We start from the raw sequence: 56,130 nt of genomic DNA, 5'->3' as shown, positions 1-56,130 counted from the left end.
CACCCAACCCGACGGCCGGACCTTGACGTCGGCCAGCACGAAACGGGTGCGGATGCGCGCGCCGGTCTTCACCGGCGCCAGGAAGCGCAGCGAATCGAAGCCGTGATTGACGCCCATCTTGCTGTTTTCCAGCGGCGGCATGGTCTCGAAGGTCATGGCGGACAACAGCGACAACGACAGGAAGCCGTGCGCGATGGTGCCGCCGAACGGCGTCTCGCGCATGGCCCGCTCCGGGTCGCAGTGGATGAACTGGTGGTCGTCGGTGGCGTCGGCGAACTGGTCGATCATGCGTTGCGTGACCACCCGCCACGGCGACACGCCAACCTCCTTGCCAACATTGGCCAGAAGCACATCGAGACTGATCGGTTCCACGCTCATGTCCTCCAGTTCACCTCCGGCTTCTGTGGCCGGAAAATGTCATTCCTTGAACAGCGTCAGCCCATGCTGCACCGACTGTCCGCCGTCGATTGGCAGGATGGCGCCGGTGACATAGCTGCCTGCACGGCTGCACAAATAGAGCGTTGCGCCGGCAATGTCATCCGGTGCCCCGATACGGCCGATCGGAACATGGCTGCCGACATGTCTGGCCTGTTCTTGCGTGCCGGTGGCAAACGCCGTCATGCGGCTCTGGAAGGGGCCGGGGGCGAAAGCGTTGACGGTGATGCGGCGGGCGGCGAACTCGAGCGCCAGTGTGCGCGTCAGATGATGAACCGCGGCCTTCGAGGCGGTGTAGGAATAGGCATCGTCGGCCAGCGGCTGCGTGCCCATCACCGAACCGAGGTTGATGACCCTGGCTGGATCGGCGTCGCTGGCGGCGGCGTCGAGCAGCGGCAGCAATTCGCGCGTCAGATGGAAGACCGCGGTGACATTGACTCCGAACACTTTCGCCCATGCCGAATACGGAAAGCTCTCCAGCGGCGCGCCCCAGGAAACGCCGGCATTGTTGACCAGAATATGCAGTTTCCCGGTCCGCGCTTTGACCTCGGCGACGAGTACGGCAATGCCGGCTTCGCTGGAGACATCGCCGGCGAAGCCTTCCGCCCGGCCCGGTGAACCTAGCTCGTTCAATTCAACAGCGACCTTGACACAATCTTCGCCCTTGCGCGACGCTATCATCACGTTGGCGCCGGCCTGCACCAGCGCGGTCGCCGCCATGCGGCCGATGCCGGTCGCGGCACCCGTCACCAGCGCGGTCTTGCCGGCCACCGAAAACAGCTCGTCGAGATAGCTCATCACAATCCTCCGTGCTCGGCATGCGGGCAAACAGTTCGCGTTGACAAGGCTATCTGAAGTACGGTCATCCTTGCCACTGACAAAATGCCTGGCGTGTATGAAGGGTTAGCGACCGATGACGGAGATGAATCTCGGCATGACCGAGCGGCTGAAGCCGATCCACGCGCGCGTCGCGGCCATGGTGCGCGACGAGATCATGCCGCTCGACAGGGAATTCCTGAGCGAGGTGGGCAAGGAAGGCGACCGCTGGGTCTACAGTGCGCGCCAGCGCGAGATCCTCGAAGGGCTGAAGAAGACCGCAAGGGAGCGCGGCCTGTGGAATTTCTGGCTGACCGGATCGGAACGCGGCTACGGCCTTTCCACCGTCGAATATGCCTATCTGGCCGAGGAGATGGGCAAGGCGCATCTCGGCGCCGAGACCTTCAACTGTTCGGCGCCCGACACCGGCAACATGGAGGTGCTGGAGCGGTACGGCTCGGCCGACCACAAGAAGGCGTGGCTGGAGCCGCTGCTCGACGGCGAGATCCGCTCGGCCTATCTGATGACGGAGCCGGATGTCGCCTCGTCCGACGCCACCAACATTGCCATGCGTTGCGAGCGACAGGGCGACGACTATGTGCTCAACGGCGAGAAATGGTGGGCATCGGGTGCCGGCGATCCGCGCTGCGCCATCTATATCGTCATGGTCCGGACCGGCGGCGACAGCGAGCCGCAGCACCGCCGCCATTCGATGATCCTGGTGCCGTCAGCCACAAAGGGTGTGACCAAGGTCCGAGCCATGCAGGTCTATGGCGACGATGACGCGCCGCATGGCCATATGCATCTTCGCTTCGACAATGTGCGGGTACCGGCGTGGAACCTGATCCTCGGCGAGGGCAGGGGGTTCGAGATCGCGCAAGGGCGGCTTGGCCCCGGCCGCATCCATCACTGCATGCGCGCCATTGGCCAGGCCGAGATGGCGCTGGAGATGCTGTGCCAGCGTTCCGTGCGCCGCGAGGCCTTCGGTCAGCCCCTGGCCAAGCTCGGCGCCAATTTCGACATCATCGCCGAATGCCGCATGGAGATCGAGATGGCCCGCCTGCTCTGCCTCAAGGCGGCGTGGATGATCGACCAGGGCGATGCGCGGGCCGCGGCCCCCTGGATCAGCCAGATCAAGGTGGTCGCACCCCGCGTTGCGCTCAAGGTCACCGACGAGGCGGTGCAAATGTTCGGCGCGCAAGGCATCAGCCAGGACACACCGCTGGCGCGGTCGTGGACGCATCTGCGGACATTGCGCCTCGCCGACGGTCCGGACGCCGTGCATCGCCGGCAGGTGGCGCGCACCGAGCTGAAAAAATACGCGCAGGAAAAGGTCTGAGCGCTGGCATCCGCCCCTGGCGATGCCGACAGGTCCAAGCAAGGAGTGATCCGATGACGATCCCGTCCGAAATGAAGGCGTTGTTGCTGGTCGGCGATGGCTACACCAGGACGCCGAGCGGCAGTGTGCTGGAAGCGATGGAGCCCTATCTTGAGCCGGGCAGCATCGCGGTGCCGACACCCGCGCCGACGCAGGTGCTGATCAAGGTCAGCCTCGCCTCGATCAATCCGTCCGATGTCGCCTTCATCAAGGGCCAGTACGGCCAGCCGCGCGCCATGGGCCAGCCAGCAGGCTTCGAGGGAGTCGGCACCGTCGTCGCCAGCGGTGACGAGCCCTATCCAGAAAGCCTGATCGGCCAGCGCGTCGCCTTTGCCACCGGTGTCAGCAACTGGGGCTCATGGGCCGAATATGCCGTCGCCGAGGCGGCGGTCTGCATCCCGCTGCTCGACACCGTCCGCGACGAGGACGGCGCGGCGATGATCGTCAACCCGCTCACCGCGCTCGCGATGTTCGACATCGTCAAACAGGAAGGCGAAAAGGCCTTCGTCATGACCGCCGGCGCCAGCCAGCTGTGCAAGCTGATCATCGGCCTGGCCAGGGAAGAGGGTTTCCGGCCGATCGTCACCGTGCGCCGAGACGATCAGATCGCGGCGCTGAAAGCGCTTGGCGCGGCGCACGTGCTCAACGAAAAGGCACCGGATTTCAAGGCGGCGCTACGCGAGGTGATGAAGGCCGAACAGCCGCGCATCTTCCTTGACGCGGTAACCGGGCCGCTGGCCTCCGCCATCTTCGACGCCATGCCGAAGCGTTCGCGCTGGATCATCTACGGGCGGCTCGATCCCGAAGCCACTGTTATCCGCGAGCCCGGCCAGCTGATCTTCCAGCACAAGCATATCGAAGGTTTCTGGCTGAGCGAATGGATGCGCCAGTTCCGCGACCGCCGCGGCCCGGCGATCCTGGAAGCGCAGAAGCGGTTTTCCGACGGGCGCTGGTCGACCGACGTGACGGCGGTGGTGCCACTCGCCGAAGCCATGGCGCGGCTGCCGGGGGAACTGGCCAAGCCCAACGGCAAGGTGTTCATTCGACCTTAGCCCAATTCGAAAGACACGGAAGCTTGGATACCAGGCTTCAGAGGACTTTCGACGGACCGAGAATGCCGGATCCGGCAGCTGTCCGGATCGTCAGGCGGCAGTCCTGTCTCTCAGACCCCTATGCCACGCCGCTTTGTCCGTGATATGCCGCCGCGATCGAATGTCGGGACAATGCTGGACTGAGCCAGTTCCGGGGTGGTGTGGGATGCCTTAATGATGATTTCCAAGCCGATTTTCGACCGTTTGGGGTTCGGCCTGTGGATCGGAGCGTTCCTGATCGTTCTTGCCATGGTCCTGTGGTCGCCCCACACGCGCACGGTATGGCAGGCCTATATAGACGGCAGCGAGGCGCTTATGGCCGGTCTGCCGCTCTACGACACCCAATCCGAGATGGGGTATCTCTACGCGCCGGCCTTTGCCGCGCTCTATATTCCAATCGTCAAACTCGGCTCGCATCTGGGCGGCGTGGTGTGGCACACGCTTGGCTTTGCGGTGCTCACCTACGCCGCGATGCGGCAGGTGCGCAAGCTCGGCGGCGATGAATTGACCTGGCTGCTCTCTTTCGGTCTCTTCCTCGCTTTGCCGATGGCAGCGGGGGCGATCCGCAACGGCCAGGCGACAATCCTTTTGACCGGCGCCTGCTGGCTTCTCACCCTGTCGGCCCTTGAAGGGCGGCGCGCCGAGACCTTTTTCTGGGCCTCGCTTGCCGTCATCGCCAAGCCGACCGCGATCATCATGCTGCTGTTGGTAGGAGCCCTTCGGCTCCGGTTGATACCGGTGCTGCTACTGGCGGTGCTGTTCGTGCTCGCGCTGCCTTACGCCTTCGCTCCCGCCGGCTACCTCAACGATCAGTATCGTGTCTTCGCCCTGATGCTGACCTCTATGGCGGTCGACAACACCAGCCATTTCGTGCCCACCGATTTCACGGCGCCGTTCACCAGAGTGGGACTGCCCATTCCGGAATTCGGTGCCACGATCGTGCGCATCATCATGGCCCTGTTCACGCTTACCGCGGTCATCTGGTTCGACCGCAAGCTTGAACGCGGACCTGCGGGGCTGGCGATCTTCCTGATGGCCACTTTCTACATGTGCGTCTTCAACCCCCGCGTCGAGCCCAACACCTATGCCATGATCGCCGTGCCCGCCGGTCTCGCCATAGCCCTGTTGTGGCGCGAAGAACGAGGCGGCGTCCTGGCCTCGGTGCTGTCGACGGCGCTGTTCGCGATCGGACTGAGCGGCGTCGAGCGCCATGTGCACGATTTCCTATACCCCTGGTTTCGGCCGATCGCGGTCACTCTCATTGCCGGTTCGTCGATCTGGTGGTTCTGGGCCAAGGCAAGGGACGAGGTGGTGAATGCGGGGATCGCTAATGGCTGATTTACGGCCGACACTCGATATCGTCGCGCCGTTCTTCAACGAGGCGCCATCGGCACCAGCATTTGCCGAACTGCTCGCCGAGCTCGAAACGGCCGTGGCACAGCGCTTCGGCATGACCGTGCACAAGATCCTCGTCGATGACGGCAGCCGTGACGATGGCGCCGGGCGGTTTTCCCAGGCGCTGATAGGGTCGTGGGAGATCGTCCGCCTCAGCCGCAATTTCGGCAAGGAAGTCGCTGTGCTCGCCGGCCTCGATCAGTCGCGCGGCGACATGGTGCTGATCATGGACGCCGACCTCCAGCATTCCTTGGACATCAGCCTGAAGCTGATCGCAGAGCTGGTGGACCATCCGGACATCGACGTCGTCTATGCGCAGAACGACCGCCGTGAGGCGAGCTGGCGGCGCAGCCAGCTGGCCCGGCTTTTCTACAGCCTGATCAACAGCAGCCAGCGTTTCGACATTCCCGAAAATGCCGGCGACTTTCGCGTCATGCGCGGCGCTGTCGCGCGCGCGCTGACCAGCCTGCGCGACAAGCGTCGCTTCAACAAGGGCCTGTTTGCCTGGGCGGGCTTTCGCCAGAAGGCGTTGCCCTATTCGCCGGAGAGCCGCGCCAGCGGCACGTCGAAATGGAGCCGGCTCAACCTGATCGCCTTCTCGCTGGAGGGGTTCACCTCGTTCTCCGTCATTCCGCTGCGCCTGATCAGCCTTAGCGGGCTGCTCGCGGCGTTGGCCGGCGCGATCTACGGCGCCAAGGTGTTCGTCGAGGTGATCTTCTACGGCATTGCCGTTCCGGGCTACCCCAGCCTGCTGGTCGCCGTCGTCCTGCTCGGCGGCCTCAACCTGACCCTGCTTGGCCTGATCGGTGAATATGTCTGGGTCACGCTCAGCGAGAGCAAGGATCGACCGGTCTATCTCGTGCGCGATGTCGTGCGCAGCGAGGTCTCCGCCGATAGGCCGGAGCCGGGCGCTTCCGACAGATGACGCGGCGCATCCGCCTGATCGCCGACGACTATGGCCTGGCGCCCGGCGTCTCGACCGCGATCCTCGACCTGCTCGATCGCGGGCGCCTGACCGGCACCAGTTGCATGACCGGCTTTCCAGAATGGGCTGATGAGGCGGCGCGCATAAAACCTCTGTGCGGCCGTGTCGCGGTCGGGCTGCATCTCACCTTGACCGACCAGCCGGCCGTCGCCAGCCGGTCGAGCCTGGCGCCGGAAGGCCGGCTGCCGCCGCTCCGCTCACTGGCATTGCCTGTCTTGCGCGGCCGCGTCGACGATCACGATGTCCATGCCGAGCTCGACGTCCAGTATAGCCGCTTCGTCGAGGCGCTGGGGCGCCGCCCCGATTTCGTCGACGGGCATCAGCATGTGCATTTCCTTCCCGTCGTGCGGACATGGCTGCGCGCGCGCCTTGGCCAGGGAAGCGACAAGCCAGCGCTACGCGGCGCCCCGGCACTGGCGGGCCAATTCGCCTCGGTGCCGAAAGTCGCCGCGATTGCCGCACTCGCCGCCGGCTTCAACCGGTCGATGCAGCGGGCCGGCTTCACCCTTTTCGAGCCGCTCACCGGCATCTATGACTGGCGGCAACCCGAAGAATTCGCTTCCGTGCTGCAGGCCGCCGTTGAGGCATTGCCGGAACGCGGGCTGTTCATGTGCCACCCTGGCCATGTCGACGAGACGCTGCGCGCGCGCGACACGATGCAAGGCGTACGCGAGGTCGAATTCACGGTGCTGGCATCGGACGCGTTCGGCGCAAGCCTGGCCCGCGCCGGCGTCGCAATCATGGATGGCAAGGGATGAGCGACGCCGAGCGGCCCCCGCGTTCGACCGGCAACAAGATCGTCCGCTTTGCCGTTGTCGGACTTGCCAACACAGCCATCGACCTTGCCAGCTTCTTCCTGCTGCTTAAGCTCGGGGTTTCGCCGCTGCCCGCCAACATCGTTGCATGGTTCATCGCCGTCACCTTCTCGTTTGCGGCGAATGGCTTCTGGTCGTTCGAGCGCAATCGAGCCATCCGGCTGCGCGATGCGTTCCTTCGATTCGCCTCGCTTGGGGCGCTGATTTCGCTCGGCGTCTCCAGCCTTTCGATCGCGCTGTTCGCCGGGATCGCCGGGGTGTGGCCGGCAAAGATCGGCGGTGTGGTGGTGGCGGCGGTGCTGAATTTCCTCGCCGCGCGCTGGTCGATCGAGGGCCGTCTCTTGAGATAGGCGGGAGTTTACTCCGCCGGCTCCACATTGGTGTAGGCGGCTTCCTCGAGTTCGCGCTTCAGCCGCGCCTCCTCATGCGTTTTCGGCGTGACGAAGCGGCCAAGCAGGAGATAGGCGACCGGCGTCAGGAACAGCGTCGAGACGGTGGCCAGCCCCAGTCCGCCGACGATGACCCAGCCAAGTGCCACGCGTGCCTCGGCACCGGCGCCGCTCGCCAGCACCAGCGGCAAGCCGCCGAGCACGGTGCAGATCATCGTCATCATCACCGGCCGCACGCGGATGATCGAAGCCTGCTCGATCGCCTCGCGCACGCCAAGCCCGCGATCGCGCAACTGGTTGGCGAATTCGACGATCAGGATGCCGTTCTTGGCCATGACGCCGACCAGCAGCACCAGGCCGATCTGGCTGTAGGCGTTGAGACTGGTGCCCGAGAGCAGCAAGGCAAAGATCGCGCAGGCGAGGCCGAGCGGCACCGTCGCCATGATGATGACGGCGCTGACGAAGCTCTCGAACTGGGCGGCCAGCACCAAAAGGATGATGACCAGGGCGAAGCCGAAGATGGTGATCATGGCGCTGTTGGTCTCGCCCAATGTCGCCGCTTCGGCCAGCGGCAGGACGCGGCTGCCCGCAGGCAGCAGCGGCGTGGCGATTTCCTCGGCGCGGGTGAGCGCATCGCCAAGCGCGAAGTCGCCGGCAAGGTTGGAGGTGATGGCTACCGACGGCTGCTGCTGTTCACGCGACAGCGATGGCGGCACGGCACGTTCGGTCAGCTTGGCGATGGTCGACATCGGCACGAACCGGCCATCGGCCGTTTTCAGGAAGATGTTTTCCAGATCGGTCGGATCGTTGATCGGATTGGTGGTCGAGACCAGCTTCACGCCATAACTGCGATCGGCGATGTAAACGTCGACGACGTCGTTGCCATCGAGCATGGCCTGCAAGGTGTTGGCCAGCCCGGTGATGTCGATGCCGAGGTCGGAGGCGCGTTCGCGATCGACGGCCACCGCCAACTGCGGCTGCGTCGGGTCGATGGACAAGCGCGGGGTCTGGAAGCGCGGGTCCTTCTGCATCTCGGCGATGATCTTGACGGCCGCGTCGCCGAGCGCCTTGCGGTTGTTGCCGACCAGCGCGAACTGCAGGCCGTTGCCGGCGCCGCGGATGCCGAGGCTGTTGGGCTGCACCGGGAAGATGCGCACGCTCGGCACCTGTTTGGTCAGCCGGCTGATCTCGGCCATGATCTCCTGCTGGCTGCGGCTGCGCTCGTTCCACGGCGCCAGCGTCATCACCATGAAGCCGGAGTTGTAGGAGCCGTTCTGGCCGGCATTCTCGAAAGTGCTGCGGATCTCGCCGGAATCGCGCATCGGCTGGATCAGTTTCTCGATCTTCTGCATCTGCTGGGTCGTGTAGTCGAGGCTGACGCCTTGCGGTGCGCTAATGCGCAGCAGCACGACGGCGCGGTCCTCGGTCGGCGTCAGTTCCTGGCGGATGGTGCCGAACAGCGTGAAGGCGGTGCCGGCAAACAGCACCGCGACCAGAAGCACGATCCATGGCGCATCGAGGCAGGCGTGCAGGCCGCGCCTGTAGGCTGCGCTCAGCGCGCCGCCAATGCGGGCGCCGATGCCGTGACCGTCTTCGTGGCGATGCGACGCGCTGGACAGCATACGCGAGGCGAGCATCGGGCAAAGTGTGAGCGCCACCACGCAGGACAATAGAACCGACATGGCGAGCACGAAGCCGAATTCGCGGAACAGCCCGCCCGTCTGGCCGGGCAGGAACGAGATCGGCACGAAGACGGCGACCAGCGTCAGCGTCGTGGCAATGACGGCGAAAAACACCTCCTGGGCGCCGAGCACGGCCGCCGCGCGGGGTCCCATGCCTTCGTTGCGTCGTCGCACGATGTTTTCGAGCACGACGATGGCGTCATCGACGACCAGTCCCGTCGCCAGCACCAGAGCGAGCAGGGTCAGGATGTTGATCGAAAAGCCGGCCAGATAGATGGCGGCGATGGTGCCGATCATGGCGACCGGCATCGACAGGCCGGGGATCAGCGTCGCACGCCAGTCGAGCAGAAACACATAGATGACGATCAGCACCATGGTCACGGACAGGCCAAGCGCGATCTCGACCTCGTGCACCGCGCCCTTGACGAAGACCGCGTCGTCGCTGGTGATCTTGATCGACATGCCTTTGGGCAGATTTTCCTGCAGTTTGGCGACGGCGGCCTGGACGCCGGTCGAGATGTCCAGCGTGTTCGATTCCGCCTGGCGGATGATGCCGATGCCAATACCGGTCTTGCCATCCGAACGCAGCGTGGTCTGGCCGACATCGGGGCCGAGCGTGACGGTGGCTACGTCGCGGATGCGCGTCGTGCCGCCGATGATGATGTTTTCGAACTCTTCCGGCGTGGTCACGTCGGCGGTCGTGCGAACGATCAGGTCCTGGTTGGTCGTGGTGATCGAACCGGCTGGTGAATCGAAGGCGACGGAGGCAAGTGCCGCCCTGAGGTCGGCAACGGTGAAGCCGAGGCTGGCGAGCTTGTTCTGGTCGACGTCGATGCGGAAGATCTTGTCGCGGTCGCCATAGACCTGGACGTCGGCAACGCCAGGCACGGCGGCCAGCTCGTCCTCGATCTGGTCCTGGACCACAACGGTCATGTCCTGGATCGACATGTTGTCCGAGGTCACCGCCAGTCGCATCACCGGGTCGGAATTGGCATCGGCCTTGACGATGCGCGGCGGATCGGCGGTGTCCGGCATCTGGTTGGCGACGCGGCCGACGGCATCACGCACGTCCGAGGCGGCGACATTGAGGTCGACACCGTCGTTGAACTCGATGGTGACGCGGCTCGAACCGAATGAGGAAGAAGACGAGATCGACTTGACGCCGGAGACCCGGGCGACAGCGCCTTCGATCGTGTCGGTCAGTTCGCGGTCCACGGTTTCGGCAGCCGCCCCTTCGAAGGCGGTGGAAACAGTGACGACCGCACGATCGACGTCCGGCAGTTCGCGGATCTCGACACCGTAGAAGGCGGCGAGGCCGGCAACGGCAATGAGGGTGTTCAGCACGAAGGCCATGACCGGCCTGCGGATGAACAGCGCGGTGAAGCCGGTATCGCTGGCGGCGTTGATGGTTCCGGTCATGAGCCTTCGGCCGCGTCCGCGGCGCGCTGCTCCTCGCCGGCGAGGCGGACCGCGCCGCCCTCGCTGAGGCTCTGAGTGCCTTCGGTGACCACCATGTCGCCGCGGTCGATCTCGGCGTCGATCAGCACGGTCTCGGTGTTGCGCTGGATGATGCGCACCGGAACCCGCCTGGCCTTGCCGTCCTCGATCTGCCAGACATAGGCGCCGTCCGACCCCCACAGGATCGCCAGCGGGCTGACGGCCGGATAGGTCTGCCCCGGAAATTTCATGGTGATGCCGAACGACATGCCGGCGCGCAGGGAATCGGCCGGGTTGGCGATCTTGGCCTTGACCAGCAAGGTGCGGCTCTTCTCGTCAATGTGGTTGTCGATGGCCGAAACCGTGCCGGTATAAGCATTGCTGGGATTGGCGATCGGCGTCGCCGTCAATTGCGCGCCGACCTTGACGGCGGCGGCGAAACGCTCCGGCACCAGGAAATCGACCAGAATGCTTGAGCGATCGTCGAGCGTGGCAATCGCCGACTGGTTGGTGACATAGTTGCCGGCGGAGATCGGCAGGATACCGACGGTGCCGGCGATCGGCGCCAGAATCGACCGGCGCTGCAGCGCAAGTTCCGCATCTTGAAGCGCCAGCTTGGCGCCCGCCAACACCACTTCGGCGTCGGCGACCGCGACCGGGGTCGCGGCGTTGGAGGCGCGCAGCGACTTGACGCGGTCGAGCTTGGATTGCGCATCCTGCAAGGCGAGCTTGGCCCGGTCCTGAGAGATCACCTCGGTCTCGGAATCGAGGGTCGCGATGATCTGTCCCTTGTCGACATGGCTGCCGGATTCGACCAGCAGTTCGGCGAGGCGGCCGGAACTGTAGGGATTGACGGTCACCGAGGCATTGGCACGGCCGGTGCCGATCGCCTGCAGGCGGTCGTTGATAACATCCGAAGTGGCTGCCAGGGCGACCACGTTCACCCGCTGGTTGACGCCATTGCGGCCGTTTGCCTGCTTCGCGTTGGCGTCACCGGTTCCAGCAGGGGGCGCTGCCACATAAGCCCACTCGATACCCCAGCGTGCCAGCACGTCGTGAGCACCCGGATAAAAGCGCAGCCATGCGCCTGCCGCCACCACCAGCACCACAAGCGCGACAAGTATCTGTTTCCAGGCGGCCATCGGCACTCCGGTTGGCAAAATAATCCTGCCGTCTGCCGGTTTCCCGAAATGAAGCAGACGCAGCGCGGCTATTGTAAGGCGAAGAAGCCAGCACCCCGATATCGCGCCTTTATGACAACTCGCCAGTGCCTGCGCACGTTAAATATATGTAACGTTTGAGAAAATATGCGTAACGTTCGGGATCGTCGCTACATGCACTAACGCAGACTTTCCATTTCGCGGATGCGTTTGGCGCCCTCTGCTTCCAGTTGCCTGGTAACGGCGCCGATCAGCGTTTCGGCGACGACGAAAAGGGCAGCCGACGAATCCCACGCCGACGGCACGGCCGTTCGCCCGGCGATGACATGGCGAGCAAAGCGGGCGATCGGGGACAACCACTGGTCGGTGAACAGCACGATCTGAACGCCGCGCTGATGCGCCTTCTCGGCGAAGCGCACGAGGCTGTTCTGGTAGCGCCTGATGTCGAAGATCACCAGCACATCGCGTTTGCCCATGTCGATCAGCCGGTCGCGCCACATGCTTTCTTGGCCGGCGAGGTGAAAGACATTTGGCTGGATGACGGCGAGGTGGGCTGCCATGTAGCGCGCCAGCGGATCGGTGAAGCGGCCGCCGATCAGGAAGGTCTTGCCGCGCCGGTCGGCGAGCCGTGCGGCGATGTCGGCAAGCTGCTTGTCGGACAGATGCCGGAACGTCTCACGCATATTGTCGAGCGTCGCTTCCAGCATTGGTGACACGGTACCGCCGCCGGGCGAGGGCGGGTTGAGCGTCCTTGTCGCCGGCGATTGCAGTTGCGCCGCCAGTTCGTCCTGCAGGCTCGACTGGAATTCCGGGTAGTTCTGAAAGCCGAGCCGGGAGACGAAACGCAGGATCGTTGGCGAGGAAACGCCGGCCGCTGCCGAGAATTCGGCAACCGTCTTAAGGCCGATCATCGGATAGTTGGCGATCAGCGTCTGGGCCGCGCGCCGTTCGCTGGCCGGCATCGTGCCGATGCGGTCGGCGATCAGTTCGGCAATGTTGGAAATCATGTTTTCCCCACCCTGACCTAGCTGACGGTCTTTTCCGAAATCGCATTTGACAAAGCCGGACAAACTGTATGAAATCATCCACAGGGACGCAATGAGGCAAAATACGTAACATACGGTACAGCGCTCCCCGGGGACGGCAGACTATGGAGAAAGCACGGCCCGCCAGTCTTGCATCGTCTGATACCGTGAGGGTGACGAACCCAGGCGGATCGAGCCCTTTCGTGCTGACCTGCGATCACGCCTCGAACTTCCTGCCCGCCGAATTCGGCACGCTCGGCCTTGCCGCCGAGGACCTGTCCCGTCACATCGCCTGGGATCCCGGCGCGCTGCCGGTCGCCCGCCGCATGGCCGAGGCGCTCGATGCGACGCTGGTCGAGACCCGCATTTCGCGCCTCGTCGTCGACTGCAACCGTCCGCTCGATGCGCCCGACCTGGTGCCGCCGGTCAGTGAGATAACGGCAATACCGGGCAATACCGGCCTGTCGGAAAAGCAGCGCGCGGCCCGCGTCGCGCTGTCATGGCAGCCTTTCCACGACACGATTGCAGACATCATCGAAGACAGGTTGTCACACGGTCAGGAAACGCGGCTGGTTTCGGTCCATTCCTTCACACCGGTCTACAAGTCCAAAAACCGGCCGTGGCACATCGGCATCATCCATGACGACGATCGCCGGCTGGCATCGCCGCTGATATCGGCGCTGAAGCGGCTTGCCGGCGTCACTGTCGGCGTCAACGAGCCCTATTCGCCGGCCGACCGTGTCTACTTCACGCTGGAACGCCACGCGCGCTCGCGCGGCTTGCCCTGCGCGATGATCGAAATCCGCAACGACGAAATCGCCGGCGAGACCGGGCAGCGGAAATGGGCGGATCTGCTCACGGGCATTTTTTCGGATCTGGAGCCAGAGGAGGCCGGACAAACCAGATCGCATTCAGTCGGAAAGTCAGTTCAATCGGCCAGCTAAGAACCACAGGGGACACCAAAATGGCAGCACCGGGTTATACAGACGTAGACAAGGCGGAGGACGTAAAGGCCCTCCACAGCATGGGCTATGCCCAGGAACTGGAGCGGCGCCTCAGCCGCTTTTCGAATTTCGCCGTTTCCTTCTCGATCATCTGCATCCTGTCGGGCGGCATCAATTCGCTGGCGCAAGGCACTTCCGGCGCCGGCGGCATCGGCATCGGCATCGGCTGGCTGGTGGGCTGCTTCGTTTCGCTGACCTTCGCGGTCGCCATGTCGCAGATCAGCTCGGCCTATCCGACCGCCGGCGGCCTCTATCACTGGGGTTCGATCCTCGGCAACCGCGGCACCGGCTGGGTGACCGCCTGGCTCAACCTGCTCGGTCTGATCACCGTGCTCGGCGCCATCAATGTCGGCACCTGGACGTTCTTCATAGGTGCCTTTGGGCCGACGCTCGGCATTGAAGGCACGCTGACCAACCAGATGATCTTCCTGGTCATCATCACCGGCGCTCAGGCGCTGATCAACCATCTGGGCATCAAGCTGACGGCCAAGCTGACCGATTTCTCGGGTTACCTGATCTTTTTTGGCGCGATCCTGATTGCGGTCGTCTGCCTGATCTCCGCGGAAACCTGGGATTTCAGCCGTCTTTTCACCTTCCACAATTACTCCGGCGATGCTGGCGGCGGTGTCTGGCCGGCGGTGTCGAATGCCTGGGTGTTCGCGCTCGGCCTGTTGCTGCCGATCTATACGATCACCGGCTATGACGCTTCGGCGCATACCTCGGAGGAAACCATCAAGGCGGCCAGTTCCGTGCCGCGCGCCATGGTCATGTCGGTGATCTGGTCGGCCGTCTTCGGCTACCTGTTCCTGGCTGCCTTCGTGCTGATGATCCCGAACATGGACGACGCCGCCAAGCAGGGCTGGAACGTGTTCTTCTGGGCCTTCGACCAGCGCGTCAGCCCCGGGATCAAGGAGTTCGTCTACCTCGTCGTGTTCGTCGCACAGCTGCTGTGCGGTCTCGCAACCGTGACCTCGGCTTCGCGCATGATCTTCGCCTTCTCGCGTGACGGCGGCCTGCCGGCTTCAACAGCACTCGCCAAGGTCAGCCCGACCTACCGCACGCCGGTGGCGGCGATCTGGACGGCCTCGATCCTGTCGGTGCTGTTCGTCTGGGGCTCGACGCTGGTTTCCGTCGCCGGCACCTCGGCCTACACCATCGTGGTATCCTGCACCGTCATCTTCCTGTTCCTGTCCTTCACCGTGCCGATCGTGCTCGGCATGCTAGCCTGGGGCACGCCAAAATGGGACAAGATGGGGCCTTGGAACATGGGGCGCGGTATCTTCATGCTATTCGGTCTGCTCTCCATCCTGTCGATGATCCTGATCTTCGTAGTCGGTATTCAGCCGCCGAATGACTGGGCGCTCTACATTACGCTAGGTTTCCTGGTGCTAACCGCGCTCGTCTGGTTCGGCTTCGAGCGGAACCGTTTCCAGGGTCCGCCACTTGGCGACATCATCGCGGCGCGTCAGGCGGCCATCAAGGCGGCCGAACAGGCCGTCGGCGAAACCGGCCACTGACATCAACCATCATGGCCATGGCCGGCATCGTGCCGGCCATGGTTTCGTTCAACTCATTCAAAGCCCAAGCGCTGGAGTGCCAAAGGAATGGCCGGAAATTTCTCATTCGATCAGTTGAAGAAAGCGGTCTCCAGCGGCGAGATCGACACCGTGCTTGCCTGCATCGTCGACATGCAGGGCCGGCTGGCGGGAAAACGGTTCCTGGCGCAGTACTTCGTCGATTCCGCGCATGACGAAACACATGGCTGCAACTATCTGCTGGCCGCCGACATCGATATGGAGCCGGTGCCCGGCTACAAGGCGGCGAGTTGGTCGAAGGGCTATGGCGACTTCGTCATGAAGCCGGATCTCGCCACGCTGAGGCGCATTCCCTGGCTGGAAAAGACCGCGCTTGTGATCTGCGACGTGCTCGACCACCATACTCATGACGACCTGCCGCACTCACCGCGCGCCATCCTCAAGAAGCAGGTCAAGCGGCTGACCGAGCGCGGCTATATCGGCTATTTCGCTTCCGAGCTCGAATTCTATCTGTTCAACGAGACCTACGATTCCGCCCGCAAGAAGCACTGGCAGGGTCTCGATACGGCATCGCCCTATATCGGCGATTACCAGATCGGCATCACCACCAAGGAAGAAGGCGTCATGCGCCGGCTTCGCAACGAGATGGAAGCGGCCGGCATTCCGATTGAGAATTCCAAGGGCGAGTGGGGTCCGGGCCAGGAAGAGATCAATGTGCGCTATGCCGAGGCTCTCGACATGGCCGACCGCCACGTCATCCTGAAGAACGGCGCCAAGGAAATCGCCGAGTCCGAGGGCAAGGCGATTTCGTTCATGTCCAAGTACAATTACGGGTTCGCTGGCAATTCCAGCCACATCCACAATTCGCTGTGGAGCGCCGACGGCAAGACGCCGCTGTTCTTCGACAAAAAGGCCGACTGGACGCTGTCGACGCTCGGCCAGCAATGGGCCGCCGGCCAGCTCAAATACGCTAAGGAATTCACCTGGTTCCTGGCGCCTTACATCAATTCCTACAAGCGCTTCCAGGCCGGCACCTTTGCGCCGACCAAGATCATGTGGAGCGAGGACAACCGCACCGCCGGCTTCCGCCTGTGCGGCGAGGGCACCAAGGGCATCCGCATGGAATGCCGCATCGGCGGCGCCGACTTGAACCCGTATCTTGCTTTCGCGGCGCTGATCGCCGCCGGTCTTGCCGGCATCGACGAGAAGCTGGAATTGCAGAAACCTTTCGTCGGCGATGCCTATCAGGCATCGCGTTTGCCGGAGATTCCAAAGACACTGCGCGATGCCACCGAGACGCTGGCGAAGTCGAAGATGCTCAAGCAGGCCCTCGGCGACGATGTGCTCGAACACTATGTCCACACCGCCAAGTGGGAGCAGTTCGAATACGACCGCCGCATCACGGATTGGGAGCTGCACAGGGGGTTCGAGCGGTATTAAAGCTTGCCCTCCTCCTTGTAGCGAGTGGCGAGGGCCGATCCGCGAAGCGGATCGGGGTGAGGCTGAGAAGCTCTAGCGCGCCTTACCCCACCCCGAAGCCCCTTCCCTCAAGGGGGAGGGTAAAGTGCCTTGAAATTTCGGCCTTCTCGAAATGAGGGTCGATGAGCGAAAAAGATTGGCGTCGAGCCAAGAAACTGGCAGACAAAGGACTTAAAAAATGACCGAAACGGTCAAACTCATATCCCCCATTGATGGCTCGATCTATGCCGAGCGGCCCGTGGCAACGGACCAGGCGATCAACGCCGCGGTGGAACGCGCCAAGGCGGCGCAGGAGAAGTGGGCTGAGACGCCGATCGTCGAGCGCGGCAAGTACATGTTGGCCATGCTGGAAGCGCTGGTCTCGATGACCGACGAGATCGTGCCGGAGATCGCCTGGCAGATGGGGCGGCCCGTGCGCTACGGCGGCGAGTTCGGCGGCGTCAAGGAACGCACCAACTACATGGTCGAGATCGCCGAGGCGGCGCTCAAGTCGGTGCCGGCCTCCAACCCGAAGGACGGGTTCCGCCGCTATGTGAAGAAAGACCCGCTCGGCGTGGTCATGGTGATCGCGCCGTGGAATTATCCTTACCTTACCGCCGTCAACACCGTCGTGCCGGCGCTCATGGCCGGCAACACCGTCATCCTCAAGCATGCGGCGCAGACGCTGCTGGTCGGCGAGCGCTTTCAGCAGGCCTTCGACAGAGTGGGTCTGCCGAAGGGCGTCTTCCAGAATGTCGTGCTGAATCACGCCCAGACCGAAAGGCTGCTCGGCTCGGGCAAGATCGACCATGTCAATTTCACCGGTTCGGTCGCCGGCGGCCGTGCCATCGAAAAGGCAGCGGCGGGCACCTTCATGACGCTCGGCCTCGAGCTTGGCGGCAAGGATCCGGCCTATGTGCTGCCCGACGCCAAGATGGACCATGCGGTCGCCAATCTGGTCGACGGCGCCTTCTACAATTCCGGCCAGTGCTGCTGCGGCATCGAACGCGTCTATGTGCACGAGAAGGTCTATGACGAATTCGTCGAAGGCTTCATCGCCGAGACGAAGAACTATGTCGTCGGCAATCCGCTCGATCAGGCGACGACGATGGGGCCGATGGCGCAGGCGCGTTTCGCCGACCTGATCCGCGAACAGAAGGCCGAGGCACTGCGCAAGGGTGCCAAGGCGCACATCAACATGAAGGTGGCTAACGACAAGGCCGGTTCACCCTATCTGGCACCGGAAGTGCTGACCAATGTCGATCATCAGATGAGCGTGATGCGCGAGGAAAGCTTTGGCCCGATCGTCGGCATCATGAAGGTGCGCAACGACGAAGAGGCGATCGCGCTGATGAACGACAGCCCCTACGGATTGACCGCCTCGATCTGGACGCGCGATACCGAGCATGCGGTGGCGATCGGCAACCGCGTCGAGACCGGCACGGTGTTCATGAACCGCTGTGACTATCTAGACCCTGCCTTGGTCTGGACCGGTGTCAAGGACACCGGCAAGGGCGCGGGCTTGTCGGCCATCGGCTACGACAATCTGACCAGGCCGAAATCATTCCATCTGCGCGAAGCCATCTGAATCATTGAAAGACAAAAATGTCCAAGCTCATCTCCAAATGGAACTACCCGACCACCGTCCGCTTCGGCGCCGGGCGCATCAAGGAATTGCCTGAAGTGCTGGCGGCCACCGGTATCAAGCGGCCGCTGTTCGTCACAGATCCGGGCCTGGCGAAACTGCCGGTAGTCGCCTCGACGCTGAAGATCCTCGATGACGCCAAGGTTCCCTATGGCGTGTTCTCCGAGGTCAGGCCGAACCCCGTCGAATCCAATCTCACCGCCGGCATCGCCGTGTTCAAGAAGGGCAAGCATGACGGCGTCATTGCCTTCGGCGGTGGCTCGGCGCTCGATCTTGGCAAGCTGATTGCCTTTCAGGCCGGACAGACGCGGCCGGTGTGGGATTTCGAGGATGTCGACGATTGGTGGACGCGTGCCAATTCAGATGCCATCGCGCCGATCATCGCCGTGCCGACCACCGCCGGAACCGGATCGGAGGTGGGCCGCGCCGGCGTCATCACCAATGAGGCGACGCACACCAAGAAGGTCATCTTCCATCCGAAGCTTTTGCCGGCAATCGTCATCGCCGATCCGGAACTGTCGGTCGGCATGCCGGGCTTCATCACTGCCGGCACCGGCATGGATGCACTCGCCCACTGTCTCGAAGCCTATTGCGCGCCGGGCTATCATCCGATGGCCGACGGCATCGCTGTCGAAGGTGTGAGGCTGGTCTTCGAGAACTTGCCGAAGGCCTATGCCAATGGCAAGGATCTCGTGGCGCGCGCCCATATGATGAGCGCCGCAGCGATGGGCGCCACCGCCTTCCAGAAGGGGCTCGGCGCCATCCACTCGCTGTCGCATCCGGTCGGTGCGCTTTACGACACCCATCACGGCATGACCAATGCAGTGTTCATGCCCTATGTGCTGGCCTTCAACCGCGACTCCATCGAGGAGCGTATTGCCCGGCTCGCCGCCTATTGCGGCATCAAGGGTGGTTTCGACGGCTTCGCCAAGGCGATCATCAAGCTGCGCAAGGAATTGAAGGTGCCGCACGCGCTGCCGGGCCTGATCAAGGGGCTCGATATGGACAAGAAGCGCAAGGCGCTGATCGCCGACATGGCGGTGGTCGATCCGACCGCCGGTGGCAACCCGGTCAAGCTGACCAAGAAGGCGGCGCTGACCCTCCTCGAAAACGCCATCGCCGGAACGATCTGAGGCGTTTTCGGCACAGGAAAGTGATTTGAAAAGGGGCTGCAAAAACAAGGGGGAGGATGACGGGCAAGGCAGAAACTAGTTAGCCGGAAAAAGAATCGCGAAGCGATTGCTACATCAGGTTAAAAAGAGTTTACTTTTTCGCACTGCGAGCAGCCGGTTTCACAAAGCTTTCATCTGGCTGTCACATGAAAACGATACCGGATCGCAGGCGTCCAACGGCGTCAGTTCAACGGAGAGAACACATGTTCAAATTCACGGGGAAAGTGCTTTCCCTTTCGGCCGCGGCGCTTTTCGCGTCGACGGTGATTTCGTCCGCGGATTCGATGGACGATCTCGTCAAGGCCGCCAAGGCCGAAGGCCAGCTTACCACCATCGCGCTGCCGCATGACTGGTGCGGTTACGGCGACGTCATCGCAGGTTTCAAGGCGAAGTATCCGGAAATCACGGTCAACGAACTCAACCCCGATGCCGGTTCCGGCGACGAGGTCGAGGCGATCAAGGCCAACAAGGACAACAAGGGTCCGCAAGCGCCCGACGTTATCGACGTCGGTCTGTCCTTCGGCCCGACCGCCAAGGCCGATGGCCTGTTGATGCCTTACAAGGTGTCGACCTGGGACTCGATCCCGGACAGCGCCAAGGATGCCGATGGCGCCTGGTACGGTGACTACTACGGCGTTCTGTCGATGATGGTGAACAAGGATCTGGTCAAGGAATCGCCGACCGACTGGGCCGACCTGCTGAAGCCGGAATTTGCCAACTCGGTCGCCCTTGCCGGTGATCCGCGCGCCTCGAACCAGGCCATCCAAGCGGTGTATGCCGCCGGTCTGTCGTCGGGCGCTGCCGCTGGCGAAGCTGCCGGCACCGCTGGCCTCGACTTCTTCAAGAAGCTCAACGCCGCTGGCAACTTCGTTCCGGTCGTCGGCAAGCCCGCAACGCTCGCCCAGGGCCAGACCCCGATCCTGATCAATTGGGACTACAATGCGCTTGCAGGTCGCGACACGCTGAAGGGCAACCCGCCCGTCGACGTCGTCGTGCCGAAGACCGGCGTTGTCGCTGGCGTCTACGTGCAGGCGATCAGCGCCTATGCGCCGCATCCGAACGCAGCCAAGCTCTGGATGGAGTATCTCTATTCCGACGAAGGCCAGGTCGCCTGGCTGAAGGGCTATTGCCACCCGATCCGCTTCAATGATCTCGCCAAGAACGGCAAGATCCCGGCGGACGTGCTGGCCAAGCTGCCACCGGCTGAGTCCTATGCCTCGGCCGTGTTCCCGACGCTCGACGAGCAGGGCAAGGCCAAGGAAGCCATCAGCAAGAACTGGGACGCCGTTGTCGGCGCCAACGTCAAGTAAGACTTGAGATCCGCCGGGCGGCCGCGAGGCCGCCCGGTCTTTCCTCGAAGACGGTAGCCGGCGCATGACCGACCTCTCGCTTTCAAATCAGACAATGGCTGCCAAGCCCGCGCCGCCCAACGCGGCGGCCGCGTTCCGTTTGCCGACACAATGGATCGGCGTGGCACCCTTCTTCATCTTTGCCCTGATGTTTCTGATCCTGCCCACGCTCTATCTCGTGGTGGGCGCTTTCCAGGGCAGGGAAGGCCAGTTTACGCTGGATAACATCCTGCAACTGGTCAGCGATCCTTCGATCAGCAATTCCTATTGGGTTTCGATCAAGATCAGCTTCTGGTCGGCCATTCTCGGGGCGTTTGCCGGGCTCGCAATAGCGATCGCGATCGTGCGCGGCGGACTTCCAGGCTGGACGCGCTCCGCGACCCTGACGTTCTCGGGCGTCGCCTCGAACTTCGCCGGCTTGCCACTGGCCTTTGCGTTTATAGCAACGCTCGGTCGGGTCGGCATCGTCACAACGCTTCTGCGTGACGTGCTCAACATCAACATCTATGCGATGGGCTTCAATTTCCTCACCACATCGGGCCTGATCGCGGTCTATCTGTTTTTCCAGATTCCGCTGATGGTGGTCATCATCGTGCCGGCCATCGACGGATTGAAGAAGGAATGGGGTGAGGCCGCCGCCACGCTCGGCGCCACTCAATGGCAGTATTGGCGCATGGTGGTCATTCCCGTGATATGGCCGAGCTTCCTCGGCACGGTCATCCTTCTGTTCGCCAATGCCTTCGGCGCCATCGCGACCGCTTATGCGTTTGCCGGTCCGGCGCTCAACATCGTCCCCATCAAGCTCTACTCGCAGATCAATGGCGATGTGCTGCACAACCCGCAACTCGGCTATGCCATCGCTTTCGGCATGATCGTCATCACCGGGCTTGCCAATGTTTTCTACATCTGGTTCCGGACGCGTTCCGAAAGGTGGCTCAAATGAAGTCGGGAAGGTTCTGGGCCTGGGTCGTCTTCATTCTAGGCGCGGCCTATTTCTTCATTCCGCTGCTCGCGACGGTCGAGTTCTCGCTGCGCATGCGGCGTGGCGTCCATTCCTTCGACGCCTATCAGATTGTGCTGGGCGATCCGCGCTTCCAGGCGACCTTCCTGTATTCGGTGATTGCAGCCGTCTTCACCATCATTCTCGGCGTTCTGGTCGTGGTGCCCACCGCCTACTGGATCCGGCTGCGCCTGCCGCAGTTGCGGCCGATCGTTGAGTTCATCACGCTGCTGCCGCTGGTCATTCCAGCCATCGTCATCGTCTTTGGCTACATCAGGATGTACGGCTCGAACTCCCCGTTGCCGTTCCTGGGCAGCAACATGGGTGCGAATGCCTTGCTGGTGATCGGTTATGCAACGCTGGCGCTGCCTTACATGTATCGCGCCGTCGATACCGGTCTGCGCACCATCGATGTGCGCACCTTGACAGAGGCGGCGCAGATTCTGGGTGCCGGCTGGGGTACCATCATTGGCCGAGTCATCCTGCCAAATGTGCTGATCGCGGTGCTGTCTGGCGCCTTCCTCACCTTTGCCATTGTCATCGGCGAATTCACTATGGCGAGCCTCCTCAACCGGCCGGCCTTCGGCCCCTATCTGCAAAACATCGGCGCTAATCGTGCCTATGAGCCAGCGGCCCTTGCCGTCATTGCCTTCGCCATCACCTGGGGCTGCATGTCGCTGATCCAGATCCTGTCCCGTTTCGCGCCGAAATCGGCGAACCGCCCGAACTGAGCGAAAGAACAACACCATGGCCGACCCGTTCCTCTCCATCCAGCACGTTCGAAAATCCTTCGGCGCCACCACGGTCGTGGAGGATTTCAATCTCGACGTCGAGCGCGGCGAATTCGTCTCCTTCCTCGGCCCGTCCGGTTGCGGCAAGACCACCGTGCTGCGCATGGTGGCGGGCTTCGAGGAGCCGAGCGCGGGCACGATCGTCGTCGGTGGCAAGGACATTACGAGGCTGAAGCCCAACCAGCGCAATGTCGGCATGGTGTTCCAGGCCTATGCGCTGTTTCCGAACCTGACCGTGGCGCAGAACATCGGCTTCGGCCTGAAGGTCGCTGGCATGTCCAGGGCGGATATTGATGCTCGTGTCGCCGAGATGCTTGGCATCATCAAGCTGCCGCAGATGGCGGATCGCTATCCCTATCAGCTCTCGGGCGGCCAGCAGCAGCGCATCGCGTTGGCCCGCGCGATCGCGCCGAAGCCGAAGCTGCTGCTGCTGGACGAGCCGCTGTCGGCGCTCGACGCCAAGGTGCGCGTGTCACTGCGCGAGGAAATCCGCTCTATCCAGAAGAAGCTCGGCATCACCACGATCTTTGTCACGCACGACCAGGAAGAGGCGCTGTCGATCTCGGACCGTATCGCCGTCATGTATGGCGGTAAGGCCGAGCAGGTCGGCACGCCGTTCGAGATCTACAACCGCCCGGCAACCAAGTTCGTCGCCAATTTCGTCGGCACGCTGAACGTGCTCGAAGGCACCGTCACCGATGCCGCGGCAGGCACGGTGCGGGTCAATTCAGAACAGGTCTCGCTCAAGGGCAAGCTCAACGGCTCCAAGTCGGGCGACACGCTGTCACTGGCGTTGCGTCCGGAAGCGATTTCGCTCGGCCGCCAGCCCGGCCGCGACTCCAGCCTTTCCGGCGAAATCTCCGAAGTGCATTTCCTCGGCTCGGTCATCCGGGTTCGCGTCGGCATCGGCGGCAACACGGTCTCGCTCGACACCTTCAACAGCCCGGCGACCCCGCCCCCCGCGGTCGGTGAAAAGGCCGAGATATCGTTCTCGTCGAGCGACATGCTGGTGCTGCACTAGGCTGCGACAGCGCTTGCCTAGGCGGGCGCGATGAACGGCTGCGAGACCGTTTGAAAGACAGGCAGTGCTTCCATCCGCTCAGCATGCGCGCAAAGCGCCGGGAAGTCCTTCAGCGAAACCAGCCCGGGATGCGCCTCGCCGATGAAGCGGAGCACCGCGGTAACCGCGATGTCTGCGTGACCGAGGCGGTCACCGACCCAGTATGGTGTCGGCCTCTCCTGACGATCTGCCTCCAGCGCAGTCAGAACGGCTTCGATTTGCGCACGGCAGCGCCTGATCCAGACGTCCGAGACTTTCTCGTGCAATCTCAATTCATAAAACAGGCTGACCGCCTTGTCGCCGAGCCCGGTCGCCAGGGCCGAGATCTTCAGCGCCTGATGGCGAGTCGGTTCGGTCGTCGGAAACATCCTTCGCTCGGCCGGAACGAGACCGTCCAGATAGTCGAGCATCAAATGGCTCTCGATCAGCACTTCGCCATTGTCGAGCACCAGCGTCGGCACCCGCGTCAATGGATTGTAGGGCCGAATCTTGTCGGCATCGCCGAAGGCAGACCACGGCCGGTGCTCGAAGGATACGAGGTCAGTGCAATGCCGACGCGACGAACGAAGGGCGAATCATATTGGCCAATCAGGATCATACCAGTCTTGTACGGCAGGTGGCGGTTTGAGGCGTTCTGCCAGAGGGCTTGAGTTTGATGGCCAATCGACCGCATCCTGCAGGTATATTCGCGCCGGCAATCCCGTCTCACGGATCTAAAGCCCCATGGCTCTTTTCGAACTCACCCTTGTCCTGCTTTTGACTGCCGTCGCGCTGACGGCGCTGTCGCGACGGCTGGAGATTCCCTATCCGTCGCTGCTGGCTTTGGCCGGGGTCGGGATTGCCTTCGTGCCTGGTGCGCCAATGATCGAGATCGATCCGGAACTGGCGCTTGCGCTGTTCATCGCGCCTGTGCTTCTCGACGCCGCCTATGACACCTCGTTGCGCGACCTGAAGCGCTACCGACTGTCGCTGGCACTGCTGGCGCTTGGCGCCGTTGTCTTCACCACCCTGGTGGTTGCGTTCGTCGGCTGGAAGATGGCCGGCCTGCCGATTGCGGCGGCGATCGCGCTCGGCGCCATCGTGGCACCTCCGGATGCGGTGGCGGCATCTGCTGTACTCGGACAATTCAAGGTGCCGCACCGCATCACCGCCATCCTGCAAGGCGAGAGCCTGCTCAACGATGGCACGGCACTGCTGATCTATCGGCTGGCGGTTTCGGCGGCGCTCGGCTCGATCATGCTCAGCAACGCCATTCCGACGATCTTGTTGTCAACCATAGGTAGCTTGGTTGCGGGTTATCTGCTTGGCCGCTTCTCGCTCATGACGCTCACCCGGATCGAGGATGCGGCGAGCAGCACGGTGGTGCAATTCGCCGGAACTTTCGGGGTCTGGATCCTGGCCGACAGGCTCGGCCTTTCGGCCATCATCACCATTGTCGTCTACGCCATGACCCTCGCGCGCAGGGCGCCGCGCCGCATGTCGGCGAGACGCCGCGTCAGCACCTATTCGGTCTGGGAGACGGCCGTCTTCGTGCTCAATGTGCTGGCTTTCGTGCTGATGGGCCTGCAGGCGCGCTCGATCATCGGCCGGCTCTCCGGAGAAGGGCAAGGCGAAGCCTTTCTCTTCGCGGCAACGGTGCTGGCCGTCGTCATCGTGGCGCGCCTCGTCTGGGTGGCGAGTTACGTTGCGATCATAAGATGGTTTGCCCGCTTCGGCAGCGAAGACAGAAGGCGAGATGTGCCGACGTTCGGCGGCGCCGTACTGGTCGGTTGGTGCGGCATGCGGGGGCTGGTGACGCTGGTGGTCGCCATTGCCCTGCCAGCCAATTTTCCCGGCCGCGATCCGATTGTGCTTGCCGCCTTCGCGGTGGTTCTGGGCACCCTGGTGCTGCAAGGCATGAGCCTGAGACCTCTGCTGCGGATCCTCAACTTTGACCCGGACACGACAGTCGACCGCGAAGTAGCGCATGCGCGTGTCGCCATCATGCAGGCCGCGCTCGACGTACTGAGCCGCAAAACGTCAGCCGCGGCAGACGTTGTGCGCGAGCAGTATGAGGCTCAGCGCCTGGTCGCGGAAAACCCGGAGAACGCACAGGCGGCGACCGAATACGACCGGCTGCGCCTTTATGCCATCAACCGCCAGCGCGACACGCTGGAGGAACTGCGCCGCAACGGTACGATCGGTGACGAAGCCTACCACCGGCTTGAAGAGGAAATCGACTGGTCGGAACTGGCGGCATCGCCGGCGGGAAGTTTCCAGCCACTGACGACCACCTGACCGCTGGCCCAGCCCCGTCGCTCGCTCGGCACATTGCAACGCTACTGCCGAACGGCTACTGCCATCACGAAATTGAGCCGGATAAGCAATGAAGCTGGTCAGCTACAACATCCAGTACGGGTTCGGCGGCGACGGCCGCTATGATCTTTCGCGCGCCGCGCGCATCGTTGCCGGCGCCGATATCATCGCCTTGCAGGAGGTCGAGCGGCACTGGCAGCGCAGCAATCACGACGACCAGCCGGAGCTGCTTTCTCGCCTGCTGCCGGACTATCACTGGGTCTATGGCCCGGCCTTCGACATGGATGCCAGCGAGCGGCGCGACGGCCGTCTGTTCAACCGGCGTCGCCAGTTCGGAACCATGGTGCTGTCGAAACTGCCGATCGTCTGGTCGCGGCTGCATGCGCTGCCGATGCGCCGTACGCTGCGGCCGCTCAATACGCGCAATGCGGCACTCGAATGCATGATCCGCACGCCGTCCGGCCCGGTGCGCGTGTTGTCGCTGCATCTCGCTCATATCGCGGCCGAGGAGCGGCTGGAGCAGATCGACTATCTCATGGCCGAGCATCGCCGGGCGCCATCCGATGGCGGACCGTGGAGCGGCGTCGACGACGAGCCCACGCGCAACTGGACCAGCGGCGAAGCCGAGCCGGAAAACCCGCTGGCGGCGATCTGGATGGGTGATTTCAACATGGAGCCGGGCAGCGCCGAATATCGCCGCATCGTCGGCAACACACCCTACCATCGCGGGGCTGCTTATCTCGACGGCTTTGTCGACGCCGCCGCTGTCGCCAGCGAGCCGGCTCAGGATTTCCACACCCATGTGAAGACCATCGACGGCAAGGTGGCAAAACGCCGGCTCGATCATTGCTTCGTCGGTGGCATGTTTGCCGGGCGCGTGCGCTCGATCAGTGCCGACATCGGCGAGATTGCGTCGGATCATTTCCCGCTGCGGGTCGATATCGATCTCGAAACGCCCGGCATCGCCCCATGAGCCGCGCATGACACTTTTCGTCTTCTTCGCAGTGCTTGCCGCCGCCGCCATGCACGCGATCTGGAACGCGCTGGTCAAGGTCCATCTCGACCGCTTCCTGTCGATCACGCTGATGACGCTCGGCATGGGTGCCGCAGCACTCGTGGTGCTGCCCTTCGTCGAAGTGCCGAGGGCGGAGGTGTGGCCCTACATTATCGCCTCCGTCTTTTTCCACATGGGCTACCGGACCTTCCTCATAGGCGCCTACAAGGCCGGCGATTTCGCCCAGACCTATCCGCTGGCGCGCGGCACCGCACCGCTGCTGGCGGCCTTTGGCGGCATGTTCGTCGTTGCCGAGATTCCCGGCCCATTCGCCATTCTCGGCATCTTTTTGTTGTCGGCCGGGACACTGGTGATGTCATTTCGCGGTGGCGCGCATCTGGAGAAACTCAATCTGCGTGCGGTCGGCTTTGCGCTGGGCACCTCGATCTTCATCGCCAGCTACACGCTGTCCGACGGCAGCGGTGCGCGGCTGGCGGCAACGGCGCAGAGCTATGCTGCCTGGCTGTTCATCTGCGACGCCTTTGGCGCGCTGGCGCTGTGCCTCATCTTCCGCGGACCCAAGGCGCTTCCCGTTCTGGCGCGCGACTGGAAGGCCGGGCTGTTCACCGGCGTGCTCAGCGGTGCGGCCTACTGGATCGTGATGTGGGCGATGACCAAGGCGCCGATCGCCTCGGTGGCGTCGCTGCGCGAAACCTCGATCCTGTTTGCCATGATGATCTCCGTGTTCGCGCTCGGCGAGAAGATGACGGGCTGGCGCGGTGCCGCCGCGCTCAGCATCGTTGCGGGTGTCGTCGCGCTCAGACTCGGCTGACCTGGGCCTAACTCTTTGTTTTGACGCAATTCCCAAGGGAAAGCGCTATGCGCTTTTCCCGGGAAAACCGTTTCACACTTTTCCTGGAATTGCTCTAATTGAGCACCGTCATCAGCTGGCCACGTCGTTCCGGACTGAAGCGGATGACGACGATGATGCAGACGGCGACCACGCCGGCAAACAGCGCCAGCGCATAGCTATAGCTGCCTCCGGCGCTTTCTGCGATTCCTGCCTGATAGGGGCCGCCATAGGATGCCGCGAGATTGCCGGCCTGATAGATGAAGCCGGGCAAGGTTGCCCGCACCGCGCCGGGCGAAAGCTCGTTGAGGTGCACCGGGATGACACCCCATGCGCCCTGGACCGCGACCTGCATGATGAAGGCGCCGACGGCGAGCATGAACGGCGTGGTCGAGTAGGCCCACAGCGGAATAGACGGCAGGGCGATCAGGCACGCCAGTGTGATGGCGTTGACGCGGCCGATCTTCTCGGACAGCGCGCCGAATGCCAGGCCACCGACGATGGCGCCGATGTTGGCAACGATCGTGATCCAGCTCACCGTATGCGGATCGAAGCCGTGTTGCTTCTTCAGGAAGGTCGGGTAGAGGTCCTGCGTGCCATGGCTGAAGAAATTGAAGAACATCATCAGCACGACGGCATAGAGTGCGACGCCCCAGTGTTTCTGCAGCGTTTCCCACATGCCGGGTCGGGCCTGTTTCTGCGCTTCGACGAAGGCCGGCGATTCCGGCACGTGCGAGCGGATGAACAGGACAATCAGGGCAGGCACGAAGCTGAGCAGGAACATTGCACGCCAGCCGATCGTGTAGCCGCCGATCGTCTGCTGATAGAGCAGGCCGTAGACCACCGCCGCCAGCAGATAACCGGCCGGATAGCCGCACTGCAGGATACCCGAAACCACACCGCGCGCGCTGGGCGGGATGGATTCCATGGCCAGCGAACTGCCAAGCCCCCATTCGCCGCCCATGGCGATGCCGAACAGAGCGCGCAGCGCAAGAAAGATACCGAGATTGGGTGAGAAGGCGGCCAGCGCGCCGATCACTGAGTAGCTGACGATGTTGAGCATCAGGATGGGCTTGCGCCCATATTTGTCGGCAAGCATGCCGAAGAAGAACGCGCCGATGAAGCGTGTAGCCAAGGTCAGGAACAGTGCCTTGGAGACTGCGGGCACGTCAGCGTGGAATTCGGTCGCGATATCGGTGAGCAGGAATGTCAGAAGGAAGAAATCAAATGCGTCCAGCGTCCAGCCCAGGAACGAGGCCAGGACGGTCTTCTTCTGCTGCGAATTGAGGTTCAAGACCTTCCTCCTTTGCCATCCCCCGGGCAACGATATGTCGCCCGGTTGGCTAAAGAGAACAGCTCTCAGCCGGCTCCAGCGGTCACTTTTTCGTAAGGTCGAGATCGAACACCATCAGTCCGTCCGTGCCGCCTTCGAGAGCCGCAACCAGCCGCGCGCCAGCACGCTGATGCGCCTCGTGCACCAGATAGGCGTCGCGCGCGGCGGCATCGCGGAAATCGATGGTGAAGCCGTGGCTGAAGCCGCGTGCGAACGGCTCCGGACTGACATTGGCGCTGAACTGGACCGTGTCCATGCCGTCGACTACCTGTCGCAGCGCCTCGAGGTCGGCGTGGATCGCCTTGCGTTCGCCGTCGCCGACATCATTGCGGAATTTGACGAAAACACAGTGCCTGATCATTTCTTGCTCCTGAATGCCTAAGCCGCCCGGTTTCCGGAAAACACCGCCGGTGGCAGCGGCTCGCGGCCGAGCACCAGGTCGGCGCCCTTTTCACCGACCATGATGGTCGGCGCATTGGTGTTGGAGGAGGGCACGCGCGGCATCACCGAGGCGTCGCAGACCCGCAGGCCCTCAATGCCGCGCAGCCGCAAGTCCGGCGTCACGACAGCCATGTCGTCATGGCCCATGCGGCAAGTGCCGACCGGGTGGTGGTCGGTCTTGGAACTGCGGCAGGCATAGTCGAACAGTTCGTCGTCGCTGGCGAGTGACGGGCCGGGCAGCACCTCGCGCAGCACGTAGGGGGCAAGCGCCTTCTGCCGCATGATCTCGCGCGCCAGCCGCAGCCCCTTGATCGACATGGCGCGGTCATAGGGATCGGACCAGTAGTTCGGATCGATCAGCGGGTGGTCGGCCGGGTCGGCACTCTTCAGCCGCACCGTGCCGCGCGAGCGCGGCCGCAGGAAGGCCGAGTTCAGGGTGACGCCAGGGTTCTTCAGCTTCTCGACGCCGGCCTCGATGCCGGAGCCCAGACCGAGATGGAACTGGATGTCGGGCGAGGCGGCGGTCGGGTCGGCGTACCAGAAGCCGCCGGTCTCGAACAGGCTGGAGGCCACCGGCCCTTTCTTCAGCAGCATATATTGCAGGCCGGCCCAGGCCGTGCGGTGCAGCTTGGCGTAGTTGTCGTAGGTGTGATCGCCTGTGCATTCGGCGATGACGAACAGGTCGAGATGGTCCTGCATGTTGGAGCCGACGCCGGGCAGATCATGCACCGGTGTGACGCCGACCGCCTTCAGGTGATCGGCCGGGCCGATGCCCGACTGCATCAAGAGCTTCGGGGAGCCGATGGCGCCTGACGAGACGATCACCTCGCGCTCGGCACGCAGGATTTTCTTCTCGCCGCCTGGCCTGTCGACCACCTCGACGCCGATGGCGCGGCCCTTCTCGACGACGATGCGGGTGACCAGCACATCGGTTCGGACGGTCAGATTCTTGCGGGCGCGGATCGGCCTGAGATAGGCCACCGAAGCGGAGGAACGGCGGGCGTCCTTCTGGGTCAACTGGTAATAGCCGACGCCTTCCTGGCTGGCGCCGTTGAAGTCCGGATTGAAGGGGATGCCCATCTCCTGGCCGGCACGAAAATAGGCCTCGCAGATCGGCAGCGGCGAAATCGGGTTCGACACGCCGAGGGGGCCCTGGTCGCCGTGGAAATCGTTGGCGTAGCGCTGGTTGTTCTCGGCGCGTTTGAAGTAAGGCAGCACGTCGCGATAGCCCCAGCCGGCAAGGCCTTCTTCCTTCTCCCAGGCGTCGTAGTCGCGGGCATTGCCGCGCGTGTAGATCTGGGCGTTGATGGAGGAGCCGCCGCCGACCACCTTGGCCTGCGTGTACCAGAAGATGCGGTCCTTCATGTGCTTCTGCGGCACAGTCGACCAACCCCACGAGGCGATACCCTTGGTCATCTTGGCAAAGCCCGCCGGCATGTGGATGTAGGGATGCCAGTCCTTGCCGCCGGCCTCCAGCAGCAGGACCGAATTTGCCGGATCCTCGCTCAACCGGTTGGCCAGAACGCAGCCGGCCGGACCGGCGCCCACGATGATGTAGTCGGTCATGACACTGTCCACTTACAGTCGCGGCACGGAGAGCGCGCCGTCGACATTGATGATCGAGCCGGTCGAAAAGCCGAGCTTGCCGCCGGCGAGCGTCGCCACCACTGCACCGATATCCGATGCTTCGCCCCAGCGCTTTGCCGGCACCAGTCCATCGTCGATGAGGGCGTCGTATTTGGCGGTCACGCCTGCCGTCATGTCGGTGCGGATGATCCCTGGCCGCACCTCGAAAACGCCGATGTTCTCAGGCGCAAGCCGCAGCGCCAGGTTCTTCACCCACATCGAAAGCCCGGCTTTCGAGATGCAGTAGTCCGGCCGTTCGGGCGACGCCATTTCGGCGCTGACCGAGGTGATGGTGATGATCGATTTCGGGTGGTCCCCGGGTACGGCCAGCATCGCCCTGGCGACGGCCTGGCTGAGGAAAACGGTGCCGCGCAGATTGATGCTGAGCGTGCGGTCGAAATGTTCCGGCTGGAGGTCCAGCAGATCACCGCGCACCACGGCGCCAACGCCGGCATTGTTGACGAGACAGTCGATGCGGCCGAAGGCGCGCGTGGCGGCGGCGACGAGGGCTGGATGGTCGTCGAGGTTGGCGATGTCACAACGCACATAGGCGAACTTTGAGCCGCGCGCGGTGATGTCGGCGGCAAGTTCGTCCGGAGGTTGGTCAGCAAGATCGGCGATCAGAATGTCGAAGCCTGCATCGGCCAGCGCTTCGGCGCAGGCCAGCCCAATGCCGCGCGCGCCGCCGGTGACGATGGCCGCCGGGCGGGTCATGCAGCGAGCTCCGTCTTGCGGATATGGTCCGCGACGCGCAGCGCCTGGGCGGCGATCGACAGCGCCGGATTGACGGCGGCCGAGTTGGGCAGGAAGCTGCCATCGACGACGAACAGGTTCCGGTGGTCGAATGAGCGGCAGAAGGGATCAAGCGGCGCGGTGGCCGGATCGTCACCCATCTTCACCGTGCCGCACTGGTGCGACGGTGTGCGCTTGTCGAAGGGCCGCGACAGCACTAGGGGATAACCGCAGGCGCGGAAGTTCTCGCGCATCACCTTGGTCAGTCCGTCGAGCGACTGCATGTTGGAGCGCCGCCACTGCATGACGATGTCCTTGCCGTCGACCATGATGCGGCTTTCCGGATCGGGCAGGTCCTCGCACATCAGATACCAGTCGACGGCGTGGCCGGCCATGAAATCAAGCGCGAATTTCGGCGTGTACTTCACATTGGCCTTCAGCATGTTGCCGTCGATCTTGCCGAGCAGTTGGACATTGCCGAGCGGCTTGCCGCCCTTGCCGTCGGACAGATAATAGTCGTTCAGCATCAGCGTCTTCTGGTAGACGGCATCGTTCCTGCGGCGCGGGTCGATCGCCAGCATGGCGCTGGAATTGTGGTTCATGAAATTGCGGCCAACCTGATCGGAGCGGTTGGCAAGGCCCTTGACATCCCCACTGCGGTTGTTGGGCGAGGGCGAGCGCAGCAGGATGACAGCGGAATTGACCGCGCCGGCCGAGAGGATGACCAGCTTCGGCGACACCTTCTTCAACTCGCCGTTCTGGCGGTAGTGAATCGCGGCGATGGTCTTGCCGTCGGCCGACGCCTCGAGATATTCGACGTAGGCGCTGGTTTCGAGCGTGATGTTCTGGTCAGTCAGGGCTGCCGTCAGCGGTCCCGTTTGTGCGTCGACCTTGCCCTGGCCGGTGTTCGGGAAAGCATCCCAGCCGGTTTTGCCCTCTTTCAGCCAGGTGTCGATGTCGACGCCGAGCGGCAGCGAGGCGGGATGCAGTCCAAGGCCCTTGAGTTCGGCGCGGGCGCGCGCGATGGGCGCTTCGTCGGGCACCGGCTTGAAGGCGTAGGGAATCGAATGGAATGGCTCGGTCGGATCCTCGCCCAGCGCGCCGCGCACGCGAAACAGCTGTTCGGCCCTCGAATACCAGAGCTCGAATTCGTCATAGGAAAACGGCCAGGCCGGCGAGACACCGCCAAAGTGCTCCATGGCGGCAAAATCTTCTTTGCGGTAGCGGATCAGAACCGCGCCGTAGAATTTCGAATTGCCGCCGACATAGTAGTAATTGCCGGGGTTGAAGGTGGCGCCGCCGGCCTCGCGCCACATCTCCTTCGGCCGGTAATGGCCATCGACGAAGATCGAGCGCGTGTCGCGTGCGTGCGGCGTCGCCGGCAACGGCTCGCCACGCTCCAGCATCACGATCGAGGCGCCGCTGCCGGCAAGGCCGGAGGCGATCGTGGCGCCACCTATGCCGGAGCCGATGATGACGATGTCCGGATTTGTCATGGCCGTCAGCGAATGCGGTTCTCGGTCGCCGGATCGAAGAACACCGCCTTGGTCAGGTTGAAGGCGAGCGGCGTGTTGGTGCCCGGCTGGATGTTGGCGTCGGCGCGCAGCCGCGCCACCACGCCCTTGCCGCCGAGATTGGTGACGGCGAAGGTGTCCGAGCCGGCCGGTTCGACGACCTCGATATGGCAGTCGGCGGTGGCGATGTTCGACGCGTTGCGCTCGGCACCTTCCGGATCAGTCAGGGCTTCAGGGCGGACGCCGAAGATGATCGGCTTGCCCTGGAATGCCGACAGGCCGGCAGGCGCATTGGCCATCGGTAGCGAGATCGGCTCGCGCGCCTCACGTTGCAGCACAACGGACAGCGCGTTGCCTGACGTGCCGATCGTCGCCGGGATCAGGTTCATCGCCGGCGAGCCCATGAAATCGGCGACGAAGAGATTGGTCGGGTTGTTGTAGATCTCGGCCGGGGTGCCGAACTGCTGCACCTCGCCATCGCGCATGACGGCGATCTTGGTCGCCAGCGTCATAGCCTCGATCTGGTCATGGGTGACGTAGACGATGGTGGTGCCGGTGGTGGCATGCAGGCGCTTGATCTCGATGCGCATGTCGACGCGCAGCTTGGCGTCGAGGTTGGACAAGGGCTCGTCGAACAGGAACAGTTTGGGATCACGCACTAGCGCCCGGCCCATGGCGACGCGCTGGCGCTGCCCGCCGGAAAGCTGGCCCGGCTTGCGCTGCAGCAGGTGGCCGATCTGCAGCACCTTGGCCACCTTGTCGATTGCCTTCTGGCGCTCCGCCGCCGGCACGCCACGCATCTCCATGCCGAACGAGATGTTTCCGGCCACCGTCATGTTCGGATACAGAGCATAGCTCTGGAACACCATCGCGATGTCGCGCTTCGAGGGATGCAGATCGTTGATGGTGCGTCCATCGACGCGGATTTCGCCCGAGGTGATCGTCTCCAGTCCGGCAATGGTGTTGAGCAAAGTCGACTTGCCGCAGCCCGATGGGCCGACCAGCACCAGGAAGCCGCCTTTCTCCAGTTCGACATCGATCCCCTTGAGGATCTCGACCTGGCCGAAGCGCTTTCTCAGACCATCAATTTCCAGAAAAGCCATCAGATTATCCTTTGACGGCGCCAGCCATGAGACCGCGCACGAAGTAGCGGCCGGCGAGCACATAGATGAGAAGGGTAGGCAGTGCCGCGATCATCGCGGCGGCCATGTTGACGTTGTATTCGACGACGCCGGTCGAAGTGTTGACGACGTTGTTGAGCGCCACCGTCATCGGCATCGCGTCGCCGGTGCCGGCGTAAGCCGAGGCGAACAGGAAGTCGTTCCAGATGTTGGTGAACTGATAGATCACGGTGACGACGAAGATCGGCATCGAATTCGGCAGCATGATGCGGCGGAAGATCTGGAAGAAGGAGGCGCCGTCGACCTGTGCCGCCTTGACCAGTTCGGTCGGGAACGCCTCGTAGTAATTGCGGAAGAACAGCGTGGTGAAGCCGATGCCGTAGACGACGTGGACGAAGACGAGGTTGACCGTCGGGTTGCCGAGGCCGAAGCTCGTTCCGACCGAGTTCTGCAGCGTGACGCCGAAGCGACCGAGGCTGCCGAGGATGGTTGCCATCGGCAACAGCACCGACTGGAACGGAATGAAGCAGGCGAACAGCATCAGTCCGAACACCAGCGTTGCGCCGCGGAAGCGCCATTTGGTCAGCACGTAGCCGTTCAGCGCCCCGAGCATCGTCGAGATCAGCACGGCCGGAACCACCATCTTGATGGAGTTCCAGAAATAGCCCTTGATGCCGGCGCAGGTCAGGCCGACGCAGGTTTCGCCCCAGGCCTTCACCCATGGGTCGAAGGTCGGCACCCTGGGCAGTGCCAGCATGTTGCCGTTCTGGATCTCGTCCATGGTCTTGAACGAGGTCACCAGCATGACGAACAGCGGCATCAGGTAAAACAGCGCAAAGAGCGCCAGCAGCCCGTAGATGACGATGCGGTTGATGATCTTGACGTTGACGCCGCCGGAAGCCTGGCGGGCGGGAGTGGTGACAGCGCTCATCGCGGCTTCTCCCTCAGTTCCGAATAGAGATAGGGCACGATGATGGCGACGATGGTCATCAGCATGATCACGGCGCTGGCCGAGCCGACGGCCATTTCGTTGCGCTTGAACGTGTACTCATACATGAAATTGGAGGGCAGCCAGGCCGAGCCGCCGGGCCCGCCGCTGGTCAGCGCCACGACCAGATCGTAGGATTTGATGGCGAGATGCGCGAGCACGATGAAGGCCGACAGGAAGATCGGCCGCAGCAGCGGGATGACGATGCGGCGGTAGAGCTGGAAGGTGGTGGCGCCGTCGATCTGCGCAGCCTTCATGATCTCGCCGTCGATGCCGCGCAGGCCGGCCAGGAACATCGCCATGATGAAGCCGGAGGCCTGCCAGACGCCGGCAATGACCACCGTGTAGATGACGAAATCCTTGTTCTTGATCCAGTCGAAATGGAAGCTCGTCCAGCCCCATTGATGCAAGGTCTGCTCGAGGCCGAGACCGGGATCGAGGAACCATTTCCAGGCGACGCCGGTGACGATGAAGGACAGCGCCATCGGGTAGAGGTAGATCGGCCGCAGCACGCCTTCGCCGCGGATCTTCTGGTCGAGCAGGATGGCCAGGAACAGGCCGAGAGCCAGGCAGATGGCGATATAGAGAAAGCCGAAAATGCCCATATTGGTGATCGACGTGTACCAGCTCGATGGCGGGTCGGTGTCGAAGGTCCAGCCCCACAGCCGCTGATAGGCGCGCGAGCCGGTGATGACATAGGACGGGAAGGTCTTGGAATTGGTGAAGGACAGATAGATCGTCCACAGGATGAAGCCGTAGACGAAGACGATGGTGATGGCGAAGCTCGGCGCCAGAACGATCTTCGGCAAGGCGTCCTGCAGCCGCGAGCGCACCGAGGCGCGGTGCCGCTCCGGCGTCAGCTTGATCTGGCTTGTCGCTACGGTGCTCATGGGGCTCCTCCCGTCGACGCGAGGCCAACCAGGTTCGCGGATATTAGTTCGCGGATTTGGGCCTTCCCCGCCGGAGCGGGGAAGGCGTTTTGGGTGTGTGGCGCTTACTTGGCGTCGTCGATGGCCTTGACCAGCTCGGTCACGGCCTCGTCCGAGGTCTTGATCTGACCATGGACGAACTTGGAGACGACATCCTTGTAGGCATTGGCGACCGCCGGAGGCGCACCATAACCCTGGGCCAGCGAGCCGAACAGCGTGCCGCCGTCATTGGCTGCTTTCAGGTCGGCGATGCCCTTCTTGCCGCAAGCGTCGAAGTCGGTGTCCGGAACGTCGGTACGGGCCGGAACCGAACCCTTGACGACGTTAAAGGCCGACTGGAAGCTCTTCGACAGGGTGGCGGTGGCCAACGCAACCTGGGCTGCCTTGCGGTCGTCCGGAACGTTGAACATGCCGAACATGTCGGAGTTGTAGATCACCGAACCGTCGGTGCCCGGGAAGCGATAGCACAGGAAGTCCGTGCCCGGGGTCTTCTTAGCGGCGTGGAACTCACCCTTGGCCCAGTCGCCCATGACCTGAACCAGCGCATCGCCCTTGATGACCATGGCGGTGGCAAGGTTCCAGTCGCGGCCCGAGAAGTTCGGGTCGACATAGGTGACGAGCTTGGCCAGGTTGTCGAACGACTTCTTCATCGTGTCGGATTTGAGCGAAGCGTCGTCGAGGTCGTTGAAGGCCTTCTTGTAGAACTCAGGTCCGCCGGTCGACAGCACGACCGAGTCGAACATGGTGGCTTCCTGCCAGTTCTGGCCACCGAGAGCGAGCGGGATCACGCCTGCCGCCTTGGCCTTGTCGAGCAGGGCAACGAAGTCGTCGAAGGTCTTCGGCTCGGTGCCGCCGATCTTGTCCATGACGGCCTTGTTGATCCACAGCCAGTTGACCGAGTGGACGTTGACCGGAGCCGCGACCCACTTGCCCTCATAGACCGAGAACTTCTGCAGGGCTGCCGGAACGGACTTGTCCCAGCCTTCCTTCTTCGCCGTTTCGGTCAGGTCGCCCATGACGCCGGCAGCGGCATAGTCGAGCACGGTATAGCCGAGCATCTGCGAGGCGGTCGGATAGTTGCCGGCGGCAACCATTGCCTTCAGCGCGGTCATGGCAGCATCGCCGCCGCCGCCGGCCACCGGCACGTCCTTCCAGGCATAGCCTTCCTTGGCCAGGTCACCCTTGAGGACGTTCAGAGCAGCCGCTTCGCCGCCCGACGTCCACCAATGCAGCATCTGGACTTCCTTGACGTCCTCGGCATGGGCCGCGAAAGCCAGGCCCGATGCGAGCGCCGTTCCGATAAGCAGTTTGCGCAACATGTACTTCCTCCCTTGTTGCATTACACGACCGGTGGAAGCCCACCGGGTTCTTCCCAACTCAGCCGACCCACCATCCGGTGCGCTGGCCGCGATGAAACTGGATTGTCTTTTCCTCGGTATAATCCTCGACGGCACGCTTGCCGAGCTCACGTCCGAGGCCGGACTGCTTGTAGCCTCCGAAAGGCAGCTCGGGATAACCTTCCATGAATGTGTTCACCCAGACGGTCCCCGACCGCACCCCACGCGCCACCGACATGCAAGTGTCGATGCTGGCGCTCCACACGCCCGCCGACAAACCATAGGGCGTGTTGTTGGCGATGTGCAACGCCTTTTCAATCGATTCAAAAGTCAACACCGAGAGCACAGGGCCGAATACTTCCTCGCGCGCTATGGCCATATCCTCGGTGACGCCGCGGATGATGGTGGGATCGAGGTATTGGCCGGCACTGGAGGCAAGCTGCTCGCCGCCGCTGTAGACGCTGCTGCCTTGGGTCGCGGCCGCCGCAACGTAACCTGTCACCTTGGCCAAGTGGTCTGACGAGATCATCGCCCCAACCTTGGTACGGTCATCGAGCGGATCGCCGACTGTCACCCTGGCGGTGAGCGCCTTGACGGCGCTGAGAAACTCGTCGGCGATCGCCTCGTGCACGATCAGCCGGCTGCCGGCGTTGCAGCACTCGCCGGCATTGAAGAAGCCGCCGAATACCGCCGCGTCGGCGGCCGCCTCGAGGTCGGCGTCGGGGAAGACGATCTGGCCGTTCTTGCCGCCGAGCTCCATCGAGACTTTCTTCAGCGTTTGCGCGGCCGAGGCCATCGTCATCTTGCCGACGCGGGTGGAGCCGGTGAACGACACCATCTCGACCAGGGGGTGGCTGACCATCGGCGCACCGACGTCGGCGCCGAGACCTGCAAGGATGTTGACGACGCCGGCGGGCAGGCCGGCCTGCATCAGGATATCGCCGAGCACGAAGGTCGAGGCCGAGGTCATTTCGCTCGGCTTGACGACGGCCGTGCAGCCGGCGGCGAGCGCGAAGGGCAGTTTCTGGCTGACGATCAGGAACGGGAAATTCCACGGCGTGATGATCGAGACGACGCCGATCGGTTCGCGCAGCACGACACCCAGCATGGCATCGCCGAGATTGGCGTAGGATTCGCCATGCAGCGTGCGGGCAAGCGAGGCGGCATAGCGCCAGATGTCGACCGCGCCGCCGATCTCGCCGCGTGCCTGGGCGATCGGCTTGCCTGATTCCAGCGCGTCGAGCCGAGCGATGTCTTCCAGCCGCGCCTCGATCAGGTCAGCCGCCTTGAGCAGGAGCGCGGCGCGCTCGGCCGCCTTCATGCGCGGCCATGGACCCGTCTCGAAAGCCCTGTGGGCGGCCTGCATTGCCGCTTCCACTTCGGCCTCGCCAGCCTGTGCATATTGCGAAACGGTGAAGCCGTGGCCGGGGCTCTGGCGCGCAATCGTGCGGCCGTCGCGGGCATCGACATGCTTGCCATCGATCAGCAGCTTGTACGCCTTCGGCGCCGCGGACGCCTCGGCCGGCATAGAAATCTTGAGTAGTGCGTTCATGTTTATCCTCTAGAATCTCGAAAAGGCCGGCTTCTGCTTGGCCCTGAAAGCACCGACGCCGGCCTTGAGGTCGCCGGTCATGGCGATGAAGCCGCTGGCGAGCGCTTCAGTAGCGGCGGCACTTTCCTCGCCTTCGGCGACAGCGATCATCAGCTTGGCGGCCTCCGTTGCCAGCGGCCCGCGCTCGGAGATCTTTTCGGCCCAGGCCTTGGCTTCGTCGTGTGCCTTGCCGGTCTCGACCACCCGGTCGACCACGCCCAAGGCTAGCGCTTCAGCCGCGAGAATGATCTCGCCACCCAGCGCCATGCGCCGCACTGTCTGCGCGCCGAAACGGCGCACGGCGCGCTGCGTGCCGGACCAGCCGGGAACGACGCCGATCGAGGTCTCGGGGAAGCCCAATTTCACTTGTGTTTCCGCCACGCGGAAATCACAAGCCACGGCCAGTTCCAGGCCGCCGCCCAACGCGTGGCCGGACAAAACGGCGATGGTCGGCTGCTTGAGCCGCGCCAGCCGGTCGAAGACGCGGTGGCCGTAGCGCACCCACTGCACCTGGAAATCGGCGGCACTCATCTGCGCCCAGGCCTCGACATCGCCGCCGGCGCAAAAGCCCTTACCTTCGCCGCGCAGCAGCACGACGCGCACGCCGTCCGCGTCTTCGGCCGCGTCAAGCGCTGCCTCCAGCGCGCGCAGCATGGGGATGTCGAGCGCGTTGAATTTCTCCGGCCGGCGCAGCGTGACGATGCCGATGGCGCCATCCTGCTCGCAGGTGACGAGAGGCTCAACCATGCGCGCCTCCGAGCGAGGCGCCGCCATTTAGCGACAGGCCGATAGGCTGGTCCAGATAGAGAGCTTCCGGTGTCGTCTTGAGGTCCTTGGCAACGCCCAACGGAATTTCCGACTGCGCCAGCACGTCGCGCTGCAGGTCAATGCCGGGTGCGAGTTCTGTGACGACCAGGCCCTCCGGCGTCAGCTTCATCACGCAGCGCTCGGTGACATAGGTGATGTCCTGTCCCTGCGCGACCGCCCGCTTGCCCGAAAACGAGATGTGCTCGACCTCCGCGACCACCTTCTTGACCTTGCCCTCCTGGTCGATGCGGATGCCGCCATCGGCCAATGAAAGTTTTGCCCCGGCGTTGAAGAAGCCGGAGAAGACGATCTTCTTTGCCCGCGCGGTGATGTCGACAAAGCCGCCGGCGCCAGCGGTGACATGCGGACGCGCCGAAAGCTTCGAGACGTTGACCGAGCCGTGGCGGTCGATCTGCAGGAAGGACAACAGCGAAGCGTCGAAGCCGCCGGCCTGGAAATAGATGAACTGGTGTGGCGATGGCATGAAGGCGTCGGCGTTCGACGAACAGCCGAACTTGAAGTCGAGCAGCGGCACGCCGCCGACCGCGCCCTGTTCGATCACCCAGGTGACCTTGCCGTGCTGGCCTTCCTCGAGAAGGATGCGCGGAACATTGGCCGAGATGCCGAAGCCGATGTTTACGGCCATGCCGTCGCGCAACTCCATGGCGACGCGGCGCGCGATCACCTTCTGGACGTTCATCTCGGCGTTGCGGAAGCTCGACAGCGGCCGGAAGATTTCTCCGGAGATCGCCGGGTCATAGGGTGTCAGCGTCGTCTGCAACTGGTCGGGTGCAACGACGATGTGGTCGACCAGGACGCCGGGCACGCGCACGTCATGCGGTTTCAGCGTGCCGTTTTCGACGACGCGCTTGACCTGAGCGATGACGACACCGCCATTGTTGCGGGCGGCGAGCGCCTGTTCGAGGCCACCGAGATAGGCGCCCTCATGCTCATAGGTGAGGTTGCCGCGCTCGTCAGCCGACGTGGCGCGGATGATCGAGACGTGCGGCACGATGGAGCGGAAATAGAGCCATTCCTCGCCGTCGAACTGCTGCACCGAAACGATCGGCTCGCTGGCGGCTGCGTTCATGGCGCAGCCCTGGTGGCGTGGGTCGGCGAAGGTGTCGAGGCCGACCTTGGTCAGTACGCCCGGCCGCTTGGCCGCGGCCTCGCGATGCATGTCGAACAGGATGCCGGACGGCACGTTGTAGGCCGCGACCGAATTGTCGCCGATCATCTTCCAGATCTGCGGCGGTTCGGAAGAGGAGGGGCCGGACGGATAGGAGCCGCACAAAGTGCGCCTCAGCAGGCCAGGCTTGGCCAGATGGTCGATACCCCTGATGCCATACATGTCGCCGGCGGCGATCGGATGCAGCGTGGTGATGTTCTTCGGATGGCCTTCTGCGTCGAAGCGTTCGCCGATCGCGGCCAGCACGGCGTCCGGGCAGCCGAGGCCGCTCGACGACGACACGGATACGACCATGCCGTCCTTGATCAGGCTCGCTGCCCGCGCTGCCGAAACCACCTTGCTCAATTCATGCTCCCGAGTCTCGGGTCGATCTTGACGGCCTTGCCGGAGCTGCCCGATTGAAGCGCCGCCTCGGCTGATGCCAGCGACCAGACGCCGTCCTCTCCGGTGGCGGCAGGGGGGCCCTCGCCGCCGATCGCGACGTGGAACTGATGCACGGATCTTGTGTAGAGATCATCGCGGTCGAAGCTCAGTTGCTCCTCGCCCTCGGCAGTGCGCAACAACACCGAACCGTCGGGCTTTTGGGTCATCACATTACTGGCGATCAGCGAGCCTTCCGAACCGTGCACCTCGAAGCCGATGCCGGCGAACTTGGTGGTGAAGCCCTCATGCGACTGGGCGATGATGCCCGATTTGAAGCGCCAGATGCACATGGCGCCATCCTCCAGGCCGCTGCCGGCCATTCCGACCGACTGCGTGAAGCAGGACACCTCTACGGGGTCGTCGTCGAGCACGAAGCGCAGCGTGTCGACATCGTGCACGGTGATGTCGAGCACGACACCGCCGCCGGCTTCCGGCTTGGTGATGCGCCAGCCCTGCAGGTTTTCAGGCAGATAGACGGAATGGAAGACGCGCGCGGCGATCGGCTTGCCGATGCGGCCGGCGGCTATCGCCTCGCGCATGACACGATGGGCGCCGGCGTTGCGCAGATGGTGGTTGGTGCCGAGCACGATGCCGGCTGCCCTGGCGGCGGTGACCATCTTGCGGGCATCGGCGCTGGTCAGCGCCAGCGGCTTTTCGCACAGCACGTGCTTTCCCGCCTTGGTGGCAGCGAGCGCCTGATCGAGATGCAATTCGTTGGTGGTCGAGATGTAGACGGCGTCGATGTCGGCGCCGAGCAGGGCATCAAGCGTCGAGACGGCAAGCGGAATATCGTTCTCCCCGGCATAGGCCATGGCGCGCTCCGGGCTGGAACTCATCACCGCCGCGATCTCGCCATCGCCATGCGCGCGGATGGCGCTGATCATGAACTGTCTGGCGATCGTGCTGGCGCCGATCAAGCCCCATCTGATGCTCATGCCGCGTTCCCCGAACCTGCGGGCCTGTTTCGGGTGCGGCGATCCGGGCCACAGCTTTCCCTGACCACGAGATTGACCGCGCCGATATGGTCCTCGGCCCGCGTGGTGCGCGACTGGATCATTTTCAGCATGACATGCGCGGCGCGTTCGCCGAGGCCCGCCGAGTCCACCGCGACGCTGGTCAGAGCCGGCATGTAGTGCTCGGCCTCCACCACATCGTCGAAGCCGACGACGGCAAAATCAGCTCCCGGCTCAAGCCCGCGCTTGCGCAGCGCCAGCATGGCGCCAAACGCGACCGCGTCGTTGAAGCACAGAGCCGCAGTCGGCGGTTCAGCCATCGCGAGAGCGGTTTCCAGGCACGAAATGCCGCCTTTGCGGCTGGTCTCGCCCTCGACGATCAGTATGTCGCGGGCGGCGACGCCAAGCGTCTCGCAGGCCTCACGAAAGCCACCCAGCCGCTCGTGATAGACGACGAGGTCGGACGAGCCGCCGAAGAAGGCCAGCCGGCGATGCCCCTTGCCGATGAGATGTGCGGCGGCAAGATAGGCGCCGCGATGATTGTCGGGCGCGATCACCGGGATGCGGCTTTCCGGCAGCCGCCGCATGGCGAAGACGACCGGCACGCCCGCCGTCTCGATCCGCCGGAAGGCGCTCGGCGTCGTGCCGCGTGCCGGCGACACGATGAGGCCGGCGACGCCTTGCTCCATCAGCGATTTCAGCACTTCTTCCTGGCGCACCGGATTTTCCGCAGTGTTGGCGATGAACGGCACGATGCCGGCCGACTGGAAGACGCGTTCCATGCCGACCGCCAGTTCCGCGAAAAAGGGATTGGTGAGATCGTTGATGACCATGCCGATGACGTTGGAGTGAGCCTTGCGCAGATTGGCGGCGCCGCGGTTGTAGACGTAACCGACATCCTCGATCGCCTTGCGAACCTTGCTTGTCGTCTCAGGCCGGATCCGCCCGCTGCCCTGGAGCACGAGCGATACCGTCGATTTGGACACGCCTGCTTCGCGGGCGATGTCGAATATCGTCGCCTTGGCCCGGCTGGCCATCCCTATGCATCCTCTCGACTTCATGATCAAAATCTATTGGAACGTTCTAATCACCGGTTCGACGTCGAGTCAACCAGGATTTTTTCCTCGGCCTGAAAGATCGATTGCCCGTACTCAAATGGCATAAGATGCAAGGCTTTCCCTGTTGCGATGCAGCATTTGCCCGTGAATGAGCTCTGAATCTTAAAGGTTCTTGATTTATTGGAACGTTCCATTTATAGGCGCTACAAAGGGAGAGATCGATGGACATTTCCTTGCCTGGTGAGGATGGCCGCAGCGCCCGCTACGCGCTTGCCGGCCAGCCGGTGCGGCCGGTGATCGGCGCGCGGTTTTCGCGCATCGCCTATGCCGCCGCGCACGTCGTTGCCGATCCGCTTGCGATGACCGATCCGTGGTCCAGGCCGGTGGTCGACTGGGACAGGACAATGGCGTTCCGGCACCATCTGTGGCGACTCGGCTTCCGCATCGCCGAGGCGATGGACACCTCCCAGCGCGGCATGGGTTTCGACTGGGCAAATGCACAGGAATTGATCCGCCGCTCGATCGCGGAAGCGCGCACCGTCGATGGCGCCGATCTCGCTTCGGGCGCCGGGACAGACCATCTGGCGCCGAGCGCCGCCAGAACAGTCGACGACGTCATCAAGGCCTATGAAGAGCAGTTTGCTTTCATCGAAGGGCTCGGCGGCAAGACGATCATGATGGCCAGCCGGGCGCTGGCAGCGGTGGCCAAAGGTCCGGACGACTATATCAGCGTCTATGACCGTATTCTGAGCCAGGCCTCCGGCAAGGTGATCCTGCACTGGCTGGGCGACATGTTCGATCCGGCGCTCAGGGGCTATTGGGGCAGCAGCGACTTCGAGGCCGCGCTTGACACAGTGGTTGCCATCATCGAACGCCACGCCGGTAAGGTGGAGGGCATAAAAATCTCGCTGCTCGATGCCGGCAAGGAGGTCGCACTTAGAGACCGGTTGCCGGACGGCATCGTCATGTTTACCGGCGACGACTTCAACTATCCCGAACTGATCGCCGGCGACGAGAAAAGACATTCGCATGCACTGCTCGGCATTTTCGACGCCACCGCGCCGGTCGCCAACGCAGCGCTGGCGAAACTGGCCGAGGGGGACCGCGCCGGCTATGACGCATTGATGGCGCCAACCGTGCCGCTATCTCGAAAAATCTTCGAGGCACCGACCGAATACTACAAGGCTGGCATCGTCTTCATGGCCTGGCTGAACGGCCATCAGGACCATTTTGCGATGGTCGGCGGCATGCAGTCGGCGCGCGGCATCCGTCACTATGCCGATGTCTTCCGCCTTGCCGATCAGGCCGGATTGCTGGCCGATCCGGAACTGGCGGTTGCCAGGATGAAGAGTCTTTGCACTGTCGCGGGCGTTTGATCTCGGGAAATTGGTTCTCATCACTGAGGTGACGGGCCAGGATGGCCGGACGTCCCGTCTCTAGAACAATTCACCGTTTCACGGAAACGGCGAGCCGCTCTAACCCCTTGTTTTGACGCAATTCCGGACGGAAAACCGTTTCACACTTTTTCTGGAATTGCTCTAGCGCCTTCGCCACGGCCAAAAGGGCGCGATCGCCTCATCTGGATGGAAAATGGGCTTGGTCGACCTTTCCAGGTCGGCAGGTGGGATCCCCGTGGGATCATGGTCCGCCAGGTCGAGAAGCAGCGGCCCAAGCCGATCCGGATCGATGGTTTCGGCCGACATGGGGTGTGGCTTGTTCTCGTGGGCAACAAGCCAGCGCAGCGCCTGAACCAGCCCCAGTCCCTCGGCAGTCCGGTGCTGCCAGAGATTGTCGCCGACCGAAGACAGGACACGGGCCAGTGACGTCCAGCCTTGCAGGGTGAACATGGCGTAGTGTCTGGGCCGGGTGCGCAACAGTTCCCTGGGCAATGAACCGTCGGCCGCGACCTGGGCCGCGAATCTCTCCCGAGCATAAAGGCTGACCTTGGCCAGCGTGGCGCTGTCGCCAAGAAACGTGGCGATCGATGCCCGCTGCAAATCGTAGAACGTCCCTTGGTTGCTGCTGCTGTAGAAGGCGGTCGCGGCTGCCGGTGCGGTGTCCAGCCATTCGCGGTAGGAACCAAGCCAGGCTCTGAACGCCTCGCGTTCCTCGTCGCCGAGCACTCCTGTTCGCTCGATCAGGCGCACGGCATCCAGGAAGAAATAGAAATCCTTCAGTTCGATGATGCCGTGGCCGGACCCTTCATTGCTGTCGTGGCCCGACCGCACCTGCGCATAGCGTAAATGCGGGTTCATTCTTGTCCTGGAATCGACAAACCATGCGCGGATCAGCCCCGCGGCATGGGCGGCATAATGATGTCCGCCAAGCACGGTTGCGGCCAGCGCAAGCACGGTTGTGTCGTCGAAGACGCGCTGCAAGCGCGTGCGATCGTAGGTTTCGCTTCCTGCTTCATACAATGCCGTGCCGGGCGTGCGTTCGCCATCGCGCTGAACATAGGGCAGGCCATCGGGTCTGTCGGGGTCGGGCCACCAATAAGGCGCTGGATGAAAATAGTCCTGGGGATCCCCGCTGGGGGCCAGGCCAGTCTTGTCGAGCACGCTGAAAGGACCGCGGGCGAGCGCCTGGCCGGCCGCGGCTTCGAGATGGCGCAGGATGGGAGCGTCCTTCACCGCGTGGGCAGCACCCAGGGCGTCTTCGTCATAAAAAGCCAGGTGGGAGGTATCAAGCCGAGCGGCAACCGCCCTGGCGTCGCATTGATCGACCATGTCGACGATCGCCTGGTCGCGGCTGACCAGGCGCGCGACGGAGCCGGCCTTGCCGATCTCCAGATGCGAGCGCCCTGAATCCAGGCGCGCCACCCAGCCCGCCTTCTGGAACAGCCCGGCCTCCGCTGCCCTGGACGGGCGCTGAAAATCCCAGACGTCGTCGCGGTAGCGATCCCAGGAGCCGGGAACTCCCAACCTCCACAACATCTCGATTTTTGGCCGCCTCCCGTAGCCATAGTTTTCGTCGAACAGCTGTGTGGTGTCAGCTCGAAATATGATCTGCGGCTCTTCCTCGGCCGGCGGCTGGAAATCCTGGTCTAGCAGAAGCGCGTTGTCGACAATGCGCGCCACGGCGTAGGGAAGGTGCGGGTTTTTCTCGATCGCGGACCGTATCCGCTGGAACGCAGACCCTGTCAGGTAGCAGTTCCCGTCCCAGGGCATCAGCCATTTTGCCCTGTCACGAGCAATCGCGAGCGCGGCGTTGCGCGCTCCATTGTTGTTCATCACATAGAGATTCTTGCTGCGGCGGATGTGCGTTTCGTAACGCGCGGACTGTGCTCCGCTCGCCCGGCCTTTCTCCGAGAATCTGAGGTCGCCGGCGGCAAGCCGATCGATGTCCCAGGATATCTTCCGGTACGCATCGAGCTCGAAGGGGATTGTGTGAAAATTCTGGCGGCGGCTTTCGAGCAGGCCGATGATCCGGGCTTCCTCGTCGGTGTCGACTATCCGGTTGACGATCCAGAATTTTTCGCATCCCTCGAAGGCCGGTTCGTTGTCCAGAATAAATAGTACGTTGTCGTATGACTGGCCTTTGCGGTGTCGCGGTTCCAGATCGTTGCCGATGATCCGGACGAGCATGAAAGTGTCGGCAGTCTGCGAGATCGGCGAGGCCGTGTAAGTCTCGCGGGCCGCCTCGATCCGGTTGCCGAGGCCGCGTCGGTATTCAGCGTTCTGCTTTGCCGAAATGAGCGCGCTGCTCAATGTCGACCATGGTGATTGCAATTGGGCGCGCACGCGTTTCAGTTCGCGATAGATCTTCGGCCAGGGCGACAGCTTTGCCTTTCCACGCCGTGAACTCATGGCAGTATCTCGGGAGCCCAGGTCCCGATCACAGGCTCGGGGACACGCGCAATTTCGCCAACCATTCCGATTTCGGTGCTGGACCATTTCTGATGGTGAGGTGACCGAGCCCTGCGTAGTCCAACGTGATCAATCATGGAAAACGTCTCTCGCATGCAACGTTGAGAATGTCCTGCTTACGGTTTCGCGGCATCGATGACGTCAGGCGTGCCAGGCAGCGCCGACAAGACAATGCGATAAATCACGTCCGAAAACCACATGGCATGGCGAATGCCGCGGCATCGGCGATGTGCCTTATGGCGAAGGCAAGCTCGCAAGAGATTTTCGCCGGTGATCGCAACTTTCTTTTGAACCAATTTCTCCCGAGACGCGACCAAGCGGTGTGTCCAAACACGGTCCATCAAGGAGAGCGTCTAATGCTTACTGTTTCAAGAAACGTCCTTTTGGCCGCCATCGCCGTTTCGGTGCTGGCCGGCTGCAAGACAACCGGCCCGAGGGAATGCGACAGGCTGAAACCTGGCGTCACCTACAACGGCAAATGCTGCGGCATCGGCGAGCCTTGCCGCGAAGGCAAGGGCGGCACGCCGGATAGGCCGGGAAATACACCCGATCCAGAGCCGCAATGATCTGATAGACCGTGGCCCGTTCCGGTCAAACGCCGGGACGGGCGCGTTGCATTCCGAAAACTGGCAGTGCCAGTTTCCTTCGGGAACGAACGAAATTGTCCAGTTCTGGCGAGCCGGCCAGGATGTCGATCTAAGTCTGACTTTCTGGGATTGGATGATGGACGTGACAGGGAACCTGTGACCCCCGCAATGTCAATGTAGTGCTTTGTTTGTTTTCATTGAACGTTTCTGTGCCGTTTCGGTGCCAACAGTTCTTCTTGCGGGCGTGTCTAGACCATGACGCCGCGTCAAGAATCGGCTGGCCTTCGAGGCGCGGCGGACCTATCCCGCTGGCCGGCGTTGCGGCTTTCCTCCCATTCGTGCGACGCCGGCCTTCCCGCGCCCGCGACGCTATCCACATTGCCGGTGGTGGCATCGAGTACACCTCTCGGCGGTAGTCCCTCATGCTGATGCGCTCTGGCTCTCACGTTAGAGTCAGTACATGCTTCGGGTCAGCCGGTGCCGCGCCTCACCAAGCCAGACTGGTCAGGCCCAGCGGCCGCCGCAAGTGTCCCCCTATGATCTATGCCGCTGGGCCGCCCAGGCTCCGTCAGCGCTTCACCTTCGGTGTGATCTCTTCGATCTGTGCCTTTACCCCATCCAGCGGCAGCGTTCCTTCAAGATTCGCCAGCACGATGTCGCAGTGGTGAGCCGTTGCCGGATTGGCGTGTTTACCTAGGGACGCACGACATTTGGTAGGTCTCATTACTCGCAGGAAGAAGCGCCCCGAGCGAGTGGGCAACGTATCACCCAGAAAGGCACTTACGGTGAGAAGAGATTGCGACATCGAGTCGTCATGCCTTGGGATATTGCCACTTCGTGTATCCCATCTCGGATTTGATCTGGGACAAATCGTCCGCTTCGGCCATATGCAACAAATGCTTTCAAGTGTTGTCGATCCGCTAGGAGAAGAACAAATGAAAGTTGTCATTGTCGCCTCGCTGGGGCTAGTACTTGCGGGTTGCGTCAGCGAAAGTCCTTATGTTTCCCTGCCCGGTTACGCCTACAAGACCCAACCTGGGTGCAAGCGTCACGAACCCCCTTCAAAGTTCGATGCTAACTGCGATTGTCCTGCGAAGGGAATCAAGAACTTCCACCCCCCGGTGCACTGTCCCTTTTAACCCAGCGGATAGTTGCGCGTAGTTTCCCTTGCTGCTGTCTCGGCCGGTCGCCTGAAGTTTGCGGCGCGGGATTAGTTCCTTACCGACGTTGCCTTACAAAGCAGTGGATGATGAGCGGTGGGGCATGGCTTGGCGAACAAGTCCAATGTTCTCTCTGATGCCAGATTAGCCGCCTGATGTCGGAGGTTCTATGGGGCGCCCGAGCCCAGTGGTAATCGGGCTTATAATTCTGGTACCTCTGTATCGCGCAGCTTCCATCCACAGTGCCAGCGCGATATAGGGACTACGTCCTTTAACCTGGTATTCGCGACCTCGACACGTCCCTGTTGCGATCCAAACTGTTTTTGAACGTTGATGGATTGTGACGCCCAGTGTCTTTGCTTGCTCGAAAATCACCATCCTGCTCATGCTCTTGCTGTAGCCTTATTGGGTGCAAATCGACGTTTACCCCGAGATGCTTTATCCGTATTGATCTAAGTCAAGGCTGTCGCCAAAAGCAATCAGCGCGGTAACGCTGCGGTGATCAGGAGAGTCGCAGCTGTAGCCGGTGCCTCAGCCATCCCGCAACACGCGCCAAATATCCGCCCAGTAAGCCGTTACAAATGACGCCAAAGCCGCCGCAGCCATGCCGGTCACGCCTAAGGCACCGAAGCCCATCAGCTTCCACCGTGTGACTTCGGCAGTGACGGCCTTCACACCCGTCAAGCGGTGGAAGCTCATCGACGAGAACACCCGTTATGAGGCTGCCAGGCGGGCCGGCGAGCCCGTGTCGGCCTATCTGTATGTAATCAGCTACATGGGGCACGGGATTGCTTCCGTCCGGACCGCTTGCGATATGGCGATTGATAACGCCTGGCTTCATCCAGCCGTCACCGGTCAGCCGGCGATCACGCCTCACGTCCTGCGCCATACCCGCGCAACCTGGACGATGTTCGCAGGCGAGGGAATCTGGGAAGCAGCTGGAGCGCTCGGCATGTCGAACGCGTCCGAGGCTCAGGCCAGGTTTCTGTGCCAATCGGCACAAGGGCTTAGCTAGGTATTTGAAAGGATGGTGGGCGTGACAGGGATTGAACCTGTGACCCCTGCAATGTCAATGCAGTGCTCTCCCGCTGAGCTACACGCCCATCCGAAGCCGCGCATACACCATTTTTGATCCAGCGCGTCAATAGCAGGAAAAAGGAAAGAAGGCGTCGTCTCGCCGCAGCGGCGAACCGGCGCCGATGCCTAAAGCGCGCCGCACTTCAGGTCTTTGTTTCACGCATGTCGTTTTCCCAAAACCGGGACCGCTTCTGGGTGGCATGCATTGGCTCGGAAAGCGGGTCAGGCCGCCTGCAGCATCTTCTCGACCTCGTTGACGAGGTCGCGCAGGTGGAACGGCTTCGACAGCACCTTGGCGTCTTTCGGCGCCTTGGAATCCGGGTTCAGCGCGACGGCGGCGAAACCGGTGATGAACATGACCTTCAAATCAGGATCGATCTCGGTGGCGCGCCGCGCCAGTTCGATGCCGTCCATCTCCGGCATGACGATGTCGGTCAACAGCAGCGAGAACGGTTCCTCGCGCAGCCGTTCATAGGCGCTGGCGCCATTGTCGAAATCGCTGACCTGGTAACCGGCGCGCTCCAGCGCCTTGACGAGGAACCGACGCATATCGTCGTCGTCTTCCGCCAGAAGAATGCGTGCCATGATATCCCGTCCGAATCACCCGCCCGAGATTGCCGTTGGGCAACCTCGTTAACCATCCTCTATATGAGGAGGTGAGGGTAAACATCAAGTGAACGAGAACGGCGATGATCCATATTTGCGCAGCGGCGTGGCCGCTGAAATGCTGGACACGCGGCCAGCAAGGTGGCACTTTCACATCATGATGCACAGGTGCTTTCGGGTTCGCTCAAATTGAAGACGGCAGCCGAGGATTTTTCGGTCTTTCCACCCTTCGAAATCCGGTCGGGCGCCGAGCAGCGCGTCCCCTTCCTCTTCAACTCACCGCATAGCGGCCGCTACTATCCCGAACGCTTCCTTGCCATGGCAAGGCTGGACCGCAACGCCATCCGCCGGTCGGAAGACTGTTACGTCGATGAGCTGTTCGGCGGCGCCGTCGCGCTCGGCGCACCGCTGTTGGCGGCGAATTTCCCGCGCGCATATCTCGATGTCAACCGCGAGCCGTGGGAACTCGATCCGCGCATGTTCGCCGAGCCGGTGCCGTCCTTCTGCAACATTCGCTCGGCGCGGGTGGCGGGCGGGCTTGGCACGGTTCCCAAGCTGGTCGGTGAGGGACTCGACATCTATTCCGGCCGCCTGCCGCTGGCCGAAGCGGTCGCCCGCATCGAGGCTGTCTACAAGCCCTATCACGAGACATTGAAGCGGCTTTTGACCAGGACCCATGCGCGGTTCGGCTTTGCCGTGCTGATCGACTGTCATTCGATGCCGGCAAGCATCCGTGTCGGCGACAGCGGCCTGCGGCCCGACTTCATCATCGGCGACCGTTTCGGCATCTCGGCCACTGCGGCCCTGACCGAGACCGCGATCGGCCTCCTCACCGCCATGGGCTATACGGTCGCGCACAACAAACCTTACGCCGGCGGCTTCATCACCGAACACTATGGCCGCCCGGCCCGCCATCTGCATGCACTGCAGATCGAGGTCAATCGCGGGCTCTACATGAACGAGCGGACATTCGAGAAGGCCGTGGGCTTCGACGCGCTGGCCGACGATCTGACGCGATTTTCGGCCGACCTGATGTCGATGCCCGACCATCATTTCGTCGATCTGCCGCTGGCAGCGGAGTGAGCTCGCAATCGCGGCGTAAAAAAAGACCGCATCGTTTGCACGATACGGTCGAAGTCTAGGGAGGAAACGCCCAAGGAGGGCATGGACAGGAGAACCTGTCCGAGGCCGAGGGTATTGTGCGCTGCACAAATGTCAAGCGACCTTCAGGCTTTTTTAATTCACTCTGATGTGGAAATTGCGTTTCGACGTTGTATGTGTGACATCCAGGCAACAGATACCGTCGCGGATAAATCGATAAACCCCCTTGTTTTGGCACGGAAATGGCGGCAAAGCCCGGCTCGGGCGTGCTGCAATGCGGGAGAATCAGTTGGATATCAGCATCGATTTCATGCGCCGCATGGCGCAGGCGGCGGCGGCGGAAACCTTGCCGCGCTTTCGCAGCCAGGGTGCTGTCGCCAACAAGGAAAAGGGCAGTTTCGACCCGGTCACCGAGGCCGATCGCGAGGCCGAGCGCGCTATCCGCGCGCTGATATCGGCTGAGTATCCCCACCATGGCATTCTTGGTGAGGAGCATGGCAGCGAGAACATTTCGAGCCGGCATGTCTGGGTGATCGACCCGATCGACGGCACACGCGCCTTCATTTCCGGCCTGCCGGTGTGGGGGACGCTGGTCGGGCTGACGGTCGACGGCGATGCCGTTGCCGGCATGATGGCGCAGCCCTTCACCGGTGAGCTGTTCTACGCCAACGCCTCGGGTTCCCACTATGAAGGGCCGGGCGGGCCACGCAAGCTTTCGACGCGCAAGACGACCAATCTCGCTGAAGCGACGCTGTTCACCACTACGCCGGCGCTGTACAAGGGCGCGGCGCGCGAGCGTTACGACCAGTTCGAAAAGCAGGTCCAACTCGCCCGTTACGGCGCCGATTGTTATGCCTTCGCAATGATCGCCTCAGGAAGCGTCGATATCGTCGCCGATCCCGGCTTGAAGCCCTACGACATCGTGGCGCTGATCCCGATCATCGAGAAGGCCGGCGGTGTCGTCACCACATTCGATGGCGGCCCGGCGGAGAAGGGCGGCGACGTGCTCGCCGCAGCAACGCCAGAGCTTCACGCAGCCGCCATGGCCGCCTTGCGCGGCTGAGATATCAGCGTTTCCTTGCAGCGGACTTCGACAGTCCTGACGCGGATCGGGTTGGCGTCCAGCTGGCAATCGCAGGCAGCGCAGGTTTTCTCGGTCATGATCTCATCTCCATGGCGTTCAGTTCGACGCGGGCAGCAGTTCGGGGCGATGCGGGCTGTCAGAATCTTTAGCATTTTGCCTTCGGCGGGCTCACGCAACTGACAACAGGGTGTCAGTAGGCACCGGCTATGGAAGGGTCATTGCCAGAGGGAGAACCAGACATGCCTACGCACTCAACAGCCAGCCGCGCCCATGACATTCCGGCGGACGGCCGCAGCGATTTCGATTTCTTCTTCGGCAATTGGGATGTCAGCCATCGAAGGCTGCAAAAGCGTCTGACGGGCGACACCAACTGGGACGAATTCGCCGGCACATGCGAGGTCCGTCCGCTGCTTGGTGGCCTCGGCAATGTCGACGACAATGTCATCGACCTGCCCGACGGCGGCTATCGTGCCGCCACGGTGCGGACCTTCGATACGGCGACACGGCAATGGTCGATCTGGTGGATCGATGGCCGCAACCCCCTGACCATCGACGTTCCGGTGCGCGGTGCGTTTACCGACGGCGTCGGCACGTTTATGTGTGAGGACGTCTTCGACGGACAGCCGATCCGGGTTCGTTTCCTCTGGTCGGAGATCGCGCAAAACACGGCGCGCTGGGAGCAGGCCTTTTCGCAGGATGGCGGCACCACCTGGGAGACCAACTGGATCATGGAGTTTGCCCGCCAGCCGTGAACCAGCGATCGGCGCCTATCAGGCAGTCGGGTCGTCGCTGCCGGGAATGAAGGCATCGAAGGCGGCGAGCAATTGCTCGCGGTAGATGTCGGCTTCCTGCAGGATTTCGTGGCGGGAGCCGTCGATCATCAGCAGCGAACCGAGCCGCAAACGCCTGGCGTAGGCCTCCACGGCCCTGGTTGAGACAACCTGGTCGGCGCCAGCGGCGATTATCATCAGAGGCACCTGAATCCGAGCCATGAAGTCGGGATCGCTGACCGCTTCGGACGCTTCGGCGGCCGCCGCCAGCCAGCGGATCGTCGGGCCACCAATCGCCAGTTGCGGATACTCTTCGTAGATCCGCGTGTTGCGCCGATAGCGCGCCGGGTCCGACGTCAGCTTGTTGGTCCCGAAGGGGGCCGTCACCTTCGGCCGCGGACCCCAGGCGGCATAGAGCCGGCCGAGGCCGAGAGCGCAGAACAGCGAACAGACACGGCGAACCGTTGATATCGAAACCGGCAGGTCGGGCAGCGTCAGGAATGGCGCGATCAGCACCATGCGCCGCACGCGGTTTACCATCGACGGCGCGGCAAGCAGCGTGATCGTGGCGCCGGCAGAGTGGGCGAGGATGTAGTATGGGCCGCGGCAATCGGGCAGCACGATCTCCTCGAAAAATTGTTCGAGGTCTGCCGTATAGTCGCGGAAGCTCCTGACATAGCCGCGCTGGCGATCACGGATCAGCCGGTCGGAATCGCCCTGCCCGCGCCAGTCGAGGGTGGCGATGCCAAAGCCGCGATCGGCAAGGTTGCGGATGGTTTCGAAATATTTCTCGATGCACTCGTTGCGGCCGGTGAGGAGCACCACGGTGCCCTTCATCGGGCGAGCGACCGCGCCGAACAGGCCATAGCGGATATTCTTGCGGTCACGCGTGGTGAAGAAGCCGCCGGTGGCGTTTTCCGGCCGCGGATTGCCCTCAACTTCGTGAAAAAGGGAGTTCTCGGTGAAAAGATCCGTCATTCGGCGCTTCGTGTTCGGCGTCTGGCGTGCCGCCTGTGCTGGCTGGCTCAACTACGGTGATAGACGCCCATGCGTCAAAAGCAAAGGAATTCCCTCTGATGGAGGCTGCAACGGGGAAGGCCGGAAGCCGCTTGAAAGCGTGCTTCCGGCCTCTGTCGATCCGGGAGGAAGGGACGTTAACACCCGGTCGGCCTCGTTGCGGCGCCTGTTGTGCAATCGGCGCCGCGAGTCCTTGATCCTGGATGCACTCTAGCGCCGGCTGCCTGAACGCGCGCCGAAGCGCCGGTTCATCTGCCGTTCATCGGGGAATCAGCCGCACGGCTTTTGCCGCCAGGCGAAATCTTGAAATGCTTTCGAGCGCTCCCCAAATGTCTCATGCGGTCGCCAATGTCGGGGCCGCTGGTCCAGCCGAAACGCCGCTCAAGGGTTTCGCGCCGGCCATACGCAAACCATGTTGCTCAACAGGAGAACACCTCATGCGTCACGTTGATTTTTCCCCGCTTTATCGCTCGACCGTCGGCTTCGACCGTCTTTTCACCATGCTGGATTCGCTTGCGCAGCCGGATGGCGCGCAGACCTATCCGCCCTACAACATCGAGCGTACCGGCGAGGATTCCTATCGCATCTCGATGGCGGTTGCCGGCTTCTCCGACGAGGAAATCTCGATCGAAGCCCACCGCAACGTGCTGACCGTGAAAGGTGAGCGCAAGGACGAGGGCACTGGCGAAGGGTCCGAACTGCTCTACCGCGGCATTGCCTCGAGGGCTTTCGAGCGGCGCTTCCAGCTTGCCGACCACGTCGAAGTCGTCGGTGCTTCGCTGAGGAACGGCCTGCTGTTCGTCGACCTCAAGCGCAACATCCCCGAGGAGCTGAAGCCGCGCAAGATCGCCATTACGGCGTCTTCGGCCAAGGCCAAGCAGATCGAGGCCAAGACCGCGGCATAAAGTGCCTAAAGTACAAGTCTCCTCCCGAGACGGAAGCGGCGCCGGAAGGCGCCGCTCAGACTGCTGACAAACCCCGTCGATTTTCGGCGGGGTTTTTTGTTATGTGATTGAAGTGTCTTGGACAGTTTGTGTCAGGAGATTTTGGCAGGAGGCA

The 56,130-nt window shown here is 62.8% G+C and carries 50 protein-coding genes, 1 tRNA gene and 1 pseudogene (1 of these 52 only partly in view); 25 read left to right on the top strand and 27 right to left on the bottom strand.

Annotated elements, in window-relative coordinates; translation table 11 throughout:
* Together ASD99_RS19250 and ASD99_RS19245 are read right to left on the bottom strand one after the other, a co-directional pair.
* Positions 1-378: the 5' portion of a MaoC family dehydratase gene (locus ASD99_RS19250; RefSeq protein ID WP_274533713.1), read on the bottom strand. 108 nt of this gene lie to the left of the window's left edge; only the first 378 of its 486 coding nucleotides appear in the window; it begins with the start codon at positions 376-378; the stop codon falls past the left edge of the window.
* A 39-nt stretch (positions 379-417) separates the two neighbouring features.
* Complete coding sequence (locus ASD99_RS19245; RefSeq protein WP_056595114.1) at positions 418-1,233, bottom strand: SDR family oxidoreductase; 816 nt, start codon at positions 1,231-1,233, stop codon at positions 418-420.
* Between the two features lie 115 nt (positions 1,234-1,348).
* On the opposite strand from ASD99_RS19245, the gene ASD99_RS19240 reads away from it, so the two are divergent.
* From ASD99_RS19240 to ASD99_RS19215, 6 genes are all read left to right on the top strand, one after another.
* Positions 1,349-2,590, top strand: coding sequence for an acyl-CoA dehydrogenase family protein (locus ASD99_RS19240; RefSeq protein WP_057144602.1), 1,242 nt, complete (start codon positions 1,349-1,351; stop codon positions 2,588-2,590).
* A gap of 53 nt (positions 2,591-2,643) precedes the next feature.
* Positions 2,644-3,681 carry a zinc-binding dehydrogenase gene (locus ASD99_RS19235; RefSeq protein WP_057144601.1) on the top strand — a complete coding sequence of 346 codons (1,038 nt, stop codon included), beginning with the start codon at positions 2,644-2,646 and terminating at the stop codon, positions 3,679-3,681.
* Between the two features lie 213 nt (positions 3,682-3,894).
* A complete protein-coding gene (locus ASD99_RS19230; RefSeq protein WP_057144600.1) occupies positions 3,895-5,058 on the top strand; it encodes a glycosyltransferase 87 family protein in 1,164 nt (387 codons plus the stop codon).
* Positions 5,051-6,040, top strand: coding sequence for a glycosyltransferase family 2 protein (locus tag ASD99_RS19225; RefSeq protein WP_057144599.1), 990 nt, complete (start codon positions 5,051-5,053; stop codon positions 6,038-6,040). Before ASD99_RS19230 ends, ASD99_RS19225 begins: the two co-directional genes overlap by 8 nt.
* Positions 6,037-6,858 carry a ChbG/HpnK family deacetylase gene (locus tag ASD99_RS19220; protein ID WP_057144598.1) on the top strand — a complete coding sequence of 274 codons (822 nt, stop codon included), beginning with the start codon at positions 6,037-6,039 and terminating at the stop codon, positions 6,856-6,858. The genes ASD99_RS19225 and ASD99_RS19220 overlap by 4 nt, the downstream gene beginning before the upstream one ends.
* Positions 6,855-7,265 carry a GtrA family protein gene (locus ASD99_RS19215; protein WP_057144597.1) on the top strand — a complete coding sequence of 137 codons (411 nt, stop codon included), beginning with the start codon at positions 6,855-6,857 and terminating at the stop codon, positions 7,263-7,265. The genes ASD99_RS19220 and ASD99_RS19215 overlap by 4 nt, the downstream gene beginning before the upstream one ends.
* An 8-nt stretch (positions 7,266-7,273) precedes the next feature.
* On the opposite strand, the gene ASD99_RS19210 is transcribed toward ASD99_RS19215, so the two are convergent.
* From ASD99_RS19210 to ASD99_RS19200, 3 genes are all read right to left on the bottom strand, one after another.
* Positions 7,274-10,405: an efflux RND transporter permease subunit gene (locus ASD99_RS19210; protein ID WP_056595127.1), complete on the bottom strand. Its 3,132-nt coding sequence runs from the start codon at positions 10,403-10,405 to the stop codon at positions 7,274-7,276.
* The gene (locus ASD99_RS19205) at positions 10,402-11,565 is read right to left on the bottom strand and encodes an efflux RND transporter periplasmic adaptor subunit (RefSeq protein WP_056595129.1); all 1,164 of its coding nucleotides are present in this window, start codon (positions 11,563-11,565) and stop codon (positions 10,402-10,404) included. The genes ASD99_RS19210 and ASD99_RS19205 overlap by 4 nt, the downstream gene beginning before the upstream one ends.
* A gap of 197 nt (positions 11,566-11,762) precedes the next feature.
* A complete protein-coding gene (locus ASD99_RS19200) occupies positions 11,763-12,590 on the bottom strand; it encodes a MurR/RpiR family transcriptional regulator (protein ID WP_056595136.1) in 828 nt (275 codons plus the stop codon).
* A gap of 143 nt (positions 12,591-12,733) precedes the next feature.
* On the opposite strand from ASD99_RS19200, the gene ASD99_RS19195 reads away from it, so the two are divergent.
* The 9 genes from ASD99_RS19195 to ASD99_RS19155 all read left to right on the top strand — a co-directional run bounded on the left by ASD99_RS19195 (position 12,734) and on the right by ASD99_RS19155 (position 23,583).
* Complete coding sequence (locus ASD99_RS19195; protein WP_057144596.1) at positions 12,734-13,552, top strand: N-formylglutamate amidohydrolase; 819 nt, start codon at positions 12,734-12,736, stop codon at positions 13,550-13,552.
* Positions 13,553-13,572: 20 nt separating this feature from the next.
* Entirely contained in the window at positions 13,573-15,129 is a 1,557-nt protein-coding gene (locus ASD99_RS19190) for an amino acid permease (RefSeq protein WP_056595141.1), read from the top strand.
* Positions 15,130-15,216: 87 nt separating this feature from the next.
* A complete protein-coding gene (locus ASD99_RS19185) occupies positions 15,217-16,587 on the top strand; it encodes a glutamine synthetase family protein (protein WP_056595142.1) in 1,371 nt (456 codons plus the stop codon).
* A gap of 217 nt (positions 16,588-16,804) precedes the next feature.
* Entirely contained in the window at positions 16,805-18,193 is a 1,389-nt protein-coding gene (locus ASD99_RS19180; protein WP_057144595.1) for an aldehyde dehydrogenase family protein, read from the top strand.
* Positions 18,194-18,210: 17 nt separating this feature from the next.
* Positions 18,211-19,383 carry an iron-containing alcohol dehydrogenase gene (locus ASD99_RS19175; protein ID WP_056595147.1) on the top strand — a complete coding sequence of 391 codons (1,173 nt, stop codon included), beginning with the start codon at positions 18,211-18,213 and terminating at the stop codon, positions 19,381-19,383.
* Between the two features lie 242 nt (positions 19,384-19,625).
* Positions 19,626-20,732 (top strand): ABC transporter substrate-binding protein, encoded by a 1,107-nt coding sequence (locus tag ASD99_RS19170; protein ID WP_056595149.1) that lies wholly within the window; start codon positions 19,626-19,628, stop codon positions 20,730-20,732.
* 64 nt (positions 20,733-20,796) lie between these two features.
* Positions 20,797-21,714 carry an ABC transporter permease gene (locus ASD99_RS19165; protein WP_056595151.1) on the top strand — a complete coding sequence of 306 codons (918 nt, stop codon included), beginning with the start codon at positions 20,797-20,799 and terminating at the stop codon, positions 21,712-21,714.
* Positions 21,711-22,502 (top strand): ABC transporter permease, encoded by a 792-nt coding sequence (locus ASD99_RS19160; protein WP_056595153.1) that lies wholly within the window; start codon positions 21,711-21,713, stop codon positions 22,500-22,502. Before ASD99_RS19165 ends, ASD99_RS19160 begins: the two co-directional genes overlap by 4 nt.
* Before the next feature lie 16 nt (positions 22,503-22,518).
* Positions 22,519-23,583: an ABC transporter ATP-binding protein gene (locus ASD99_RS19155; protein ID WP_056595154.1), complete on the top strand. Its 1,065-nt coding sequence runs from the start codon at positions 22,519-22,521 to the stop codon at positions 23,581-23,583.
* A gap of 17 nt (positions 23,584-23,600) precedes the next feature.
* Here ASD99_RS19155 and ASD99_RS19150 read toward each other — a convergent pair.
* A pseudogene (locus tag ASD99_RS19150) lies at positions 23,601-24,220 on the bottom strand (glutathione S-transferase family protein).
* A gap of 125 nt (positions 24,221-24,345) precedes the next feature.
* Here ASD99_RS19150 and ASD99_RS19145 point away from each other — a divergent pair.
* The 3 genes from ASD99_RS19145 to ASD99_RS19135 all read left to right on the top strand — a co-directional run bounded on the left by ASD99_RS19145 (position 24,346) and on the right by ASD99_RS19135 (position 27,743).
* Positions 24,346-25,899 carry a cation:proton antiporter gene (locus ASD99_RS19145; protein WP_057144594.1) on the top strand — a complete coding sequence of 518 codons (1,554 nt, stop codon included), beginning with the start codon at positions 24,346-24,348 and terminating at the stop codon, positions 25,897-25,899.
* An 88-nt stretch (positions 25,900-25,987) separates the two neighbouring features.
* Positions 25,988-26,890: an endonuclease/exonuclease/phosphatase family protein gene (locus ASD99_RS19140; protein ID WP_057144593.1), complete on the top strand. Its 903-nt coding sequence runs from the start codon at positions 25,988-25,990 to the stop codon at positions 26,888-26,890.
* A gap of 7 nt (positions 26,891-26,897) precedes the next feature.
* Positions 26,898-27,743 carry an EamA family transporter gene (locus ASD99_RS19135; protein WP_056595160.1) on the top strand — a complete coding sequence of 282 codons (846 nt, stop codon included), beginning with the start codon at positions 26,898-26,900 and terminating at the stop codon, positions 27,741-27,743.
* A 94-nt stretch (positions 27,744-27,837) separates the two neighbouring features.
* On the opposite strand, the gene ASD99_RS19130 is transcribed toward ASD99_RS19135, so the two are convergent.
* From ASD99_RS19130 to ASD99_RS19065, 14 genes are all read right to left on the bottom strand, one after another.
* The gene (locus tag ASD99_RS19130; RefSeq protein WP_056595162.1) at positions 27,838-29,055 is read right to left on the bottom strand and encodes an MFS transporter; all 1,218 of its coding nucleotides are present in this window, start codon (positions 29,053-29,055) and stop codon (positions 27,838-27,840) included.
* Between the two features lie 82 nt (positions 29,056-29,137).
* Complete coding sequence (locus ASD99_RS19125) at positions 29,138-29,455, bottom strand: Dabb family protein (RefSeq protein ID WP_056595164.1); 318 nt, start codon at positions 29,453-29,455, stop codon at positions 29,138-29,140.
* A 17-nt stretch (positions 29,456-29,472) separates the two neighbouring features.
* Positions 29,473-31,101 carry a GMC family oxidoreductase gene (locus ASD99_RS19120; protein ID WP_057144894.1) on the bottom strand — a complete coding sequence of 543 codons (1,629 nt, stop codon included), beginning with the start codon at positions 31,099-31,101 and terminating at the stop codon, positions 29,473-29,475.
* A gap of 12 nt (positions 31,102-31,113) precedes the next feature.
* Positions 31,114-31,875 (bottom strand): 3-ketoacyl-ACP reductase, encoded by a 762-nt coding sequence (locus ASD99_RS19115; protein WP_057144591.1) that lies wholly within the window; start codon positions 31,873-31,875, stop codon positions 31,114-31,116.
* Positions 31,872-33,389 (bottom strand): GMC oxidoreductase, encoded by a 1,518-nt coding sequence (locus ASD99_RS19110; RefSeq protein WP_057144589.1) that lies wholly within the window; start codon positions 33,387-33,389, stop codon positions 31,872-31,874. Before ASD99_RS19110 ends, ASD99_RS19115 begins: the two co-directional genes overlap by 4 nt.
* A 5-nt stretch (positions 33,390-33,394) precedes the next feature.
* On the bottom strand, positions 33,395-34,510 hold the full coding sequence (locus ASD99_RS19105) for an ABC transporter ATP-binding protein (protein WP_056595173.1): 1,116 nt from the start codon (positions 34,508-34,510) through the stop codon (positions 33,395-33,397).
* A gap of 4 nt (positions 34,511-34,514) precedes the next feature.
* Positions 34,515-35,459, bottom strand: coding sequence for a carbohydrate ABC transporter permease (locus ASD99_RS19100; protein WP_057144587.1), 945 nt, complete (start codon positions 35,457-35,459; stop codon positions 34,515-34,517).
* Entirely contained in the window at positions 35,456-36,406 is a 951-nt protein-coding gene (locus ASD99_RS19095) for a carbohydrate ABC transporter permease (protein ID WP_056595177.1), read from the bottom strand. The genes ASD99_RS19100 and ASD99_RS19095 overlap by 4 nt, the downstream gene beginning before the upstream one ends.
* 104 nt (positions 36,407-36,510) lie before the next feature.
* Positions 36,511-37,764 carry an ABC transporter substrate-binding protein gene (locus tag ASD99_RS19090; RefSeq protein WP_056595179.1) on the bottom strand — a complete coding sequence of 418 codons (1,254 nt, stop codon included), beginning with the start codon at positions 37,762-37,764 and terminating at the stop codon, positions 36,511-36,513.
* 58 nt (positions 37,765-37,822) lie between these two features.
* The gene (locus tag ASD99_RS19085; protein ID WP_057144585.1) at positions 37,823-39,334 is read right to left on the bottom strand and encodes an aldehyde dehydrogenase family protein; all 1,512 of its coding nucleotides are present in this window, start codon (positions 39,332-39,334) and stop codon (positions 37,823-37,825) included.
* 9 nt (positions 39,335-39,343) lie between these two features.
* Positions 39,344-40,120 carry an enoyl-CoA hydratase/isomerase family protein gene (locus ASD99_RS19080; protein WP_057144893.1) on the bottom strand — a complete coding sequence of 259 codons (777 nt, stop codon included), beginning with the start codon at positions 40,118-40,120 and terminating at the stop codon, positions 39,344-39,346.
* A complete protein-coding gene (locus ASD99_RS19075) occupies positions 40,113-41,714 on the bottom strand; it encodes an acyl CoA:acetate/3-ketoacid CoA transferase (RefSeq protein WP_056595185.1) in 1,602 nt (533 codons plus the stop codon). The genes ASD99_RS19080 and ASD99_RS19075 overlap by 8 nt, the downstream gene beginning before the upstream one ends.
* Positions 41,711-42,727: a Gfo/Idh/MocA family protein gene (locus ASD99_RS19070; RefSeq protein ID WP_057144584.1), complete on the bottom strand. Its 1,017-nt coding sequence runs from the start codon at positions 42,725-42,727 to the stop codon at positions 41,711-41,713. The genes ASD99_RS19075 and ASD99_RS19070 overlap by 4 nt, the downstream gene beginning before the upstream one ends.
* On the bottom strand, positions 42,724-43,782 hold the full coding sequence (locus ASD99_RS19065; protein WP_057144582.1) for a LacI family DNA-binding transcriptional regulator: 1,059 nt from the start codon (positions 43,780-43,782) through the stop codon (positions 42,724-42,726). The genes ASD99_RS19070 and ASD99_RS19065 overlap by 4 nt, the downstream gene beginning before the upstream one ends.
* A gap of 242 nt (positions 43,783-44,024) precedes the next feature.
* Here ASD99_RS19065 and ASD99_RS19060 point away from each other — a divergent pair, with 242 nt between their 5' ends.
* Positions 44,025-45,179 carry a dihydrodipicolinate synthase family protein gene (locus tag ASD99_RS19060; protein WP_057144581.1) on the top strand — a complete coding sequence of 385 codons (1,155 nt, stop codon included), beginning with the start codon at positions 44,025-44,027 and terminating at the stop codon, positions 45,177-45,179.
* Between the two features lie 162 nt (positions 45,180-45,341).
* Here the strand turns inward: ASD99_RS19060 and ASD99_RS19055 are convergent, their stop codons facing one another.
* Positions 45,342-47,609, bottom strand: coding sequence for an alginate lyase family protein (locus ASD99_RS19055; protein ID WP_057144580.1), 2,268 nt, complete (start codon positions 47,607-47,609; stop codon positions 45,342-45,344).
* Between the two features lie 416 nt (positions 47,610-48,025).
* Between ASD99_RS19055 and ASD99_RS19050 the strand changes: the two genes are divergently transcribed.
* Entirely contained in the window at positions 48,026-48,235 is a 210-nt protein-coding gene (locus tag ASD99_RS19050) for a hypothetical protein (protein WP_056595200.1), read from the top strand.
* Between the two features lie 589 nt (positions 48,236-48,824).
* On the opposite strand, the gene ASD99_RS33520 is transcribed toward ASD99_RS19050, so the two are convergent.
* Both ASD99_RS33520 and ASD99_RS32520 read right to left on the bottom strand, forming a co-directional pair.
* Complete coding sequence (locus tag ASD99_RS33520; RefSeq protein WP_156389032.1) at positions 48,825-49,061, bottom strand: hypothetical protein; 237 nt, start codon at positions 49,059-49,061, stop codon at positions 48,825-48,827.
* A gap of 886 nt (positions 49,062-49,947) precedes the next feature.
* The gene (locus ASD99_RS32520) at positions 49,948-50,052 is read right to left on the bottom strand and encodes a hypothetical protein (RefSeq protein ID WP_244483020.1); all 105 of its coding nucleotides are present in this window, start codon (positions 50,050-50,052) and stop codon (positions 49,948-49,950) included.
* Here ASD99_RS32520 and ASD99_RS34840 point away from each other — a divergent pair.
* Positions 50,021-50,431 (top strand): hypothetical protein, encoded by a 411-nt coding sequence (locus ASD99_RS34840; protein ID WP_056595202.1) that lies wholly within the window; start codon positions 50,021-50,023, stop codon positions 50,429-50,431. The two genes, ASD99_RS32520 and ASD99_RS34840, sit on opposite strands and share 32 nt — an antisense overlap.
* Positions 50,432-50,444: 13 nt before the next feature.
* Here ASD99_RS34840 and ASD99_RS19040 read toward each other — a convergent pair.
* Positions 50,445-50,519 (bottom strand) — tRNA-Val (locus tag ASD99_RS19040).
* 196 nt (positions 50,520-50,715) lie between these two features.
* Positions 50,716-51,078 (bottom strand): cell cycle two-component system response regulator CpdR, encoded by a 363-nt coding sequence (gene cpdR / locus ASD99_RS19035; protein WP_006199474.1) that lies wholly within the window; start codon positions 51,076-51,078, stop codon positions 50,716-50,718.
* Positions 51,079-51,240: 162 nt separating this feature from the next.
* Between cpdR and ASD99_RS19030 the strand changes: the two genes are divergently transcribed.
* Together ASD99_RS19030 and hisN are read left to right on the top strand one after the other, a co-directional pair.
* Positions 51,241-52,182 (top strand): N-formylglutamate amidohydrolase, encoded by a 942-nt coding sequence (locus ASD99_RS19030; RefSeq protein ID WP_056595204.1) that lies wholly within the window; start codon positions 51,241-51,243, stop codon positions 52,180-52,182.
* A gap of 307 nt (positions 52,183-52,489) precedes the next feature.
* Entirely contained in the window at positions 52,490-53,263 is a 774-nt protein-coding gene (hisN, locus tag ASD99_RS19025) for a histidinol-phosphatase (protein ID WP_056595206.1), read from the top strand.
* Here the strand turns inward: hisN and ASD99_RS35195 are convergent.
* Positions 53,230-53,361, bottom strand: a complete 132-nt coding sequence (locus ASD99_RS35195; protein ID WP_274533712.1) for a hypothetical protein — start codon at positions 53,359-53,361, stop codon at positions 53,230-53,232. The genes hisN and ASD99_RS35195 overlap by 34 nt on opposite strands.
* A gap of 162 nt (positions 53,362-53,523) precedes the next feature.
* Here ASD99_RS35195 and ASD99_RS19020 point away from each other — a divergent pair, with 162 nt between their 5' ends.
* On the top strand, positions 53,524-54,036 hold the full coding sequence (locus tag ASD99_RS19020; protein WP_056595208.1) for a hypothetical protein: 513 nt from the start codon (positions 53,524-53,526) through the stop codon (positions 54,034-54,036).
* 18 nt (positions 54,037-54,054) lie between these two features.
* Here the strand turns inward: ASD99_RS19020 and ASD99_RS19015 are convergent, their stop codons facing one another.
* Positions 54,055-55,032 (bottom strand): alpha/beta fold hydrolase, encoded by a 978-nt coding sequence (locus tag ASD99_RS19015; RefSeq protein ID WP_057144892.1) that lies wholly within the window; start codon positions 55,030-55,032, stop codon positions 54,055-54,057.
* A 476-nt stretch (positions 55,033-55,508) separates the two neighbouring features.
* Between ASD99_RS19015 and ASD99_RS19010 the strand changes: the two genes are divergently transcribed.
* On the top strand, positions 55,509-55,976 hold the full coding sequence (locus ASD99_RS19010) for an Hsp20 family protein (RefSeq protein WP_057144579.1): 468 nt from the start codon (positions 55,509-55,511) through the stop codon (positions 55,974-55,976).
* Positions 55,977-56,130 lie beyond the last annotated feature (154 nt).

Origin of the sequence: Mesorhizobium sp. Root695, from assembly GCF_001428185.1 — a bacterium.
Taxonomy (GTDB): Bacteria; Pseudomonadota; Alphaproteobacteria; order Rhizobiales; family Rhizobiaceae; genus Mesorhizobium.
This window is presented reverse-complemented; position numbering and strand designations above follow the sequence as displayed.

What these genes read in the sequence shown, in the direction of transcription:
- ASD99_RS19210 (WP_056595127.1), bottom strand. Translation starts at nt 10,405, where the DNA reads ATGACCGGAACCATCAACGCCGCCAGCGATACCGGCTTCACCGCGCTG.
- ASD99_RS19010 (WP_057144579.1), top strand. Translation starts at nt 55,509, where the DNA reads ATGCGTCACGTTGATTTTTCCCCGCTTTATCGCTCGACCGTCGGCTTC.
- ASD99_RS19245 (WP_056595114.1), bottom strand. Translation starts at nt 1,233, where the DNA reads ATGAGCTATCTCGACGAGCTGTTTTCGGTGGCCGGCAAGACCGCGCTG.
- ASD99_RS19105 (WP_056595173.1), bottom strand. Translation starts at nt 34,510, where the DNA reads ATGGCTTTTCTGGAAATTGATGGTCTGAGAAAGCGCTTCGGCCAGGTC.
- ASD99_RS19140 (WP_057144593.1), top strand. Translation starts at nt 25,988, where the DNA reads ATGAAGCTGGTCAGCTACAACATCCAGTACGGGTTCGGCGGCGACGGC.
- ASD99_RS19100 (WP_057144587.1), bottom strand. Translation starts at nt 35,459, where the DNA reads ATGAGCGCTGTCACCACTCCCGCCCGCCAGGCTTCCGGCGGCGTCAAC.
- ASD99_RS19200 (WP_056595136.1), bottom strand. Translation starts at nt 12,590, where the DNA reads ATGATTTCCAACATTGCCGAACTGATCGCCGACCGCATCGGCACGATG.
- ASD99_RS19115 (WP_057144591.1), bottom strand. Translation starts at nt 31,875, where the DNA reads ATGACCCGCCCGGCGGCCATCGTCACCGGCGGCGCGCGCGGCATTGGG.
- ASD99_RS19195 (WP_057144596.1), top strand. Translation starts at nt 12,734, where the DNA reads ATGGAGAAAGCACGGCCCGCCAGTCTTGCATCGTCTGATACCGTGAGG.
- ASD99_RS19145 (WP_057144594.1), top strand. Translation starts at nt 24,346, where the DNA reads ATGGCTCTTTTCGAACTCACCCTTGTCCTGCTTTTGACTGCCGTCGCG.
- ASD99_RS19175 (WP_056595147.1), top strand. Translation starts at nt 18,211, where the DNA reads ATGTCCAAGCTCATCTCCAAATGGAACTACCCGACCACCGTCCGCTTC.
- ASD99_RS19180 (WP_057144595.1), top strand. Translation starts at nt 16,805, where the DNA reads ATGACCGAAACGGTCAAACTCATATCCCCCATTGATGGCTCGATCTAT.
- ASD99_RS32520 (WP_244483020.1), bottom strand. Translation starts at nt 50,052, where the DNA reads ATGGGCTTCGGTGCCTTAGGCGTGACCGGCATGGCTGCGGCGGCTTTG.
- ASD99_RS19110 (WP_057144589.1), bottom strand. Translation starts at nt 33,389, where the DNA reads ATGACAAATCCGGACATCGTCATCATCGGCTCCGGCATAGGTGGCGCC.
- ASD99_RS19165 (WP_056595151.1), top strand. Translation starts at nt 20,797, where the DNA reads ATGACCGACCTCTCGCTTTCAAATCAGACAATGGCTGCCAAGCCCGCG.
- cpdR (WP_006199474.1), bottom strand. Translation starts at nt 51,078, where the DNA reads ATGGCACGCATTCTTCTGGCGGAAGACGACGACGATATGCGTCGGTTC.
- ASD99_RS19235 (WP_057144601.1), top strand. Translation starts at nt 2,644, where the DNA reads ATGACGATCCCGTCCGAAATGAAGGCGTTGTTGCTGGTCGGCGATGGC.
- ASD99_RS19205 (WP_056595129.1), bottom strand. Translation starts at nt 11,565, where the DNA reads ATGGCCGCCTGGAAACAGATACTTGTCGCGCTTGTGGTGCTGGTGGTG.
- ASD99_RS19160 (WP_056595153.1), top strand. Translation starts at nt 21,711, where the DNA reads ATGAAGTCGGGAAGGTTCTGGGCCTGGGTCGTCTTCATTCTAGGCGCG.
- ASD99_RS19090 (WP_056595179.1), bottom strand. Translation starts at nt 37,764, where the DNA reads ATGTTGCGCAAACTGCTTATCGGAACGGCGCTCGCATCGGGCCTGGCT.
- ASD99_RS19190 (WP_056595141.1), top strand. Translation starts at nt 13,573, where the DNA reads ATGGCAGCACCGGGTTATACAGACGTAGACAAGGCGGAGGACGTAAAG.
- ASD99_RS19055 (WP_057144580.1), bottom strand. Translation starts at nt 47,609, where the DNA reads ATGAGTTCACGGCGTGGAAAGGCAAAGCTGTCGCCCTGGCCGAAGATC.
- ASD99_RS19225 (WP_057144599.1), top strand. Translation starts at nt 5,051, where the DNA reads ATGGCTGATTTACGGCCGACACTCGATATCGTCGCGCCGTTCTTCAAC.
- ASD99_RS19065 (WP_057144582.1), bottom strand. Translation starts at nt 43,782, where the DNA reads ATGGCCAGCCGGGCCAAGGCGACGATATTCGACATCGCCCGCGAAGCA.
- ASD99_RS19080 (WP_057144893.1), bottom strand. Translation starts at nt 40,120, where the DNA reads ATGGTTGAGCCTCTCGTCACCTGCGAGCAGGATGGCGCCATCGGCATC.
- ASD99_RS19125 (WP_056595164.1), bottom strand. Translation starts at nt 29,455, where the DNA reads ATGATCAGGCACTGTGTTTTCGTCAAATTCCGCAATGATGTCGGCGAC.
- ASD99_RS19050 (WP_056595200.1), top strand. Translation starts at nt 48,026, where the DNA reads ATGCTTACTGTTTCAAGAAACGTCCTTTTGGCCGCCATCGCCGTTTCG.
- ASD99_RS19185 (WP_056595142.1), top strand. Translation starts at nt 15,217, where the DNA reads ATGGCCGGAAATTTCTCATTCGATCAGTTGAAGAAAGCGGTCTCCAGC.
- ASD99_RS19020 (WP_056595208.1), top strand. Translation starts at nt 53,524, where the DNA reads ATGCCTACGCACTCAACAGCCAGCCGCGCCCATGACATTCCGGCGGAC.
- ASD99_RS19060 (WP_057144581.1), top strand. Translation starts at nt 44,025, where the DNA reads ATGGACATTTCCTTGCCTGGTGAGGATGGCCGCAGCGCCCGCTACGCG.
- ASD99_RS19220 (WP_057144598.1), top strand. Translation starts at nt 6,037, where the DNA reads ATGACGCGGCGCATCCGCCTGATCGCCGACGACTATGGCCTGGCGCCC.
- ASD99_RS19070 (WP_057144584.1), bottom strand. Translation starts at nt 42,727, where the DNA reads ATGAGCATCAGATGGGGCTTGATCGGCGCCAGCACGATCGCCAGACAG.
- ASD99_RS19095 (WP_056595177.1), bottom strand. Translation starts at nt 36,406, where the DNA reads ATGAGCACCGTAGCGACAAGCCAGATCAAGCTGACGCCGGAGCGGCAC.
- ASD99_RS19170 (WP_056595149.1), top strand. Translation starts at nt 19,626, where the DNA reads ATGTTCAAATTCACGGGGAAAGTGCTTTCCCTTTCGGCCGCGGCGCTT.
- ASD99_RS19120 (WP_057144894.1), bottom strand. Translation starts at nt 31,101, where the DNA reads ATGACCGACTACATCATCGTGGGCGCCGGTCCGGCCGGCTGCGTTCTG.
- ASD99_RS19085 (WP_057144585.1), bottom strand. Translation starts at nt 39,334, where the DNA reads ATGAACGCACTACTCAAGATTTCTATGCCGGCCGAGGCGTCCGCGGCG.
- ASD99_RS35195 (WP_274533712.1), bottom strand. Translation starts at nt 53,361, where the DNA reads ATGACCGAGAAAACCTGCGCTGCCTGCGATTGCCAGCTGGACGCCAAC.
- ASD99_RS19240 (WP_057144602.1), top strand. Translation starts at nt 1,349, where the DNA reads ATGACGGAGATGAATCTCGGCATGACCGAGCGGCTGAAGCCGATCCAC.
- ASD99_RS19135 (WP_056595160.1), top strand. Translation starts at nt 26,898, where the DNA reads ATGACACTTTTCGTCTTCTTCGCAGTGCTTGCCGCCGCCGCCATGCAC.
- ASD99_RS19015 (WP_057144892.1), bottom strand. Translation starts at nt 55,032, where the DNA reads ATGACGGATCTTTTCACCGAGAACTCCCTTTTTCACGAAGTTGAGGGC.
- ASD99_RS19155 (WP_056595154.1), top strand. Translation starts at nt 22,519, where the DNA reads ATGGCCGACCCGTTCCTCTCCATCCAGCACGTTCGAAAATCCTTCGGC.
- ASD99_RS34840 (WP_056595202.1), top strand. Translation starts at nt 50,021, where the DNA reads ATGCCGGTCACGCCTAAGGCACCGAAGCCCATCAGCTTCCACCGTGTG.
- ASD99_RS19230 (WP_057144600.1), top strand. Translation starts at nt 3,895, where the DNA reads ATGATGATTTCCAAGCCGATTTTCGACCGTTTGGGGTTCGGCCTGTGG.
- ASD99_RS33520 (WP_156389032.1), bottom strand. Translation starts at nt 49,061, where the DNA reads ATGTCGCAATCTCTTCTCACCGTAAGTGCCTTTCTGGGTGATACGTTG.
- ASD99_RS19215 (WP_057144597.1), top strand. Translation starts at nt 6,855, where the DNA reads ATGAGCGACGCCGAGCGGCCCCCGCGTTCGACCGGCAACAAGATCGTC.